The organism is Oceaniglobus trochenteri (assembly GCF_020529025.1).
Lineage (GTDB): Bacteria > Pseudomonadota > Alphaproteobacteria > Rhodobacterales > Rhodobacteraceae > Oceaniglobus > Oceaniglobus trochenteri.
Map to the genome: position 1 here is coordinate 1 of NZ_JACNMM010000017.1, position 54,458 is coordinate 54,458.

Below are 54,458 nucleotides of genomic sequence, written 5' to 3' on the forward strand. Positions count from 1 at the left end.
GCTGGTTGGCGTCACGGGGTCTTTTGGGCTTGTTTGTCATGTACCCAAGATAGTGCCTCGCGCGGGTCGGTGCAAATGGTGCCTCGCGCGAGGGTTTACTTTCTGATTTCAAACTGACCCACTACCGAATTTCCTTTATCGTTGTCCATTCGATGGTTTGATCTATAAATTCGTCGTCGCCGTCCTCGCTAACCCACTCCATACGGACCTGAAACTCTCCCGACATATGATATTTCAAAACGTCAAATATTGGGTTGGGAATATTACCTGACAACACACGCGCCGCCTCCTTCACCGGGTCAGGCGCGGGGGTGTCTCCTTTGCGAAGGGCGCGAATGGCCTCGACGCGATCGCTGATGGTGTGCAGGCCTCCTTTCGCCATGCGCCGCGCCGCCGCCTCAATCGCCTCGTTCCATGCGGCATCCCGCTCGGCCTCGGCCTTCTCGGCCCGGTCCAGTAGGGCGCGAAGGGTGGCAGCGGTTTCATCGCGATAACCTGCGTCTTGGCTGTGAACGCCTTTAGCCCGAATGTCTCGTGCCCATCCGGCGTAGTATTCGGCCATTATCTCAACAGCCTCCCGGCTTGTGTCTGCCTCACTCATTGCTCTGTTCCTTTCAGGGCGGCGCGCGCGCGTGACAGGGGGTCTTGGCCCTTCGGCCAGTCGGCATCGTCCGTAAGCTGGCTGCATTCGACCAGATCAGACAGCGCATCCCGCAGCCTCTCGTTCTCGTCCAGTGCTGCGGTGAGGGCGGCGGCGGCGGAATCCAGTTCGTAGGCTTCGATGGTCGCGGCCCTCATGCGGCGCATGGTGTCGGCAACGCGCTTGATCCGCTTCACCAGTTCGCGGGGGTCTGTGTCAGTCATGTCATTCATTGGGTTTCGTCCCGTTCTGCACCAACTGGATAAGCGCGTTTCTCCATTCATGATCCATCCGTACCGCGCCACTCATTTGCTCCATCCCAGCAATGACGGGGCGAACATCTAGAACACCCTTGATCTGCCGGATGGCGTCAATCGTCGGCTGGGCGTCGTCGTCTCTTATCGGCGCTTCCAGTGTCACAATGTAGGCTGTGTGTCTGTCGGTCATATCCCTCTCCTGTAATTGCCCCCTGCCCATTTGGCGCGGACAGGGGGCGTCTGGGGTTGGCGCACTACTCGCCGTCGCGGCTGGTCCCCGCCGCCGGGTTAGCCCCTGGGTGGGGATGGGTTAGGGCCAGCGTTCGCGGCTGCGGGTTTCCGTGGGGTATGCTCTTTGGTTCAACGAACCTGTGCGAACCGGCAAAACCTGCACAGACCAAGAACACGCCTGCGCTAGGGGCAGTTCTTTTGCGGGAAAGCCCTTATTCTGCGCGGGGTGATGCCCCCTCCTAAGGGGCAGGTTGCAGGTTCGAATCCTGCCGGGGTCACCAAGTGCCGGGAGGGGAAACGTTCTGTCCGCGCCGATCCAGCGATATTGCAAGTGATGTGGCAGGATTTACCGGAGGCGAGGGCCCGGCTTCACCAGCGGGTGAGGGCCTTTTCGTCGGCGTCGCGGGGGGCGACCCATTGGGCGCCGCTGGCGGTGACTTCCTTCTTCCAGAAGGGTGCGCGTGATTTCAGGTAGTCCATGAGGAATTCGGCCGCCGCGAAGGCATCGGCGCGGTGGCGCGATGCCGTGGCCACCATCATGATCGGTTCTGCGGGCGCAAGGCGGCCGTGGCGGTGGATCACCAGCGCATCGCCTAGGGCAAACCGGCCGCGGGCGGTTTCGATCATCGCCTCGATCGCGCTGCCGGTCATTGCCGGGTAATGTTCGATCTCCATGGCGACCAGATCGCCCCGGGCGCTGTTGCGCACGATGCCCGAGAAGCTGACCACGGCGCCCGCGTTGGATTGCGCGGCGGTGAAGGCGTTCAGCTCGGCCCCCGCGTCAAAGGCGGCTTCCTGCAACCGGACGGTCATTTCAGCCGCCCGTCATCGGCGGGAAGAAGGCCACTTCGCGCACGCCGGCCAGGGGGGCGTCGAAATCGGTCAGTTCCTGATCGACCGCGACGCGCAGGGCCGACAGGTCGGTGAAGGCCATGTCATAGCGGTCTTCGCGGGCGCGCAGCTCGGCCACCAGGTCGGCCACGGTGGCGGCCGAGGTTTCCACGCTTTCGCGCGGCAGGCCGATGCGTTCGCGCACCCAGGCGAAATAGACGACATCGATCATTTGCGCGCCTCGTCCGTCAGGAAGGGCAGGGCCTTGCGGAAGTAATCCCAGCCGGTCATCAGCGTCAGCGCGGCGGCCACCCAGAGCAGCGCAATTCCGATCCAGCCGGCCCAGATCCGCGAGGCATCAAGCCAGAGAAGACCCACCTCGTCGCTGAGCGTTCCCGAGAGGATCGAATCGACCATCTCGGGGTCCATGCCGACGGTGCGGTCGATGAAATGATGCAGCAGGATGCCCGGTACGAACAGAACGGCAATCGCCGTCATCTGCGCCGTGGTCTTCCACTTGGCCAGTTTCGTGACCTTCAGAAGCCCGGCCTTGGCCCCGAGGAATTCGCGCAGGCCCGAAACGAAGACCTCGCGGAACAGGATCATGGTGGCCGGCAGGAGAATCCAGGGGTTCATGCCCGAAAAGCCGGTGATGACCAGAAGGGCGATGACCACCATCGCCTTGTCGGCGATCGGGTCAAGCATGGCGCCAAAGCGGCTTTCCTGTTTCCAGGCGCGGGCCAGGTAGCCGTCGATCCAGTCGGTGATGGCGGCGGTCACGAACAACACCAGCGCGAACCAGTCGGCCCAGGGGCGGGTGAAATACAGGAACATGATGGCGACGCCCGGCGCGGCCAAAAGACGGAGCACCGTCAGGATATTCGGGATGGTCCAATTCATGGGCCAGAGATAGCCCTTCGGCGCAGCGGTTGGAAGGCAGAGTCGTCATCGGAACCGCGGCTGATACAATTTTGTTTGCACCTTGCGCCGATTGACTTTGGCCTGTCGCAGGCCAACAACGGGGCGACCGGGCGAGGGCAGCATGGCAAACGACAATTTCCGATTGCGCGGCCAGACGGTTCTGGCGGACGGCTTTACCCGGCTGTCGCGGTTCGAGTTCGAGCTGCGCCGCCGCGACGGCACCTGGCAGCGGATGGACCGCGAGGTGTTCGAACGCGGGCACGGTGTCTGTTGCCTGCTTTACGATCCCGAAACGGGAACGGTGGTTCTGACCCGCCAGTTTCGCGTCGCCGTGGAAATCGCGGGGGACGACGGTATGATGATCGAGGCCCCGGCCGGCCATCTTGACGGCGCCACGCCGCGCGAAAGGATGCAGGCCGAGCTGGAAGAGGAAACCGGATACCGGATCAGCGACCTTTACCCGGTGGGCAACTTCTACATGACGCCGGGTTCGGTATCGGCCTATCAGCGGCTGTACCTGGGCCGCTACAGCGCCGCCGACCGGGTGGCCCCGGGGGGCGGGCTGCGCGAAGAGGGCGAGGATATCGCCGTGCTGCACCTGCCCTTGACCGAGGCGCTGGACATGGTGGCCGACGGGCGCATCCAGGATGGCAAGACCGTGATCCTGTTGCAGGCGCTGGCACTGCGGCTGGCGCGTGGCGAAGGCGCTTTCGGCGCACCGGGGCGCCAAGCCTAGCGCGAGAAACGGGCCTTCACCCGCGTCAGGACACGGCTTGACCAGGGCAGCAGGACATAGCTGATCAGGGCCACGTTCACCGAGATCAGCAGCAGGCTGCGCAGGGGTGCGGGCAGGGCGGTGGGCAGCACGAGGTCGGCGAGATGGCCAAGCGCCATGCCCGACAGGAAGATCCAGAAGATGAGGATTGCGACGATCTCGATCTTGCGCAGACTGGCCTGCGGGCCCAGCAGGAAGGAAAGGCCATCGAAGGTCGTGTGTTTCACGCTTTCCTGCGGGTGACGCTCTAGCTGGGCAAGGAACGTCTTGCGTACATCCGAGCTTTCCCAGCGCAGCAGGTTGGCCCGTGAATCGAAGGCGAAGACGGTGACAAGTTCGCAGCCGTCATCAACCTGTGTCAGGCTGTTCTGCTCGCCCAGATAGCCGGGCTGCCTGGCGGCGGCCTTCTGAAGGTTTTCCAGCGCGGCGCGGATGTCCTTGGCCAGCTCCGGGCGAAACCTCCGGGTGATGACGGAGAGGACGGGTTGGGCATCCTTGGACATCTGCAATCCCTTCTGCGGGGTGGTGCGGCGCGCACGGGCAGGCGTGCACTAACCCTTCTCATGGAAATAGGCATAGATCTTTTCGGCCAGGTTGCCCGAGATGCCATCGACCGCCTTCAGATCCTTCAGGTCGGCCCGCGCAACCGCCTTGGCGCTGCCGAAATGGGTCAGCAGGGCGCGTTTGCGCGCCGCGCCGACGCCCGGCAGATCGTCAAGCGGGGTGGCGCCCACGGCCTTGGCACGTTTCGCGCGATGCGCGCCGATGGCGAAACGATGCACCTCGTCGCGCATCCGCTGGATGAAATACAGCACCGGGTCGTTGTGGCGCAGGGCCATGGGGGGCTTGCCGGTGCGGTGGAATTCCTCTTTCCCGGCGTCGCGATCTTCGCCCTTGGCCACGCCCACCATGGGGATGTCGCCCACGCCCATCGCGTCCATGATCTCGCGCACCGCCGAAACCTGCCCCTGCCCGCCGTCGATCAGCAACAGATCGGGCCATGTGCCCGAGGTGCGCTCGGGGTCTTCCTTCAGCAGGCGGGCGAAGCGGCGGGTCATCACCTCTTTCATCATGCCGAAATCGTCACCCGGGGTCAGGTCGGTGCCCTTGATGTTGAACTTGCGGTACTGGTTCTTGATGAACCCGTCGGGCCCGGCCACGATCATGCCGCCCACGGCATTGGTGCCCTGGATATGGCTGTTGTCGTAAACCTCGATCCGCTGGGGCGGGGCGGGCAGGTCGAAGGCCTCGGCCAGGCCTTTCAGAAGCCGGGTCTGGCTGGCGGTCTCGGCCATCTTGCGGGCCAGGCTTTCGCGGGCGTTGCGCAGAGCTCCGGCGACAAGCTCCTGCTTCTCGCCGCGTTGCGGTACGGCGATTTCAACCTTGGCGCCACGCTTTTCGGTCAGGGCCTCGGCCATCAGGTCGGCGTCTTCGATGGCGTCGGACAGCAGGACAAGGGGCGGCGGTTCGCGGTCGCCATAGAACTGGCCCACGAAGGCCTGCATCACCTCGGCCGGGCCGGCCCCGGCACCGGTGCGCGGATAATAGTCGTGGTTGCCCCAGTTCTGGTTGGCGCGGATGAAGAATACCTGCACGCAGGCCTGCCCCTGTTCCATGTGAAGCGCGATCACGTCGGCCTCGGCCACGCCCTGGGGGTTGATGCCCTGTCCGGCCTGCACCTGGGTCAGGGCGCGGATGCGGTCGCGCAGGGCGGCGGCGCGTTCGAATTCCATCGCCTCGCTGGCGGCCTCCATGTCGCGGGCAAGCTCGGACTGGACGTTGGTGGACTTGCCTTGCAGGAACCTCTCGGCATCCTTCACCAATGCGCCGTATTCCTCCTGGCTGACATAGCCGACGCAGGGGGCCGCACAGCGTTTGATCTGGTATTGCAGACAGGGACGGGTGCGCGATTCAAATACCGAATCCGTGCAGTTGCGCAGCAGGAACACGCGCTGAAGCTGGGTCAGGGTGCGGTTCACCGCGCCCGCGCTGGCAAAGGGGCCGTAGTAGCTGCCCTTTTCCTTCTTGGCGCCCCGGTGCTTCTTGATCATGGGGAAGGGGTGTTCCCCGGTCACAAGGATATTCGGGAAGGACTTGTCGTCGCGCAGCAGCACGTTGAACTTGGGCTTGAGCTGCTTGATGAGGTTCTGTTCCAGCAGCAGCGCCTCGGTCTCGGTGCGGGTGGTCAGGAACATCATGCTGGCGGTTTCGCGGATCATCCTGTCGATCCGGGGCGAATGGCCGTTGGGGTTGGCATAGTTGCTGACCCGCTTGCGCAGGTTGCGCGCCTTGCCGACGTAAAGAACCGCCCCCCGCGCATCCAGCATCCGGTAGACGCCGGGCGAATTGTCCAGCGTCCGAAGGTAGGATTGGATACAGGCGTGGCCGGTGGGGCGGGGGGGTGAATCGGTCATCTGAGCACCTTCGCGATTCCCGGGATTGTCTGCAACGGCGCGCCGGTCTCGGCAAGGGCGAACATACCCACCGTTTCTGTGGATAAGTCTGCGGGCAACTTCTGGAAGGTGGCCATTTCCCATTTGTTTCGGCAGGTTTCACCGCTTTGCCCAATTTTTAGGCGGTATCTTAACCTGTTGAAAACAATGTATAAGTTTTTCCACATATCACAACCGACTGAATTCATTACAGAAGATGTAACATTCGCATGACGGTTTCGGGGCCGGTGCACAACTGACGCTGGGGCAGTGCCCTGTCGGGCCGCGCCGGGGGAGGAAAAGCGCCAGACGGGCGGCGGCTCTGCCGCGATTGGCGGCGCAATAAAGTTGCGAAACGGCAGGGCGGCACCGACAGGAAACCTCGCGCCGTTACCAGACCGTAAGCAGGACATAGCCCCCGTAAAGCGCGGCGAAGATCGCGCCCCAGGCCCGGCCCATGGTCCAATGCCCGATGACGAAGGGCATCAGCAACAGCGACGCCCCCAGCATGACCCAGAGATCGAAGGTCAGGAACTGGTCGGTCACGGGGATCGGGCCGATGAGGGTCGAGATGCCGATGATCGCCAGCAGGTTGAACATGTTGGACCCGATGACGTTGCCCATGGCCACATCCGCCTGCTTGCGGAAGGCCGCCATCACCGTCGTGGCCAGTTCCGGCAGCGAGGTGCCGACCGCCACCAGCGTCAGGCCGATCACGGTTTCGCTGACCCCGTAATCGCGGGCGATGCCGGTGGCGCCCTGCACCAGCATGTCGGCCCCCAGCGGAAGACCCACCAGCCCGACCGCAAGGAACAGCGCGATCTTGTAGCCCCGCATCGACGGATCGGCGCCCTCGACTTCGACTTCCACCTCGGCTTCGGCCTTCTTGCCGGCCCGCCGGTGGGTGAGGGCATCGCGCAGCTGATCGGCCAGGATCAGCGCCAGCGCCGCCAGCATGATCAGCCCGTGCCACCAGGTCAGCGGGCCGAAGAAGCACAGGCCGATGAACAGCACCGTGGCGGCCAGCATCATAAGGTAGTTCTTGCGCGTTTCGGCCCCGGCCATGTGCATCGCCGCGATCATCGCCGGGATGCCCAGCACCAGAAGGATGTTGGCCGTGTTCGACCCCACCACGTTGCCCAGCGCAATGCCCGGCGCGTCGTCAAGGATCGCGCTGACCGAGATCAGAAGCTCGGGCGCCGAGGTGCCGAAGGCCACCACGGTCAGCGAAACGATCAGCGCCGGGATGCCCAGGCGCAGGGCCAGGTTCACCGCGCCACGAACCAGGGAATCGCCTGCCAGAAGCAGGATCACCAGACCGATGCCCACATAGGCGAAATCGTGCATTTCAGGAGGTTCCCTTGCCGCAATCGCACGGCCCCTTGCCGATGCGATACCGCCCGCAGCGGTGGCATTTCTTGGATTTCAGACGTTTCTGACCCGGAAACCGGAGCTTGCCGAACATGGCAAGAACGATCATCCCGATCAGGAAGAAGGTGACGACCTTGATCATCAGAGCCCGAACCGCGCAAAGGCGGCGCGGTCTTCCAGTGCGCCGATGGCCGCGTCGCCCAGGGACAGACCGATCCGCGACAGGAAGGGCCGCTTGCGCGACAGGACGTTGAAGCGCACCTTGTCGCCGAAAAGCTCTTTCATCTTCGGCACCAGGTGGGCGATGCCGTCGATCAGCCCGACCTCCTGCGCACCTCTGCCGGCCCAGATGTCACCGGTGAACAGATCGCGCCCCTCGGGCAGCTTGCCTGCGCGGCGGCTTTTGACCTGGGCGATGAAGGCGGCGTGTATCTGTTCCTGAAGGGCCTTCAGGCGCTGGATGTCCTCGGGCTTTTCCGCCTGGAACGGGTCGAGCATGGATTTGGAATTGCCCGCCGTATAAACCCGCCGCTTGATGCCATGACGCTCGATGAAATCCTCAAGCCCGAAGCCGGCCGAGATGACGCCGATCGACCCGACGATCGAGGTTTCGTCGGCCCAGATGTGATCGGCCGCACTGGCCAGCCAGTATCCCCCCGAGGCGGCCACATCCTCGACGAAGGCGTGAACGGGTATGTTCTTTTCCCCCGCCAGCCGCCGGATGCGCGCCGCGATCAGCGAGGATTGCACGGGGCTGCCCCCCGGTGAGTTGATGGCCAGCGCCACCGCCTTCGGTTTTCCGCGCGAAAACGCCTTTTCGATGAGGGCGGCAAGCCCGGCATCGTTCAGGCTGCCGCGCCCGCCGGTGGAAATCACGCCCTCAAGGCGGATCACGGCGACGGTGGGCGGTTTGGGAAGGAAGGGCACAAAGCGTTTCATCCCAAGCCATGTAGCGCCTGCACCGCCCCGCAACAAGGCCGCGGGCTTGCGATGTTGGGACCGACTTCATAAATCCAATGCAGGAGGCCGCGATGATTGGCTGGATGCAACGACTGATCGAACGACAGATCCTCAAGGCTCGGGCCACCGGTCAGCTTGAGAATCTTCGCGGCGAGGGTGCGCCCCTTGCGGACCGCCCCGAGGCGGCGTTCGTGGACGCAGGCGAGGCTGCCGGGTTTCGGATGATGGCCGAAGCGGGCGTGCTGCCTGCCGAAATCCTGCTGAAAAAGGCGGTCATCGCCCAGAAACAACGGATGGCCACCATCTCCGACCCGGAGGCTCGCAAGGTGGAAATGGCCAAACTTTCCGATTTGATGCTGCGTCAGTCGATTGCTGAGGAAAGCCGCCGCAAATTCATGCGGTGACGGTCATTTCCGCAGGCGATACCCGGTGCGGAAGATCCAGGCGATCACGGCCAGGCAAACCAGGGTAAACCCGGCAATGGCAAGCACGCTCCAGCCCACCGAAACGTCGGCGGCGCCAAAGAAAGCCCAGCGGAACCCCGACACCAGGTAGACCACCGGGTTGAACAGGGTGATCGTCTGCCAGACCGGCGGCAGCATGGTGATCGAGTAGAAGGAGCCGCCAAGAAACACCAGCGGCGTGACGATCAGCATCGGCACCAGTTGCAACTGTTCGAAATTGCGCGCCCAGATGCCGATGATGAACCCGAACAGCGCGAACGACAGGCAGGTCAGCATCAGGAAGCCGATCATCCAGAAGGGATGCAGGATGGTGATGTCGATGAAAAGGAACGACGTGCCCAGGATGATGAGCCCGATCACAAGCGACCGTGTGGCTGCCGCCAGGACATAACCCGCCGTCACCTCGATGAAGGACGCGGGGGCCGACAGCAACTCGTAGATCGCGCCGCTGTACTTGGGGGCGAAGATCCCGAAGCTGGCGGCGCTGACCGACTGCACCAGCACCGACAGCATGATCAGCCCCGGCACGATGAAAGCGCCATAGCTGACCCCTTCGACGGTTTCGATCCGGCTGCCGATGGCCGCGCCGAAGACCACGAAGTAAAGCGAGGTGGACAGGATGGGCGAGACGACGCTTTGCAGCAGGGTGCGCAGGGCGCGGTTCATCTCGAAGGTATAGATTGCGCGGATGGCGTGGAGGTTCATTGGGCATCTCCCTGCACCAGATCGACGAAAATGTCTTCAAGGCTGCTTTGGTGGGTCTGCACGTCGCGCAGGGTCAGCCCTGCGGCGGAAATATCGGACAGCAGCTTGGTGATCCCGGTCCGTTCGCCCCGGGTGTCATAGGAATAGACCAGCGTGCCGCCCTCGCCCAGTTCCAACCCGTAGGGCGCCAGCGTGTCGGGCACGGCATCGACGGGTTGCTGCAATTCGATGATCATCTGCTTGCGGCCCATCTGGCGCATCAGTTCGGCCTTTTCCTGGATCAGCTTGATCTCGCCCTTGTCGATCACGGCGATGCGGTCGGCGATGGCCTCGGCCTCTTCGATGTAGTGGGTCGTCAGGATGATGGTCACGCCATCCTTCTTCAACTCGTCCACGATGCGCCACATGTCCTTGCGCAACTCGACGTCGACGCCGGCGCTGGGTTCGTCCAGGAACAGGATGCGCGGTGAATGGGCCAGCGCCTTGGCGATCAGAACCCGGCGCTTCATGCCGCCTGACAGTTCGATGATGCGGCTGTCGCGCTTTTCCCAAAGCGCAAGGCGGCGCAGCACCTTTTCGATCAGGGCGTCATCCTGCGGAAAGCCGAACAGCCCGCGGGTGAAGCGCATGGCGTTGATGACCTTCTCGAAGGGATCAAGGTGAAGTTCCTGCGGCACCAGCCCGATCAGCCGGCGCGTGGCGCGGTAATCGGTCACCACGTCATGCCCGCCCACCGTGATCGTGCCGCCGGTCAGGCGGGCAATGCCGCAGATCAGCGAGATCAGCGTGGTCTTGCCCGCGCCGTTGGGGCCGAGAAGGGCCAGAACCTCGCCTTCGCGGATGTCCAGGGAAACGGTTTTCAGCGCCTGGAACCCGCTGTCATAGGTTTTCTGCACGTCGCGCACGCTGACGATGTCGGCCATGGGAAATCCTCGGGAAAGTTCACGCATCTGTGCCCCGAACCCGAGGCAGATGGCAAGGTGCCATGGCGCAGGGGGCATGTGCAAGGGCGCGCAGTTCCCCCTGTTCCCCCGCCGGACCATTGGCTAGGGTGGCGCCAGAACCAGGAGGCGCCGAATGAACAAGACCGCACGCAGGATATACGAGACGATCCGCCACGACCCGATCGTTTCGCCCCATGGTCATTGCGAACCGTCGTGGTTTGCCGATGACGCGGCCTTTCCCGACCCGACGACCCTGATCCTGACCCCCGATCACTATCTGTTCCGGATGCTGCTGTCGCAGGGGGTGTCGCTGGCCGATATCGGGATCGGCACACCGCCCGACCAGCGCGACAACCGCGCGATCTGGAACCTTTTCGCCGCACATTGGGACAGGTTCCTCGGCACGCCCTCGCACAGCTGGCTGACCTACATGTTCCGCGAGACTTTCGGCTGTGACCTGGCCTTCGGGCCGGATACCGCCGATGAAATCTACGATCACATCGACGCCGCCCTGAAAACGCCCGGGTTTCGCCCCCGCGCGCTGTTCCGGTCGTTCAACATCGAAACCCTGGCCACCACCGATGCCGCCACCGATCCGCTGGTCCACCACCAGACGATCCGCGACTCGGGGTGGGAGGGGCGGGTGATCCCCACTTTCCGCCCCGATGCCCTGTTCGATCCCGCCGATGCCCGCTTTGCCCCGGCCATGGCCGAGCTTGAGAAGATGCACGACATCGAGGGTTTCCCCGGTTTCCTGGATGCGCTGCGCCAGCGTCGCGCCCATTTCAAGGCACTGGGCGCCACCGCCACCGATCACGCCCAGGAGGTGCTGCGCACGGCCTGGATTCCCGAACGGATGGGCGATCTTTACGCCAAGGCGCGCAAGGGCACCTGCACCGCCGAGGAGGCCGCCGATTTCAACGCCCACATGCTGGTCGAATCCGCGCGGATGAGCTGTGACGACGGGCTGGTGATGCAGATCCACGCCGGATCGCGGCGCAACACCAACGCCGCCCTGCTGCGCAAGTACGGGCGCGACATGGGCGCCGACATTCCGGTGGCCACCGATTGGGTGCGCGGCCTTGGCCCCTTGCTGGATCAGGTGGGCCATGTCGAAGGATTCAACATGATCCTCTTCACCCTGGACGAATCCACCTATTCGCGCGAACTGGCCCCCATGGCCGGGCACTGGCCCTGCCTGCGCATCGGGCCGCCCTGGTGGTTTCATGACAGCGCACGGGGCATCGCGCGGTATTTCGACCGGGTGGTGGAAACCGCCGGGTATCACAACCTGGCCGGCTTCAACGACGATACCCGCGCCTTCTGTTCGATCCCGGCGCGCCACGATGTCTGGCGCCAGGGGGTTGCGACGCACCTGGGCAAACAGGTCAAGCGCGGGCTGTTCGGCATCGACGATGCCACCCGCATCGCCGGTCTGCTGTCGACCGGCCTGGCCCGCAGCGCCTATCGGCTGGAGATTTGAGAATGAACCGCATCCTGCATTTCGGCATCGGCAATTTTCATCGCGCCCACCAGGCCTGGTACACCCACAGGGCCGGCGGCTGGAAGATCACGGGCGTTTCGCTTCGCTCGGCCGGGGTGCGCGACAGGCTCGCCCCGCAGGATTTCGGCTATACCCTTGTCATCAAGGACGCAAAGGGCGTGTCCCATGCCTGGATCGACGTGATTGATGAGGTGCTTGTGGGCGCCGAGGACGCAGGGCGGATCATCGAAAGGATCGCTTCGCCCCGGACCCATGTGATCACCTTCACCATCACCGAGAAGGGCTATCACCTGGACCCGGCCAGCGGGGCGCTGAATGCCGACGATCCGGCGATCCGTGCCGATCTTGATGGCGCAACGGGCACCGTTTTCGGTTTTCTGGCCCGGGGACTGGCCGCGCGTCAGGCGGCGGGGGCAGGGCCCGTCACCCTGGTGTCCTGCGACAACCTTTCGGGCAATGGTGAAAAGCTGAAGAAGGCGCTGACAGGCTTCTGCGACATCGCCGCGCCCGATCTTGCGCCCTGGCTGGCCAGCCATGTCAGCTTTCCCGATACCATGGTCGACAGGATCACGCCTGCCACCACCGATGCCCTGATCGACGAGGTGAAACAGGCCACCGGGCGCAACGATGCCAGCCCGGTCGCCACCGAAGCCTTCAGCGATTGGGTGATCCAGGATGACTTCGCCGGCCCACGCCCGTCGTGGGAGGAGGTGGGCGCGCGCCTGGTCGATGACGTGGCCCCCTATGAGCTGCGCAAGCTGCGGCTGCTGAATGGTGCGCATTCCTGGCTGGCCTATGCCGGAACGCTGGCGGGCCACACCCATGTTCACGAGGCGATTGCCGACCCGGACCTGTTGAAGGGCGCGCGCAGCGTCATGGCGGAAGCAACCGAAACCCTGCCCGACGAAATCCGCGCGGAAACGCCCGCCTATGCCGATGCCCTGATTGCGCGGTTCACCAATCCCTCGCTGCATCACAAGCTGCGCCAGATCGCCATGGACGGCAGCCAGAAGCTGCCTCAACGGCTGGTGGCACCCTGGCAGGCGCGTCGGGATGCGGGGCAGGCGGCGGATGCTATCGAAACCGCGATTGCGGCCTGGGTATCGTTCGTATTGTCGGAAACGGCGGCGGGCCGGGCGCTGGATGATCCACTGGCCGAGGCTCTGGCCGATGCCTGCAACCAGGACGAACCGGTTGCCGCGATCCTGAAGGCGGCGGGCCTTCCCGACGCCCTGGCGCAACCGGTGATCGACAAGCGGGCAGAGGCCGGGAACGGCCGGTAGGATCAGTTGCCCTGGTTGACCCGCTCGATATAGCCGCGCAGTTCCTCGGCTTCGTGGCGGGCATCGCGCAGCCCGTCCATGGCGGCGCGCAGTTCGGCCTCGGTCTGGGCAAGCTGGTTCTTCAGTTCCGTTTCGCGTGACTTGGCATAGGCCACGGCCTCGTCCCGGGCCTCTTCGGCCTCCTGCATGGCCTGGGCCATGTTATCGAGTTCGCCGATATCGCTCTGGCTGACGCGGGTCAGGCGATGGACCAGCCAGCAGGCGAACCAGCCAAGGGAAAACGCCACGAACAGGATGATCGCAGTGACAACGATGAATTCAGTTCTGTTCATTTTCCGTTCCTGCGCCGCCTGTGATGATTTCGCCTTCTTCGGCCTCGGGCGGATCTTCGTCCAGGTTCCTGTCGGCCTCGGCGTCTTCTTCGGGCACAATCAACCTGAATTCAATCCTGCGATTGGCCTCGCGCCCTTCTTCCGTCTCGTTGGTGGCGATGGGGCGTTCCTCGCCATAACCGATGGCGACAAGGTTCGCGGTGGCGACACGGCGGGCGGCAAGGGCGGTCAGCACCGCCTCGGCCCGCGACTGGGACAGTTGCTGGTTCATGATCTCGCGGCCTTGGCTGTCGGTATAGCCGCCGATCTCCATCTGCACGTCGTCGCAGGTGCGCAGCAGTTCCGCGATGCGTTCGACGGTATCGCGGGCGTCGGCGTCGATCTCGGCCGAGCCGGGGGCGAAGGTGATCTTGCGCACCGCCAGAACCTGGTTGATCTGCTCGACGCATTCCTCGGGGGTGGGCAGGCCCAGCACCGGGTCCAGCTTCTTGTCATAGGTGATCTTGAGGGTGAAGTTCTCGGCGCTGCCCAACTGGTCGGACAGGATGCGCGACACCTCGGCGCGGGCGTCGGGGTTGCCGGTGCGCCCGGTCACGTCCACCACGTCGGGCTGAACCACCACGGTGCCCTCGTGCAGCAGGGCCAGCGAATCCAGCGCGGCCAGCACGCGGGGGAGCCAGCCCTCGGGCAGGCTGTCGTCGCTGCGGGTGGCGTCGGTCACCGCTTCCATCCCGAACCGGGCGCGGGCGAAACTGCCCATGGCCTTGCGCGCCCGCTCGGCCCCGATGCGCCCGCGCAACTGCACGGCACCCTCTTCGTTGCGGGTGGCGACGAATTCGGGTGCGCCGGCGCCATCGCCGGTGCCGTCGATCACCACCGGTTCGGGCAGCACCGCAAACAGCGAAAAGCCCAGCGGCAGCGCGCCTTCCAACTCGCCCACCCTGCGGTCGAAATCGGCCTGCTTGGTGTCGGCCTGCCCCACCAGCGTGATGTCGGCATCCGACAGCGTGACGGAACCGCCCCCCAGGTCGGCCAGTGCGTCGATCGCCGCCACCGCCGCCTGGGGCCACTCGGGGCTGGGCACGCCCAGGCCGATGGTGCAGCTTGCCTGCCCCTCAAGCCCGGCGGTGCGGGCGGCGGCCAGGATACGGTCGCGCCCCTTTTCCGTGGCGGCCGAACAGGCGTCGAAGCGCGCTCCGTCGCCGTCGATCAGAAAGCGCAGGGTGAAGGGGGTGATCACCGGGCGCGGTGCGGCAATGGTCATGGCCAGGCGCAGCCCCTCGGGCGCGGCGCGCGACAGATCGCTTTCCAGGCGCCGCTTGGCATCGCGGCTGTCGGAAATGGCATCCACCAGAACCTCGTCCGCCGCGATGGAAATTTTCGAGCGCGGCAGCTTGGCCAGGGCCATCAGCCCGAAATCCAGCGCCGTGTTCCAGCCTTCGGGCGGCGTGTAATCGGCGATCTCGAGAAGGTCGCTCACCTCGCCGGCGTCCTTGATCTTGCGGACCTTTTCCAAAAGCGCCGTGCGGTCGGTGGCGGCGGGGATCAGGCCGATCAGGGAAATGCCACCGGCGTTGCGCAGGATCTCGACCGAGAAGCGGGGCGCTTCGATCACGGCGGCGGCGGCCACTTCCATCTGGTCGATCACCCGGGCGGCATCGACGATGCCATTGGCCACGGTGATGGCGCGAAAGCGCGTCGCCTCGTCGGGGGCGGTGCCTGCCAGTTCCAGTTGCAGGCCGTCGGCCGAAACCGACACCCAGTCGTGCCCCTGGTCGCGCATTGCCGTCGTCACATCCGCAACCGATGTCTTTTCGATCTTGGAAACCGCGAAACTGGCCGAGAACACGGCGATGATCGCGGCCAGCCCGAAGGCAAAGAACGCGGGAATGAACGGGGCTGAGCGCATCCGGGCCTCTTGGATCAGATCGGTACCGATCCTTTGTCTAGTGCGCCGGGCGGTCGGGGGCAATCAAAGCAGCGCGGCGATGGCGAGAAACAGCGCAGCCAGAAGGCCGGCGTTGCGGTTGCTGCGGAACAGCGCCAGGCAGGTCGCGTTGTCGTCGATGTCAAGCCGCCCCAGTTGCCAGGCCATGTGCCAGCCCATGGCCCAGGGCGCGCCAAGGGCAATCACAAGCGACAGCACGTTCGCCTGCCCCACAAGCCCCGCGATCACCGCCAGCGCCATCAGTGTGACCGTGCCCACCAGGAACCGGCGCAGCCAGGCATGGGTGTTGTCGCCAAACAGGCGGGCGGTGGATTTCACGCCGATCAGGGCGTCGTCCTCCTTGTCCTGGTGGGCATAGATGGTGTCATAGAACAGCGTCCATCCCACGCCCGACAGGTACAGAAGGACAGCGGGGGTGGCGACATGGCCCGCATGGGCCGCATAGACCAGAAGCGCGCCCCAGTTGAAGGCCAGCCCCAGGAAGATCTGCGGCCACCAGGTGAACCGCTTGGCGAAGGGATAGATCGCCACCAGCGCCAGCGATCCGATGCCAAGGGCGATGGCGGTGGCATTGAAGGTCAGCAGGATCAGGAAGGCCAGCAGGGCCTGCGCCACCAGCCAGGCCAGCGCCTGCCCCGAGCTCACCTGCCCCGAGGGGATGGGCCGCGACCGGGTGCGCGCCACCGCGCCGTCGATGTGGCGGTCGGTGATGTCGTTCCAGGTGCAGCCCGCGCCACGCATCAGCCAGGCGCCGATGGCACAGCCCGCGAAGATCCACAGGTCGTACCAGCCCATGCGCCCGCTGACCGCCATCGCCAGGAACAGGCCCCACCAGCAGGGCAGCAGCAAAAGCCATGTGCCGATGGGCCGGTCCGCCCGCGACAGCCGCAGATAGGGCCGGGTGGCCGCCGGGGCCAGCCGGTCGACCCAGTTGCCGGCAGGGGCATCGGCCACCTGACCGTCTGGTATCTGGGAAGTGTCGGACATATGTTGGCCCCATGGCATCGAACGTTCGACTTTACCTAGACCATCCCCTGTCCCCGGGGCAATCCTGCGCGCTGACGCAGGCCCAGTCCCATTACCTGTTCGGGGTGATGCGGCTTTCCCTGGGCGACAGGCTGACCGTCTTCAACGGCCAGGATGGCGCCTGGCGGGCCGAGGTTCTGCGCGCCGACCGGCGCAAGGGGGTGATCGCCGCCGTGGAGCAGACCGCGCCCCTGGTGATGCCGCCCGATGTCTGGCTGCTGTTCGCCCCGATCAAGAAGGCGCGCACCGATTTCATCGTCGAAAAGGCGGTGGAACTGGGCGCCGCCCGGGTGATGCCGGTGCAGACCGAATACACCAACGCCGAACGCATCCGCCAGGACCGGCTTCAGGCCCATGCGACCGAGGCGGCCGAGCAGTGTGGCGGCACCTTCGTGCCCCCGGTCGATGACCTGGCCCGGCTCGACAGGGTTCTGTCCGACTGGCCTGCCGACCGGCACCTGATGTTCTGCGACGAATCGCGGCTGGGCGCGGCGACATCCCTGGCCGATGCGCCGCGCGGGCCCTGGGCCATCCTGATCGGCCCCGAAGGCGGCTTTTCCCCGGCCGAGCGCGCGCGGTTGACCGCGATGGAAATGGCACACCCCGTCTCGCTTGGCCCGCGCATCCTGCGGGCCGATACGGCGGCCATCGCGGCGCTGACCCTGTGGCAGGCCGCCCTGGGCGATTGGGGATGAGCGGCTTCATCCGCCCCGAACTGCGCGCGGCCCTTGCCCCCTGGCGCGAGGCGCTGCTGGGCGCGGCGCTGGTGCTTTTCGGGCTCTACTGGGCCTTGTGGGGCGGTGGGCTGATGCGCTGGGTCGGCGGGGCGATCCTGCTGGCCGGGGTCGCCATCGCGCTGCCGGCGGTGCGGCGCGCCAGGTTTCCCGGTGCGGGCAACGGTCCGGGCATGGTGGACGTGGACGAACGCCAGATCACCTGGTTCGGCCCCGACGGCGGCGGCGCAATCAGCATCGACGCCATCGTGCGCGTGGAATTCGACACCCGACAGGGCCGCACATGGGTGTTTCACACCGACGGCGCCGCCCCCCTGCGGGTGCCCGCCGATGCCGCCGGGGCCGACAAGCTGTTCGATGCCCTGGCCCCGCTGCCGGGGCTGGATTACGACGCGGCGATCCGCGCGGCGCGCCACGTCGCACCATCGGCGGGGGGCAGCAACGTCCATGCACTGGTACCGCGCGCCAATGCGCCCAAGGCCCGGAACGCGGATCCCCAAGACATGCGCGGAAACGCGAACCCCCAAGACGTGCGCGAAAACGCGCAACACCTGTTCGTCATCTGGCAGCGCGACCGCGCCCGCCTGCATTGACAAGCACCCCGTTTCCTTTCAACCCTCGGCCCCCAACGCCACGTTCATCATCGGAGATCCTGCCCCATGTCCATTCCCCAATCCGGCGGCGGCCCGATCGAGCGGCACGAACAGATGGCCGAATACATGGCCTCGGGCTGCAAACCGCGCGAAGACTGGCGCATCGGCACCGAACACGAGAAGTTCGGCTATTGCGCCGACACGCTCAAACCGCTCCCCTACGAAGGGGAACGCTCGATCCATGCCGTTCTGGCCGGGCTGCGCGACAGGTTCGGCTGGTCGCCCGTGCTGGAGGGAGGCAACCTTCTGGGGCTGGAAAAGGACGGTGCCAACGTCAGCCTTGAACCGGGCGGCGCGCTGGAACTGTCGGGCGCCCCGCTGGAAACCATCCATCAGACCTGTGACGAGGTGAACGTGCACCTGGCCGAGGTGAAATCCGTGGCCGATGAGATCGGCGTGCGCTTCATCGGCCTTGGCGCCGCGCCTGAATGGACCCACGACCAGATGCCGCTGATGCCCAAGGGGCGCTATCGGCTGATGAACGATTACATGGATCGCGTCGGCACCCACGGCAAGCAGATGATGCGCCGCACCTGCACGGTCCAGGTCAACCTCGATTTCGGCTCCGAGGCGGACATGGTGCAGAAGATGCGCGTGGCCATCGCCCTGCAACCCGTCGCCACGGCGCTGTTCGCCAACTCGCCCTTCTTCGAGGGCAAGGTGAACGGCCACAAATCCTGGCGCAGCCGGGTCTGGCGGGGCCTTGACGATGCGCGCACCGGCATGGTGCCCTTCGTGTTCCAAGAGGGTTTCGGCTTTGAACGCTGGGTCGAATACGCGCTGGATGTGCCGATGTACTTCGTCTACCGCGATGGCAAATACATCGACGCGCTGGGCATGTCGTTCCGCGATTTCCTGCGCGGCGAACTTCCCGCTTTGCCCGGCGAACGCCCCACGCTCAGCGATTGGGCCGACCACCTGACCACCCTCTTCCCCGAGGCGCGGGTAAAGAAATACATCGAGATGCGCGGCGCCGATGGTGGCCCCTGGCGCCGCCTTTGCGCGCTGCCGGCCTTCTGGGTCGGGCTGACCTATGATCAGGGCGCGCTGGATGCCGCATGGGACCTGGCCAAGGGATGGGATGCCGACACCCGCGAGGCGCTGCGCGTGGCCGCGTCTGAGGATGGATTGCAGGCGCAGGTGGGCGGCATTTCCATGCACGACCTGGCGCGCGAGGTGGTGGCGATTGCCGACGCCGGCCTGAAGGCGCGGGCGCGTCCCGGCGCGGGCGGGCTTATCCCCGATGAAACCCACTTCCTGAACGCGATCAAGGAAACCCTGGAAACGGGCCGCACCCCGGCCGACGATCTTCTGGCCGACTACCACGGCAAGTGGAACGGGGATCTGTCGCGCATCTACGAGGATTACAGCTACTGATCGCCCCGGCGCGGCAAGGCGCGGTTCAGGGCGTGATACAGCACCCCGACCGCCGCGCCCCAGCCCGCGCCGAACAGGCAACCGAAGCTCCAGCCAAGGTTGATCGCGATCCCCGGCGACAGGGCCTCGCCCAGGATCAGCGAAATCTGCGCCCAGATCACCAGCGGCGAGGCCACCCCCGCCACCAGCCCTGCAAGGGCAAAGACCAAGATGCGCGTGCCCCAGAAGCGGGCCGCGACATACATGGCGGGTATCCCCAACAGGATATGGCAGGGCAGCCCGAATAAACCGGCCAGCGCGGGCAGCATCAGGATGGTCGCCCCCGCGTAGAACAGTCCGTAGAATATGCCCAGGTGCAGCGCCGGAACCAGCAGGACGGCAAGCGCGAAGGGCTTGGTCGCCGGTCGCCTCACTGGCCGGGTTCGGGCAGGACCACTGTCGAGAACCCGCCCTCGAAGACCGAAATCGCCTGCACGCAGGGCTGTGCGCCGTAACCGCCGCAATTGCCACCGTGCCGCCCGATCAGCATCAGGGGCAGGCCGTTGAATTCGGTCAGGCGCCACAGCCCGCCTGTCCAGCTTTCGGAGCGCGCACCGTTGACGACAAGGTGCAGGATGCTGCCACCGGTGCCGTGCCAGAGCGAATAGTTCAGCGAACAGAGCACATAGTTGAAATCCACCACGGCGTCGTTCTTCTCGCCCTCACCGTCCAGGTCGACCCAGGTGATGGCGCCCGGCTCCACCAGAAGCTCGGGCGTCGGCGCCTCGGGGTCGCCTTCGGTCACGTCGATGCGGCATTCCTCGGCGGCGGCGTCCAGAATGGCGTCGATGCGCGGGTTGCCCGCCTCCTCCTGCGCGGGGGCCATGGTGGGCAGAAGACAGCAAAGCGCGATGGCATATCTCATGATTTCTTTCCGATCCGCGGCTCCGTTCCGGCGCGCAGCCGGGCGATATTGGCCGAGTGGCGCAGGAAGATCAGCGCCGCCATGGCCACCAGCATCAGCGCCAGTGCGCCCTTGCCCATGGCCAGCGCCACAAGGGGCGCCAGCGCCGCCGCCGCCAGTGCGGCCAGCGAACTGAACCGGAACAGCGCTGCGCAGACGGCCCAGGTGGCGCAGGCGGCCAGCCCGACAGGCCAGGCCAGCGCCAGCACCGTGCCAAGGAAGGTCGCCACGCCCTTGCCGCCCCGGAACCCCAGGTAGACCGGATAGCAATGGCCCAGAAAGGCGGCGAAACCGGCAAACAGCGCCGCCTCTTCCCCGGCCAGCCAGCGCGCCAGCAGAACCGCGATCGCGCCCTTGCCCGAATCCAGCACCAGCGTCAGGAAGGCCGCCGGCCTGTGCCCGGTGCGCAGCACGTTGGTGGCCCCGATGTTGCCCGATCCGATCTGGCGCAGATCGCCCAGCCCGAACAGCCGCGCCATGACCATGCCGAAGGGCACCGCCCCCAGCAGATAGCCCAGAACGGCCGCAAGAAACCAAACACCCACTGTCATGCCTGTCACCCGTTGCCTTTCGCCGTCATCTTTGGTCCTGAAATATCCCCGCCGGAGGCATTGAAGGCAAATGTCGCTCCGGAAGAGAATTCAGTGCCTCCGGCGGGGATATTTGCCGACCAAAGATGGGCCATGTCAGTCTCCATGAACCTGTGTGCCGCCCACCCAGGTGCCGATCACCCGGCCCTCCATCCGCTGGCCGTCGAAGGGGGTGTTCTTGGATTTGCTGAGCAGGGTGAACCGGTCAAGCACGAAGGGCGCGTCGGGGTCGAACAGCACCAGATCGCCCGGGGCGCCCGCGCTCAGCCGGCCCTGGGGCAGGCCAAGACGGCGCGCCGGGTTCAGCGACAGCGCCCGCCAGAGTGTCGGCAGGTCGATATGCCCGGCGTGGACCAGCCGCATGGCGGCGGGCAGCAGCGTTTGCAGCCCCACGGCGCCGCTGGCCGCTTCCTCGAAAGGCAGGCGTTTGGATTCCTCGTCCTGGGGCGTGTGCATGGAACAGAGGATGTCGATCCGCCCGTCGGCCAGGGCCTCGATCATGGCGATGCGGTCATCCTCGCTGCGCAGGGGGGGCTTTATCTTGAAGAAGGTGCGGTAGTCGCCCACGTCGAATTCGTTCAGCGTCAGGTGGTGGATGCCCACCCCCGCCGTCACGTCCAGCCCGTTGCGTTTCGCCCGTTCCAACGCGGGCAGGGCGCGGGCGCTGGTGATCTGGTCGGCGTGGTAGCGCGCGCCGGTCATCTCGATCAGCGCCATGTCGCGGTCCAGCGCCATGCGTTCGGCCATGGGTGATACCGCCGGCAACCCGCGCAGCGAGGCGAACTTGCCCGAGGTGACGGCGGCGCCCCTCGACAGGCCCGGATCCTGCGGATGGGCGATGACCAGTGCGCCCAGCGAACGGGCATAGGTCAGGCAGCGCGAGAATACCTTGGTGTCCTCCACCACCCGGTCGCAATCGGTGAAGGCGACGGCGCCGGCGTCGGTCAGAAACCCGATCTCGGTCATTTCGCGCCCCATGCGCCCCTTGGTCAGCGCGGCCATGGGCAGCACGCGCACGGCGCTGTCGGCATTGGCGCGGCGCATGACGAATTCCAGAACCTCGGGCGTGTCGATGGCCGGTTCGGTGTCGGGGCGGGTGACCATGGTGGTGATCCCGCCCGCCGCCGCCGCCCGCCCGGCCGAGCGGAAGCTCTCCTTGTGGCGTTCGCCCGGTTCGCTGATCTTCACGCCGATATCGACGATGCCGGGGGCCAGGCAGTGGCCCGCGCAATCGACGGTTTCGACCGGGCCTTCGCCGGGGCCGTCGACGATCACCCCGTCGCGGACGAACAGATCGCCGGGGGTGTCGGTGCCGGTTTCCGGGTCGATCAGGCGGGCGTTGGTGAAATGCAGTGTCATGCGGCGTCTTTCTGGATGTCGCGCAGAAGGCTCAGCACCCGGCGCCCGTCCTGGATGTATCGGAACCCGATCCTGTTGCGGGGCGTGGTCCGGTCGGTCCGGGCGGGGGCCGTGTCGAAATAGATGCTGTCGGGCGGACCCTGGATCAGCTCGATGGGCGTATCGCGCGAGATTTCGTAGGATTGCAGGCGGCGCTGGCCCGCGGTGGCGGTGGCGACATAGGCGCGCTTGTCGGTCAGCGTATAGAATGTGCCACGCCGCACATAGGCATCCCAGAGAAACCGCCCGAAAACGAGGTAGAGCCCGATCAGCAGGAAGGGCAGCCCGAAGAGCGGAAAGATCATGCCGATGATGCCGACGGAGTTGCCGATGGACGCCGCGCCGGCCATCCAGAAGGCAGCGAAGCCGGCGAAGAACAGCCCGAAGCCCGACAGGGCAAGGCCGCCGGTCAGGTGCAGCCCCCCATCGGGCGCGCCCTGCCAGAGGATCTGTTCGTCATCGTCCAGGATGTCGTCCCATCCCGGCGGCGGGCTGCTCATCCCTTGCCCCCCATGACCAGCAGGAGGACAACGGCCAGCGCGGTGACGGCGGCCAGCCCGATCAGCAGCGTGCGGCGCGAGGCGCGATGGGCGTCTTCGGGGGTGCGGCCGCCGGGCAGGGTGCCCTTGGCGCCGCCCTGGGGCAATTGTTCGAACCGGGGCGGCGGGGCGGTCTCTTCGCCATAGCTGGCGACAAGGGTGCATTCGTCGTTGGGATGCAGGGTGCCACCGGCCCTGTCGAAGGCCCGGCTGCGCAGCACCGCCACCGAGCCGGTCAGCGCCGACAGGCGGTCACGGTCGGCTGCCAGGGTGGCGGGGGCAATGCCGTGGCCCTGTTCCAGCAGCCCGGCCAGGCCCAGGCTGTCGAGATCGCGCAGGGCGGTCAGCTGGACGTGATCGGGGTTCAGGGCGGGGGTGCCAAGCGCCTCGGCCAGGGGGGCCAGGGTTTCGGCGTGGTCGATCATCGCCACCAGACGCGGCGAAAGCTGAAACACGCGCACCACGCCATGTTCGTCGGGGGCGATGGTCAGCGGGGCGTTCATGCCATGACCTCGCGGGCGGGGGGGGCCGCGCGGTTGCGGGCCAGCAGGTCCATCGCGGCCATGCGCACGGCGACGCCCATTTCCACCTGTTCCTGGATGACCGAACGGTTGATGTCGTCGGCCAGGGTGCCGTCAATCTCGACCCCGCGGTTCATCGGGCCGGGGTGCATGACGATGGCGTCGGGCCTGGCGCAGGACAGTTTCTCGGCGTCCAGCCCGTAGCGGTGGTAATATTCGCGTTCCGACGGGATGAAGCCGCCGTCCATCCGCTCTTTCTGGAGGCGCAGCATCATTACCACGTCGACACCTTCCAGCCCGGCGCGCATGTCGTCGAACACCTCGACCCCCCAATCGGCCACGCCGGCGGGCATCAGGGTGGGTGGGCCGACCAGGCGTATGCGGTTCTCCATCTTGCCCAGCAGCAGGATATTGCTGCGGGCGACGCGCGAATGGGCGATGTCGCCGCAGATGGCGATGGACAGCCGGTGCAGCCGCCCCTTGGCGCGCCGGATCGTCAGAGCATCCAGAAGCGCCTGCGTGGGGTGTTCGTGGCGCCCGTCACCGGCGTTCAGCACGGCGCAGTTCACTTTCTCGGCCAGCAGGTTCACCGCGCCCGAATGGGGGTGGCGCACCACCAGAAGATCGGGGTGCATGGCGTTCAGGGTCATCGCCGTGTCGATCAGCGTTTCGCCCTTCTTGATGCTGCTTGCCTGCATCGACATGTTCATCACGTCCGCGCCCAACCGCTTGCCCGCCAGTTCGAAGCTGGCCTGGGTGCGGGTGGAGTTTTCGAAGAACATGTTCACCTGGGTCAGCCCGGCCAGCGCATCGCCATGCTTGCGCGCGCCCCGGTTCAGGTCGACATAGCGGTCGGCCAAATCCAGAATTGTGGTGATTTCAACCGGATGCAGGGGTTCGATGCCCAGCAGGTGTCGGTGTCGAAAGGTCATGCTTTGCTGCCCCCTGTTCCGGGATGCAGTTACCTGAAACCCCGCCTGCGGGTCAAGCGCGAGGGGGGAGTATCGGGCGCTCCGGGGGCTGGACAGGGCAGGGCGGCCCTTGCGATACTTGGGCGGGAATTGCCAAGATGGGGGCAAACGATGCCGATGCCCTGGACATATCGACATGCCACGCGCGAATGGCGGGCGTTTCTGGGCGATGTGAAAGAGTTCATGTCGCTCGAGTCGGACAATTCCGCCTATACGGCGGTGGATGGCGTGTTCCAGGTGTTCCGCCGACGGCTGAGCGCGGCGCAGGGGCTGGCCTTTGCCGGGGTTCTGCCGTCGGTGCCGCGGGCGATCTTCGTGAAGGGGTGGGATGTCACCCGCCCGCCTGTTCCCTTCGCCGACCGGGCCAGCCTGATCGCCGAGGTGAAGGCGGTGCGCCGCCACCACAACCTGACGCCCGACAACGCGATCGAGGCGACGGCCCGCGCCCTGCGCCGGGCCACCAACCCGATGGATTTCGAAAGGGTGCTGGCGGGGCTGCCCGCCCCGGCGCGGGAATTCTGGGCGGTCGAAACCGACGATCCCCGCGATCTGGCGCAGCGGATCGTCTGATCGGATTTCGCGCCATGGGCCATGGGAAAGTGTCGCGCGGGGGCGTATGATCGGCGGCATGGGGATTCTGACCGTGGACGATATGGACTTCGACGCGCTGCACGCCGCCCTGGCGTGGCAGGTCGAACTTGGCGTGACCGAAGCCATCGGCGATGTGCCGGTCGACCGTTACGAAACCCCCGCCGAGGCGCCCAAGGTCGCCGCCGTGGCCCCGCCGGCCCCCCTGGCCGCGCCGCCTACGGCAGGCCATGCCGCGCCGGTGCAGGGCCCCGACCCGGTAGCGATTGCCCGCGACGCGGCGGGCCGGGCGCCAGACCTTGCCGCCCTGCGGGCCGCCCTTGCCGATTTCGACGGATGCGAGTTGAAGCGGGGCGCGCGCAACACGGTCTTTGCCGACGGCGCGCCCGGTGCTCGTGTCATGGTGATCGGCGAGGCGCCGGGCCGGGATGAGGACATTGCCGGCAAGCCTTTCGTCGGGCGGGCCGGTCAGCTTCTGGACCGGATGTTCGATGCCATCGGGATGCAGCGCACCGCCGAGGGGCGCGACGGCCTTTACATCACCAACATACTGCCCTGGCGCCCGCCCCAGAACCGCGACCCCGAGCCTGCCGAGATCGCCATGATGCTGCCCTTCGTCGAAAGGCACGTCGAACTGGCGAACCCGGAGATCCTGGTGCTGATGGGCAATATCAGCTGTCACGCCCTGCTGGGCCGCAAGGGGATCACCCGGCTGCGCGGCGCCTGGGCCGAGGCGCTGAACCGTCCGGCGCTGCCGATGTTCCATCCCGCCTACCTGTTGCGAAACCCGCTGGCCAAGCGCGAGGCCTGGCACGACCTTCTGATGCTTCAGGCGCGGCTGCGTTAGGGCGCTGGTCAGGGGGTTGCGGGCGGTGCTATTGATCCGGTCATGCCCATGGACATGCTGACCCTTCTGGCCTTCATTCCCGCCGCTCTGGTGCTGAACCTGACGCCGGGGGCCGACATGCTGTTCTGTCTCGGGCAGGGGCTGCGCGGGGGCGCGCGCCCGGCCCTGGCGGCCAGTGCGGGCATTTCGACGGGGGCCATGGTGCATGTGCTGCTGGCCGGGCTTGGCCTGGGGGCGGTGATGGCCGCCGCGCCCTGGCTGTTCGAGGTGATCCGCTGGGCCGGCGTGGGCTATCTGCTGTGGCTGGCCATCGTCACGCTGCGGGCAAGGCCGCGCACCGCCATTCCGCCGGTGCGCCCCTCGCGGGCCTATCGCGACGGGCTGCTGGTGAACCTGACCAACCCCAAGGTGATCCTGTTCGTGCTGGCCTTCCTGCCGCAGTTCGTGCGCCTTGACGCGCCGGTGCTGCCGCAGTTCCTGGTGCTGGGCGCGGTGCTGGCCCTGGGCGGCTTCGTGGTGAACGGTGCCGTGGGCATCGGCGCGGGTCGGGTTGCGGCGCGGTTGTCCCATGGCCCGGTGCGCGCCCTGGGCTGGATCAGCGCCGGGATATTTGCCGCACTGGCCCTGCGGCTGGCATTTCTGGAAAGGGGATAGGCATGACGGGTATCGACGAGGACAAGCAATTTCTGCCGGTGCGCATCGCCGTGCTGACGGTGTCGGACACGCGCAGCTTTGACGACGACCGCTCGGGCGACACGCTGGTGGCGCGGATCGCGGCGGCGGGTCATGTCCTGGCGGCCCGCGCCATCGTGCAGGACGACCGCGCGATGATCGCCGACCGGCTGCGCGGCTGGTGCGCCGACGATCAGGTCGATGTCATCATCTCGACCGGGGGCACCGGCCTTACGGGGCGCGACGTGACCGTCGAGGCGCACCGCGATGTCTATGAGAAGGAGATCGAGGCTTTCGGCACCGTCTTCACCATCGTCAGCATGAAGAAGATCGGCACCAGCGCCGTGCAAAGCCGCGCCTGTGGCGGGGTGGCGCAGGGCACCTATCTTTTTGCCCTGCCCGGCAGCCCCGGCGCCTGCAAGGACGGATGGGACGAAATCCTCGCGCCGCAACTGGACTATCGCCACCGGCCCTGCAACTTCGTCGAGATCTTCCCGCGTCTGGACGAACACCTGCGAAGGAAATGACACCCACGCAGGTTTGAAAGGGAAAATGGCATTAACGCTTGGCGCTTGGGCCCGGTCCGCTACATCATGCAGCAATTGAAACCGGGATTTTGTTAGATGCGCTTTCTCCGCCGCTCCTTGGTCGGGCTGTTCCTTCTGGCGACAACGCTGGGCCTGCTGGCGCTTGCCGGGCAGGGGCTTTTTGCCGCCTTCGAGGCGCGCAATGCCGACAAGGGCGGCGCGCGTCCGGCCCGCGAACGGGTGCTGGCGGTGAATGTCGTTCCCTTCACGCCCGAAACCGTGGTGCCTGTCCTGTCGACCTTCGGGGAGATCCGCAGCCGTCGCACGCTTGAGGTGCGGGCCAGCGCGCCGGGCGCGGTGGTGGAACTGGGCGAAGGGGTGCGCGATGGCGGGCGGGTGGCGGCGGGCCAGCTTCTGTTCCGGATCGACCCGACCGATGCCATGACGGCGCTGAAGGTGGCCCGGACCGATCTGGCGGATGCCGAGGCCGAGTTGCGCGACGCTCGCCGTTCGCTGGAACTGGCGGGGGAGGACGTGGCCTCGGCCCGCGCCCAGGCCGATCTGCGCGAACGCGCCCTGCAACGCCAGCGTGACCTGGCCGACCGGGGTGTTGGCACCGCCGCGGCGATCGAGGCGGCGGAACTGACCGCGGCTTCGGCGCAGCAGGCGGTTCTGTCGCGCCGTCAGGCCCAGGCGCAGGCCCAGGCGCGGCTGGATCAGGCCACGACCCAGCTGAGCCGTGAACGCATCGCCCTGGAAGAGGCGCAGCGCCGGGTGGACGACACCGCGATTCACGCCGAATTCGACGGTATCCTTGGCGATGTGACGGTGGTGAAGGGGCGGCTTGTCACCAGCAACGAAAAACTGGCGCAACTGGTGGACCCGGACGCGCTTGAGGTGTCGTTCCGGGTGTCCACGCCGCAATATGCCCGCCTGTTGGACAGCGCGGGGCGGCTGATCGACGCCCAACTTGCCGTTTCGCTTGAGGTGAACGGGTTCACCCTGGCCACCGACGGGCGGATCACCCGCGAAAGTGCCGCCGTGGGAACCGGCCAGACCGGGCGGCTTCTGTTTGCCGACCTGCAAAGCGCCACCGGCTTTCGCCCCGGCGATTTTGCCACCGTCGATATCGACGAACCGCCCCTTGAAAGGGTGGCGCGCCTGCCTGCGGCGGCCGTGGATTCGGCCGATACCGTTCTTCTGGTGGGCGAAGAGGACCGCCTTGAGGTGGCCGGGGTGGACGTTCTGCGCCGTCAGGGCGACGATGTGCTGGTGCGCGCGCGCGGCCTTGCCGGCCGCGACGTTGTGGCCGAGCGGTCGCCGCTTCTGGGCGCCGGGATCAAGGTGCGCGCCCTGCGCCCCGGCGCGGCGGATGCCCCGGCCGAACCCCCTGCGCCCGCCATGGTGGAACTGACCGAGGAACGCCGCGCCCGCCTGATTGCCTTTGTCGAGGGCAACGAGAGGATGCCGAGCGAGGCGAAGGAACGGGTGCTGGCGCAGTTGCGCGAAGCCAGCGTTCCGGCCCAGACGATCGAGCGTATCGAATCCCGGATGGGGGGCTAGGCCATGGCGCTGCGTCGGCTTCAGGGGGCGGGCGGCATCCTGTCCTATTTCGCCCGGCACCGCACGGCGGCCAACCTTCTGCTGGTGGTGATGCTGGCCCTCGGGGTGGCCTCGGCGCCCCGGATGCGGGCGCAGTTCTTTCCCGATGTGATCATCGACAGCGTGTCGGTCAGCATCGCCTGGGATGGCGCGGGCGCCGAGGATATCGACGGTGCCATCGTGCAGGTTCTGGAACCGGCGCTTCTGGCGGTCGAGGGGGTCGAGGGTTCATCGGCCTCGTCCTCGGAGGGGCGGGCGCGCATCCGGCTGGATTTCGAACCCGGCTGGGACATGGCCCGCGCCGCCGATGATGTGCAGGGCGCGGTGGATTCCGTCACCAACCTGCCCGAGGATGCCGAAGACCCCGAGGTGCGCCGCGGTGCCTGGCGCGACCGGGTGACCGATGTCGTCATCCATGGCCCGGTGGGGGTGGACCAGCTGGGCCGCTTCGCCGACGAATTCACCGCCCGCCTGTTCCAGGCCGGTGTCACCCGTGTCACCCTGCGCGGCGTGGCGGCGCCCGAAACACTGGTCGAGGTCGCGTCGATCTCGCTGATCCGCAACAACGTGACCATGCGCGAAATCGCGGCGGCCATCGCCGAGGGGGCCGAAACCAAGCCGGCCGGCGACGTGTCCGGCAGCGCCCGTGTCCGCACCGGCGTTGAGAAGCGCAGCGCCGACCAGATCGGCGATATCGTCCTGCGGTCGAACCCCGATGGCAGCAAGCTGCGGATTTCGGACGTGGCGCAGGTGCGCGCCGAGGGGATCGACCGGGACCGAGCCTATTTCGTCGGGCCCAACAGCGCCATCTCAATCCGGGTCGACCGCACCGACCGGGGCGATGCCATCGCCATCCAGCGCCAGGTCGAAGAGGTGGCCGAGGAAATGCAGCTGGGCCTGCCGCGCGGCGTGAAGATCGACCTGATCCGCACCCGGGCCGAGGCGATCACCGGGCGGCTGAACATCCTGCTGGACAACGGGATCATGGGGCTTGGCCTTGTGGTGCTGCTGTTGTTCCTGTTCCTGAACGCGCGCACGGCCTTCTGGGTGGCGGCGGGCATTCCGGTGGCCATGACGGCGGCGGTGGCGCTGATGTATGCCGCCGGGCTGACCCTGAACATGATTTCGCTGTTCGCGCTGATCATCACCCTGGGGATCGTCGTGGACGATGCCATCGTGGTGGGGGAACACGCCGATTTCCGGGTGCGCCGTCTGGGCGAAACCCCGGTCGATGCGGCGGTCAACGCGGCCCAGCGGATGTTTCCGCCGGTCTTTTCGGCCACGCTGACCACGGTGATCGCCTTCATGGCGCTGGTGGCCGTTGGGGGGCGTTTCGGCGATCTGATCTCGGACATTCCCTTCACGGTGATCGTGGTTCTGATCGCCTCGCTTGTGGAATGTTTCCTGATCCTGCCCAACCACATGGCCCATGCCATGGCGCATTCGGCCAGGGCCCATTGGTACGACTGGCCGTCGCGCACGGTGAACCGGGGGTTTTCGTGGGTGCGCGACGTGATCTTCCGGCGGCTGATGGCGGGGGTGATCTGGGCGCGCTATCCGGTGATGGCGGGTGTGATCCTGATTCTGGTCAGCCAGGGCGCCCTGTTCATCCGGGGCGACGTGACCTGGCGGTTCTTCGCCAGCCCGGAACAGGAATCCATCAGCGGCAACTTCGCCATGGCCCCGGGTGCCACCCGAAGCGACACCATCGAGATGATGCGCGGGATACAGAAGGCGGTCGAGGATCTGGGCGCGAAATACGAGGTCGAGTTCGGCCGCAACCCGGTTGATTTCGCCATGGCCGAGGTGGGCGGCACCACCGGGCGCGGGCTGTCGGGCGAAGATACGAAGGACGCCGATCTTCTGGGGTCCATTGCCATCGAACTGATCGAGGCCGACCTGCGCCCCTATTCCAGCTTCAAGTTCCTGGGAGAGTTGCAGGATGCCGTGCCATCGCATCCCCTGCTGGAAACCCTGTCGTTCCGGCGCTGGGGGTCGGGGCCGGGGGGCGATTCACTGGATGTGCAGATCTTTGGCGCCAGTGCCGCGCGCCTGAAAGAGGCGGCGGAATCTCTCAAGACCACCATGGCGCAATTCGGCGAGGTTTCCGCGCTTGAGGATACGCTGGCCTATGACAAGGAGGAACTGGTGCTGGACCTGACGGCGCAGGGTCAGGCGCTGGGCATCTCGATCGATGCCCTGGGGCGCACCCTGCGCGACCGGCTGAACGGGATCGAGGCGGCCAGCTATCCCGACGGGCCACGCTCGGCCCGGATCATGGTGCAACTGCCCGAGGACGAGCTGACGGCCGATTTCCTTGACCGCACGCTGATCCGCACGGCGGGCGGCGATTACGTCAGCCTGGCCGATATCGTGACGGTCGAAAGGCGCGGCGGCTTTTCCACCGTCCGGCGTGAGAACGGCCTGCGGCTGGTGTCGGTGACCGGCGACATCTCCGAAGACGACCCTGCCCGCGCCGCCGAGATCGTCGAGCGGTTGCAGACCGAGTTTTTGCCCGCCCTTGAAGAGAATTTCGGCGTCACCACCCGGCAATCGGGCCTGGCCGAACAGGAGAGCGATTTCCTGAGCGATGCCGCCGTCGGCTTCGGGCTGTGCCTGCTTGGCATCTACCTCACCCTTGCCTGGATATTCGCCAGCTGGACACGCCCCATGGTGGTGATGGCGATCATTCCCTTCGGCCTCGTGGGTACGATCTATGGCCACCACCTGTGGGATATCCCGCTTTCGCTGTTCTCGGTGGTGGGGTTGATCGGGATGACCGGCATCATCATTAACGATTCCATCGTCCTGGTGTCGACGGTCGATGAATACGCGGCCGAGCGCGGGCTGATCCCGGCGATCATCGACGGCACTGCCGACCGCCTGCGCCCGGTCTTCCTGACCACGGCGACGACGGTTCTGGGCCTTGCGCCGCTGCTTTACGAAACCTCGTCCCAGGCGCAGTTCCTGAAACCCACGGTCGTCACGCTGGTCTACGGGCTGGGCTTCGGGTTTGTCCTTGTCCTGCTGGTGGTGCCGGCGCTTCTGGCGATGCAGCAGGACCTGGGCAAGCAGTTCGCGGCCCTGCGCCGCACCTTGGGGTTCCGGCGCGGTGCGCGGGGCGTGGGGCTTGCGGTGGCCATGGTTGCGCTGGCCGGGCTTGGCTGGTTCGCGCTGACCTTGGGGGCGGTGATCGTGACCGGAGATTTTGCCGCGCCGCTGGTGGGTGTCCTGCCCGCCGCCCCGGCGCCCGCCATGGCGCTGGCCGTCTTCCTGGCCGGGGTCGCGGCGCTGGCGCTGCTGACCTATCTGGTGGGGGCCATGGTTTTTGGTCTGCGCCGGGGGCGGTCGGCCTAGCCGCAGCCGTGGATATCGACCGCGCCGCGCTGCCCCAGAAGGGTGAAGCGCAGGCGCGAACGGTCCAGCGCCAGGGGCGCGCCGCCATCGGGCAGGATGTCGACCGACGCCTCAAGGGTGGCCCCCGCCCGCCGCGTGGTTGCCTGCGAGATCCAGACCGGGGCGCCGGGCAGTTCCACCACCACGAATTCGTCGCCGCCAAGGGGCGGCAGATCGACCTGCGCGGTCAGGCGCAATCCATCGCTTTGCGCGGCCACGTCGCAGCGCACGGGCGAGGCGCCGGCCTCGCGCGCGGTCATCGGGCGATCGTTGATCGCGGCGACGATGCGCGCGTCCTTGCGGGTTTCGCCCCGGGGCAGATCGGCGGCGATGCGGGCGGTGACCGGCACGCAGACATGTTCGCACACGCCCATGCTGACGGTGCCGCGCAGGGCAATGGCGCGGTCGGCCTGAAGGGGGGTGAATTCGATCGGGATCACCACCTGCTCAAGATAGCCCACCGAGGTATAGCCGTTCTGCCCGAAGACCTGGGGCACCGGCCAGTGGATGGCCACCGCGCCCAGGTTGTCGGACCCGCCCCAATCGAACTGGGCGGGGATGCCGGCATCTCCGGGGGCGCGCCAATAGGTTTTCCAGCCGGGCACCAGGGTGATGCGCAGGGCTGCCATGTGGGTGCCCTGGGCCGTGCGCCAGCCCGGCAGCACCTGAAGCTGGGCAAGATCGTCAAGCGTCTGCGCGCCGACGGGTCCGGCAAGCGACAGGCAGAGGGCAAGAAGGCGCAGGGTGGATTTCATGGCGCGACCCTAGCCATCGCGCCGGGGATTGGAAATCACAAACCGGCGATGGCACCGTGTGGGCGCGGGGTGTTGGCTTGCACATCGGCGCGGGCTTTGTCACTGCTTGCACATGACACAGGCCGAAACATCCCAGGATCTGATGGGCAAGCTGCTGATCGCCATGCCGGGCATGGACGATTCGCGGTTCGAGCGCAGCGTGATCTACATCTGCGAACATGATGGCGAGGCCACCATGGGGCTGATCGTGAACAAGCCGCTGCCCGAACTCGCCTTTCCGGCGCTTCTGGAACAGCTGGACATCGAAACCGACGGCCGCACCCCCGACATGGCGGTGCATTACGGCGGGCCGGTGGAAACCGGGCGCGGTTTCGTGCTGCATTCGGCCGAATACAGCGCCGCCGACGGCACCCTGCCCCTGGGGCAGGACTTTGCCATGACCGCCACCCGCGACGTGCTGGACGACATGGCCACGGGCGCGGGGCCGGCACGGGCGATCCTTGCGCTGGGATATGCCGGATGGGGCCCCGGGCAGCTGATGTCCGAGATCCTGGAAAATGGCTGGCTGACCTGCCCGGCCGATCCCGCCGTCGTCTTCGCGGCCGAGGACGATGCCAAGTGGAGCGCGGCCCTGGCCCTGATGGGGATCGACCCGCTGACCCTGTCGGCCACGGCGGGCCGGGCCTGAGCGGGGACTTGCCCGCCCGGGGCCTGCATGCAACTCTGAAATTGCAACGATAGGCGGGTGATGGAAGCGGAATTCGAGAATCTCATCGGGCAGATCGCGATTCTGCGGCAGATGCTGACGGCGCAGGCGCTGAACCTGATCCTGCCGTCGCGGCTGTATCAGCTTGCCATCATCCTGGGGTGCATCATCCTGGCCTGGCTTCTGAACCGGTTCACGGTCGAGCGGATGCGCGACTGGATGCGCACGCGGGAAAACTGGGTCAAATGGCGGCTGCGCGCGTTGCTGGTGATCAACCGGCGGCTGACGCTGATCTATTTCGTTGCGCTGATCTGGGTCGCGACCTGGATCATGCGCTGGATTCACGTCTTTCCGTCACGCTCGTTCCTTCTGGGGCTGGCCGCCAGCATTGCCACGGCCTGGCTGCTGGTGGTGCTGATCACGCGGCTGGTGCGCAACCCGGCGCTGCGGTCGGTCGTGCGCTGGGGGCTGTTGGTCTATGTGACGCTTTATTTCCTGGGGCTGGTCGACGAAACGGCGGCCTTCCTTGACGACATGGCCTTCGAGGTCGGGAAATTCCGCCTGTCGCTTCTGGTTCTGATCAACGCGCTGGTGGTGATCGGTGTGCTGTTCACCGGCGCGCGGCTGATCACCCAGACCAGTTCGGCGCGCATCCGCCAGAACGAGAACATCAGCCCCTCGATGCAGGTGCTGGCCGTGAAGGCGATGCAGCTTCTGCTTTACGGCGCGGCCTTCTTCCTGGGGCTCAAGGCGGTGGGGGTGGACCTGACGGGCCTTGCCGTCCTGTCGGGGGCCATCGGTGTGGGCCTTGGTTTCGGCCTTCAGAAGGTGGTCAGCAACCTTGTTTCGGGCATCATCATCCTGCTGGACAAGTCGATCAAGCCGGGCGACGTGATCTCCATCGGGGAAACCTTCGGCTGGATCAACGCGCTGGGGGCGCGCTATGTCTCGATCACCACGCGGGACGGCAAGGAATACCTGATCCCCAACGAAGACCTGATCACCGGGCAGGTGGTCAACTGGTCGCATTCCAACCACTTCGTGCGGCTCGACATCCATTTCGGCACCGCTTACGGCGACGACCCCCACAAGGTGCGCGCCATCGCGATCGAGGCGGCGGCGTCGGTCCCACGGGTTCTGGGCGACAAGGCCCCGGTCTGTCACATCGTCGGCTTCGGAGACAGCTCGGTGGACTACATCCTGCGGTTCTGGATCACCGATCCCAGCGCCGGCCTGACCAACATTCGCGGCAACGTCTACCTCGCCCTCTGGGATGCCTTTCACGAGCACGGAATTTCGATCCCCTTTCCCCAGCGCGAGGTGCGGATGCTGGGCGGCGAAACTTCGCCGATGGAGCAAAAAACCCTGCCGGAGGACTGAAAGCGGGGCCTTGGCCTGCGTTTCTGTGTTCACCGGGTCACGATCGGTTGATCATGGGGCCATTCGGGGCCTTCAGCCCAAGGAAACATGGCTTTTTCGGGGCAAGTTGCTGTACAAAGGTCGCCGGGCCTGTAGACTTTAAAAAAAAACGAATGGCGGTGTTACGAGTATGATCTCTCTTCGAGGGTTGCGCGCGTGTGCGGGAATGGCCGTGCTCGGGCTTTGGATGACGCCGGTTTCGGCGCTGGAAAATCTTGAATTCCGTACGCCCGGCGCCGATGAGGCTCTGGCCGATGAGTTGCGCCAGTCCTCGTTGCTGATCGCGGCGCAGAACGAAGGAAACAACGACCCGCAAGAGCTTTTGGCGGCGGCGAATGCCGATTACGGTCGTCTTGTCGGCACGCTTTACTCTGAAGGGCGGTTCGGCGGTGTCATCAACATCATGGTCGACGGGCGCGAGGCTGCGGGCATTCCGCCGCTGTCGGCCCCCGATGCGATCCGCACCATCGTGGTGACGGTAAAGCCGGGCCCGCAATACAACTTCTCGCGCACCGAGATCGTACCGCAGGCCCCGGGCACCGTGCTGCCCGATGGGTTCGCCCCCGGTCAGCCCGCCCGCACCCCCGTGATCCGCGACAGCGTGGCGGCGGTGGTCGACGGCTGGCGCGACGTGGGCCGCGCCAAGGCCTCGGTCGCGGGGCAGAAGGTGACGGCAAACCACAACGTCAAACAGCTTGCCGTGGATGTGGGAATCGCGCCGGGGCCCGAGGTGCGGTTCGGCGACCTGCTGTTGAAGGGCGGCGACAGGGTGCGCCCGGCCCGCCTGCGCAAGATCGCGGGACTGCCCACGGGTGAAATCTATTCCCCCGAGGCGCTGGAGCTGTCGGCCAAGCGCCTGCGCCGCACCGGAACCTTCAAGTCGGTCTCTCTGACCGAGGCGGAAACCCTGCGCCCCGGCGACGTGATGGACATCACCGCCACCCTGACCGAGGAGAAGCCCCGCCGCATCGGTTTCGGCGCCGAAATCTCGACGGTCGAGGGGCTGGCGCTGTCGGCCTTCTGGCTGCACCGCAACCTTCTGGGCGGGGCCGAACGGCTGCGCCTTGAAGGCAACGTGACGGGCATCGGCGGCGACACGGGCGGCACCGATTACAAGTTCTCGGCCCGCTACGGACGCCCCGCAACACCGGACGCCGACACCGACCTTTATATCCTGGCCGAGGTCGAACAGGTGAACGAACCCACCTATTCCGCCAAGACCGGGCGGCTGGGCTTCGGGTTTGACCGCTACATCAACGATCAGCTGAGCGTTTCGCTGGGGCTGGCCTATGTCTATTCCCAGGACACCGACGCCCTTGGCACGCTGTCCTATCACCACCTGACCCTGCCCCTGAACGCGACCTATGACAGCCGCGACATGCCGCTGGACGCCACCAAGGGGTATTTTGCCGATGTCGACGTGATGCCCTTCCTGGGCGTCAGCGGCAGCGAAAGCGGCGCGCGCGTCGCCTTCGATACCCGCGCCTACAAGGCCTTCGGTGACGAGGGCAAGTTCGTGCTGGCCGGTCGGGTGCAGGGCGGTTCGATCATCGGCGCATCCCTGACCGGGGTGCCAAACGATTACCGGTTCTATTCCGGCGGCGGCGGCACCGTGCGCGGGCAGGCCTATCAATCGCTGGGCGTGATGGTGAACGGCGAGTTGACGGGGGGCCGGTCGTTCCTGGGCTTGTCGGGCGAACTGCGCGCCAAGGTGCGCGAAAGCATCGGCGTGGTGGCCTTTGCCGATTTCGGGCTTGTGGGGGCCGACAGCTTCGGTGGCGATGCCGATACCCACGCAGGCGCCGGGCTCGGCCTGCGCTATCTTACACCCATCGGGCCGATCCGCCTTGACGTGGCGGCGCCCATCGGCGGCACATCCAGTGGCGCCCAGGTCTATGTTGGAATCGGGCAGGCATTCTGATGCGTATACTTTCCTATCTTCTGCTGGCGCTGACACTTCTGTCGGGGCCGGTCCTGGCACAGGATGACGACGGTGGCGGTTTCCTGGAACGCCTGATCGAGGACAACCTGTCGGGCGCGGGCCGCGAGGTGAACATTCGCGGCTTTGCCGGTGCGCTGAGTTCGAAGGCAAGCCTGGACGAACTGACCATCGCCGACGACGAGGGCATCTGGCTGACCCTGCGCGACGTGGAACTGGACTGGAACCGCTCGGCGCTTCTGCGCGGGCGGCTTGAGGTGAACGCCCTGACCGCCGGCGAGATCATCGTGCCCCGCGTTCCCGGGTCGGACCCCGAGGCGCCCGCCCCCGAGGCGACGCCCTTTTCCCTGCCCGAACTGCCGGTTTCCGTCCGGATCGAGGAAATCCGCGCCGAGCGGGTGGACCTGGGCAAGGCGCTGTTTGGGGCGGCGGCCGTTGTTTCGCTTGACGGATCGGTCAGCCTTGAGGGCGGCGAGGGCCAGGCCAAGATCGCCATCGAACGGATCGACGGATCGGAAGGCGCGCTGACGCTGGATGCCTCCTACATGAACGAAACCGAGGTTCTGGCGCTGAAGCTGAACGTGACCGAGGCCGCTGACGGGATTGCCGCCAACCTGATGAACCTGCCGGGGCTTCCCGCCCTGCGCCTTGATGTCGACGGCACCGGCCCGCTGAACGATTTTGCCGCCGATATCGAGCTGGACACCGACGGCGAACGTCGCCTGACCGGCACGGTCGAACTGACCGCGACGGGCGAGGGCGATGCCGTCACGCGCGGATTCTCCGCCGAGATCGGCGGCGATATCGCGCCGGTCTTCGCGCCCCGCTATCGCCCCTTCTTTGGCCCCGACATCCGCCTGATCGCCCAGGGCGAAACCCGCCCCGGCGGCGGCGTGGTGCTGAACCAAATGGACCTGAGCGCCGATGCGCTGAACCTGAACGGCAAGGTCTCCATCGGGGCCGACGGTCTGCCCGACCTGATCGATGTGACGGGCGAAATCGTGGCAAAGGATGGCACCCCCGTTCTGCTGCCCATCGCGGGCGATGCCACCACGGTCGAACGTGTCGGCCTGTCGGTGCAGTTCGACGCCTCCCGCGGCGAGGATTGGACCGGGGAAGTCACGCTGGACCGGTTCGTGCGGCCCGAAATCATGATTGAACGTGTCGTTCTCGACGGGTCTGGGCGGATTGCCGATGGCACCGAAGGCGCGAAATCGGTCACGGCGGCCTTCGATATTGCCGCCAACGGCCTTTCGGCCCCTGACGAAGCCGTGCAGCAAGCCATGGGCGACGCGGCCGAAGGAGCCGTTGCGATCCGCTGGACCAGTGGCGGCCCGATCATGCTCGACACCCTGAAGCTGAGCGGCAAGAGCTTTGCGCTGGACGGATCGGGGCAGGTCGAACAGGGCGAGAACGGCACGCTTGCTTCTTTGGCGGCGGTGCTGAAGGCGCAGAACCTGAACGCCTTTTCCGGACTGGCCGGGCGCAACCTGGGCGGCGCCATCGAAGCGCGCGTTTCGCTTGAATCGCGGCCTCTGGACGGTGCCTTCGACCTGGCCCTGAACGGCACCACCATCGATCTGCGCATTGACCAGGAACAGGCCGATGCCGTTCTGGCCGGTGAGACCCGGATCGACATCGAGGCGACGCGCGATGAAACAGGCACGAAGATCAGCAAGCTGAGCCTTGAGAACCCAGCACTGTCGGTTGAAGGTTCGGGCGATCTGACCTCGGTTGCCAGCAACCTGCGCGCCAACATCCGCCTGGCCGATGCCACGGTGTTGGACCCCAAGCTGGATGGCCCGGTGGACGTGGCGGCGGTGGCGCAGATGGCCGATGGCACCTGGAACTACCAGTTACGCGGCAGCGGTGTCGGGGCGCTGATCGACAGCACCGGAACCATTGCCGGGCTGGACGATCCTTCGCCGCGCATCGACACGAAGACCGAGGCGCAGGTGGATGATCTGGCCCGCTTCTCGGGGCTGGCGGGGCGTGACCTGGCCGGTTCCCTGACGCTGAAGCTGAACGGATATACCCTGGCCAACCTGAACCAGGCCGACATGACGGTGGACCTGGTCAGCCGGGGCGTGAAGCTGGGCGATGCGCGCTTCGACGACCTGCTGGTGGGGCGCACCGATCTGTCGGCGCGCGTCGAACGGGACGGGCGCGTGGTGACGGTGCAGCGGTTCCTGCTGAACGGCAGCGGCGCGGGCCTGCGGGCCGAAGGGGCGGGCCAGCTGGAAGGCCTGGGCGAGGTCGCGCCGCTGGTCAGCGGCATGGTCGATGCCTCGGTCAACAGCCTTGCGCGGTTCTCGGCCCTGGCCGGGCGGCGGCTGAGCGGGGCCGTCGATGCGACGGTGACAGGCTCGGGCCGTCTGGACGGCAGCGAGGTCGACGCCGACCTGTCGCTTGAGGCGCGGTCGGTTTCCACCGGCATGGCGGATATCGACCCCCTGCTGGATGGTTTGGTCAGCCTTGAGGGCAAGGTTTCGCGTCGCGACGACACGGCCACCATCGACGGCCTGCGTCTGAGCGCGGCGGCCCTGGGCCTGAACCTGACCGGCAGCGCGAGGGGGGAGGACATAACCTCCTCGGCGCCGCTGATCGTGCTGGATGCCGATCTTTCCGCCGACACCCTGGCGCCCCTGTCGGGGCTGGCGGGCCGGTCGCTGGGCGGAGCGGTGGACGTGACGGTGAAGGGCCAGGCGCGCCCCGATCTCAGCGTTCTCGACGTGGTGCTTGACGGTGAAACGCGCGCGCTGCGGCTGGGCCAGGAAAACGCCGACCGCCTGCTGCGCGGCACGACCGACCTTTCCCTGACCGTCAAGCGCGACGGCGAAACCATCGAACTGCCACAGCTGAGCGTGGTGAACGACCAGATCACCGCCAAGGCCGACGGGCGCTATGCCGCCGGGCAAAGTGCGCTGAAGGCCGATGTGACCATCGCCGATCTGCGCGATCTGGATGCCCGCATGACGGGGCAGGCCAAGGTCACGCTTTTCGCCGAAGAAGTGGGCGATCAATGGCAGGTCACGCTGGATGGCAATGCCGCCGATGCGGTGGTGAAGGCCAGTGCGGCGATCACCGATGCCCTGGGGGCCAATCCCCTGATCGACGGCAGTGCCACCCTGCGCGCCGACGATCTTTCGCGCTTTGCGCCGCTGGCCAACCGGCCCCTTGCCGGTTCGCTGAGTGCCGAGGTGAAGGGCAGCAGCCGGGTCGACCTGTCAAACTTCGATGTGAACGCCGATGTCACCGGGCGCAACCTGCGCGTGGGCCAGGCCGAAGCCGACCGTATACTGGGCTCCAGCACAGATATTACCGTGGTGGCCGACCGGGAAAATGGCGGGCGGATCAACGTGCGCACCTTCAACCTTGCCACGCCCAGCCTGACGGCCCGCGCCGACGGGCAGCTTCTGGGCACCGATGCCAACCTGAACCTGTCGGCCCGCCTGGCCGATGTGGGCCCCTTCGTGCCGGGGCTGAACGGCCCTGTCACCGTCGATGGCCGGGTGCGCAGCACGGGCAGCCAGCTTGACCTCGCGCTGTCGGGCACCGGTCCGGGCGGGGCGACCGTGCGGGTGGATGGCACCGTTGCGCAGGATTTCTCGCGCGCGAATGTCGATCTGACCGGCAATGCGCCCCTTGCACTGGCCAATACCTTCATCGAACCCCGCGCCCTTGAAGGGACGCTGGGTTTCAATGTCGGGGTGAACGGGCCGTTGCAGCTTTCCTCGGTGTCAGGGCGGCTCAGCACCCAGGGGGCACGGTTCATCGCGCCCAATCTCAACCTGGTGCTGGAGCAGATTGCCCTGACCGGCGATCTGTCGGGCGGTCGCCTGAACCTTGATCTGCGGGCGGCCAAGGAAGGCGGCGGGCAACTGACCGTGACCGGCCCGATCACCCTAAGCGGCGGTTTCAATGCCGACCTCGATGTGCGGGCCGTGGGGGTGGTGGTCGAAGACCCGCGCCTATACCGCACGCTGGTGAACGGTGCGATCACGGTGAACGGCCCGCTGACCGGCGGGGCCCGCGTGGCGGGAACGCTGGACCTGGTCGAAACCGACGTGCGCATCCCCTCGACCGGGTTGGGCGCCACGGGGCCGATCCCCGATGGCCTGGTGCATGTGGGCGAACCGGCGGATGTGCGGGCCACCCGCGCCCGTGCCGGGATGATCGAACAGGGCGGATCGGGCGGTGGCGGCGGTGCGGCCGTGGCCTATCCGCTGGACCTCACGGTGCGGGCCGAGAACCGTATCTTCATCCGTGGCCGGGGGCTGGATGCCGAACTGGGCGGAACACTGACGCTGACGGGAACGACGGCCAATATCATTCCGGCCGGGCAGTTCGACCTGATCCGCGGGCGGCTTGACCTGCTGGGCAAGCGGCTGACCATGGAAGAGGGCAGCATCCAGCTTCAGGGCGATTTCACCCCGGCGATCCGCCTGGTGGCATCCACCGACGCGGGCGATGTGGTGGTCTTCATCGTGGTGGAAGGCCCGGCGCTGGAGCCCGAGATCAACTTCCTCTCGGAACCCGAACTGCCCCAGGAAGAGGTTCTGGCCCGCCTGCTGTTCGGCAAGTCGATCACCTCGATTTCTCCGTTGCAGGCGGCCCAGCTTGCCTCGGCGGTGGCGACTCTGGCGGGCAAGGGGGGCGATGGCATCATCGGCAACCTGCGCAAGAGCACCGGTCTGGACGATCTGGACATCACCACCGACGACGAAGGCAACGCCGGCCTGCGCGCGGGCAAGTACCTGTCGGAAAACCTCTATACCGATGTGGAGGTGAATTCGTCGGGCGAGGCCGAGATCAACCTGAACCTCGACCTGTCGCCGTCGCTGACCATCAAGGGCGGTGCCAGCAACAGTGGCAACACCTCGCTGGGCATCTACTTCGAGAAGGATTACTGAACTTCGTTCTCGCCGGATTCCAGCGTGAAATCCGCCAGGTTGAACGTGACCCTGACCTGATAGGCGTCGGGGTCGCTTTCATCCACCTCGGCCACGCCGCCCAACTGCATCACGAAGGCCGCGATCAGTTGCGAACCCAGGCCCGAAACCTCGTCCTGGGTGGGGTCGATGACGGGTGTGCCGGTCGAATTGCGCACGCAAAGCTCGATCTCGCCCGACTCGACCGGGCGCAGTGACAGGAAGACCCAGGGCGCGCCTTCCTTCGGGCGCCCGAGGTACTTGAAGGCATTGGTCATCGCCTCGGTCACCAGCAGTGACAGCGGCACCGCCTGGTCGGGGTAAAGAAGGACCGGCTCGGTCTCCATCGAGAAATCGACGTGCTGACCGGGCAGGGCCGCCGAGCGGGCCAGTTGCCGCGACAGGTCGGCCACCAGAAGATCGGCCCGGACCTCGGACAGGATGCTGGCCTGGTAAAGGCTGCGATGGACGGTCGCCAGGCTCATCACACGGTCCTGCAGGCGGCGCAGCATGAACTTGGTTTCGTTGTGGCGCGACCGGCGGATCTGCATGTTCGTGATCGAGGCGATCAGTTGCAGGTTGTTCTTCACCCGGTGGTGCACCTCTTTCAGCAGCACGTCCTTTTCATGCAGCAGGTTTTCCTGGTCGGCCTCGTCGCGCAGGATCTGTTCGGTCATCAGGGCAAAGGCGTCGGTGACTTCACGGATTTCGGCGGGCAGGTCGGCATCGGGCATCTTGCGGATGCGGCGCGTGGCGCTGAAGGCGCGGATGTTGCGCCGCAGGCTGCGGATGTGGCGGATGACCAGGCGGTTCACGGCGACAAAGGCCACCGCCAGGCTGGCCAGCCACATCAGCACCGGCAGAAGAAGCGCCGGAACGATCTGCGGCAACCCGATGATGGCGGTGTTGTGCGGCCAGATTGCAAGGGTATAGACCTGTCCGTGCACCAGGGGCACGACGGTGAAGATCTGTGCCTTGCCGCTGCGGTCGACATCCTGGAACACCAGCCCCCGGTCGCTGGTCAGGGCGGCCAGCGCGCGGTTGGCGGGCAGGCGGCGCTCCACCTCGTCCAGCCCCATGCCCGAGGTCAGGGGCACGCCGTTCTGGTCGAAGGTAAGGACATCGCTTGGCGTCATGGTCTGCTGCGATGTGGGCTCGATCGTCAGGGCGGTATGGGGGATCGACAGGCTGACAAAGCCCATGGGCTCACCGTCCAGGAACACGGGTTCGGTCAGAATAAGCGCCGGAATGCCGGTTACCTTCCCGGCCGAGGTTGAACTGATGGTGGGCTTGGGGTTTTCCAGATAGGCGGTCACCTCGCCTTCGCCGTTCATATCCGCACCCACGCCGTCAGAGGCGCAGGCAAGAATGCCATCGGCATTCACGAAACCGGCGAAGGCGATATTCTCGCGCCCGCTTACCAGTTCGCGCATGTGGGCCGAACAGGCCTCGGGGTCGCGGATCAGCGTGGGGATCAGAAGCGCCAGCGATTGCGCAACGCCCGCGCTGCGGGTGACGATGCGCCTTTCGCTTTGGGCCGCGCTGAGGGTTTCGCCCAGAAGCGAGGTTTCCACCCTTTCGTTGGCATCGCGGATCACCCGATAGGATTGCAGCATCGCCATGATGCCGACAGGCAACAGCGCCAGCCCCAGCAAAAGCACCAGTCGCACGCCCAACCGATTGAGCGGCTTGAATCCCATTCCAGCCGGCAGCATGTCAGCCAGACTGCGGTGAGGAGGCCAGAACGGCAGCGGTGTTGGCGTCCGAAATCGTCGGATCTTCGCCCTCGGCCAGTTCCAGAAGTTCGGCCAGACGCTTGCGCCCACGGTTGGCGCGGCTCTTGATCGTGCCGACGGCAACGCCACACATCTGCGCCGCCTCTTCATAGGCAAAGCCGGAACCGCCCACCAGGATCAGCGCTTCGCGCTGTTCGTCGGGCAGTTTTTCAAAGGCGCGGCGGAAATCGTTCAGGGCCAGCCGTCCGTCATGGGCCGGTTTTTCCGCCAGGTTGCCGGCCATGACGCCGTCGATATCCTCGACCTCGCGCTTGACCTTGCGGCGGCTGGAATAGAAGGCGTTGCGCTGGATGGTGAAAAGCCAGGCGCGCAGGTTGGTGCCCGGCGTGAACGACTTGATGTTCTTCCACGCCTTTTCGATCGTGTCCTGGACAAGATCGTCGGCCATGGCGGAATTGCGGGTCAGTGACATTGCAAACGCACGCAGCGCGGGCAGGTGATCGACCAGTTCATCCCGAGGATCGGGTTTATTGTTCATTCGGTTTTTCCTGATCGCGCAACTTGTCCAGCAGCTGTCGGAACCGGTCGGGCACTGCCTCCGGTTCGGTCTCTCGATAGACCCGACGCAAATTTTCGTCGATTTGCTTCATCACGTTTGAAGTATCCTTGCCTGGGGTCATATCTGCTGTTGTCTCTTGTATAAAAAGTTGCGCGCACGGGGAACCAACACCACCTTTCCACGTTTGGTTCCCGACGCGTCAAAAAAAACCAAGGACAGTGACCAGAATGAGCTCATCTTCCCAAACCACCGATATTTCGGATCAGATCGGTGGCGACCTTCCCTTCCTGCGCCGCTATTCGCGTGCGCTTACCGGCAGTCAGGAGACGGGTGACAGGTATGCCGCCGCCACGCTTGAGGCGATCCTGGTCGATCGTTCCATCTTTCAATCCTCGCTGCGCCCACGGGTTGCCCTGTTCCGGGCCTTTCACCTGATCTGGTCGACGGCGGGTGCCCCCACGGCCGATACCGAAGACCCGGTGACGCGGCTGGAATCCGCCGCGCTTGACCACATGTCGGGGCTGACCAACAATTCACGCGAGGCGCTTCTGCTGTCGACCATCGAATCCTTCACCTACGAGGAAGTCGGCCAGATCATGGATATCTCGGCCGAAGAGGCGCATGGCCTGGTCGATGTCGCGATCTCGGAAATGCAGCAGTCGATGGCGGGCAACGTCATGATCATCGAGGACGAGGCGATTATCGCGATGGACATCCATTCCATCGTTTCCGAAATGGGCCACTCGGTCACCGGCATCGCCCGCACCCGCAAGGCAGCGGTCGAACTGGGCACCAAGAAGCGCCCCGACCTGATCCTGGCGGATATCCAGCTGGCCGACAATTCGTCGGGCATCGACGCGGTGAACGACCTTCTGGCACAGTTCGACGATATCCCGGTGATCTTCATCACAGCCTTCCCCGAACGCCTGCTGACGGGCGACAAGCCCGAACCGGCGTTCCTGATCTCCAAGCCCTACTCGGAAGAGCAGGTGCAATCGGCGGTCAGCCAGGCGATGTTCTTCTCCAGCACCGAAACGCTGAAGGCGCCGGTCTAGGGATGAAGCGCCCCGAACAATAAAAAAAGCCCCGTCACATCGTGTGACGGGGCTTTTTTGATCCGCTGGCCAGGGGTGGCCCTATTTGATCGACCGCCCCGAAAGCCGCGCCACAAGCGTGACGACGAACAGGACAAGGAAGACGAAGAAAAGGATCTGGGCGGTCCCAGCCGAAACGCTGAGCACACCGCCAAAGCCGAGAACGGCCGCTATCACCGCGACCAGAAAGAAAAATATTGCCCATCCAAGCATGGCAACTCTCCTGGTTTGTTTCATGTGTTCGTATGCCCCAACGGGCGTTGACTCATGAACACCAACTTGCGCGGATCGGTTCCGCCGGCAACGTTGACGATGTTATGATCGTCGCGATGGAACCGCTTTGTTCCTGCGGCGTTGGTGGGGTGACTGACAGAATTTGTTTTGAAAGGACTGCAAGATGGCGACATCCAAAATCGTGACCACCGAAGATCTCTCGGCGCAGGTTGATACCCTGAAGTCGGACATCGCGGGTCTGACCAAGATCATTGGCGACCTGACCAAGACCAAGGGCGAACAGGTGGCCGACGGGGTGCGCGCGCAGGCCAATTCCGCCCGCGAAGCAGGCGAGGCACAGCTGGCCGAGTTGCAGAAGCACGCCCGCAGCGGTGCCGAAAGCGCCGAGGAATATGTGCGCAACAATCCCGCCACCGCCTTGGGGATCGCCGCGGGCATCGGTGTGCTTGTCGGTCTCATCACCGCGCGTCGCTGATCCATGTTGGATCGTCTTCTGGCGCCGGTCCGTGCCGCTGCGGCACGGGCCGCGCGCAAGGCCGCCTTCGGGGCGGTGGGGGTGATTTTCCTGCTGGCCGGATTGGCGTTTCTCACCGCTGCGGCCTGGATCGCCCTGGCGATTGCCTATGGTGCGCTGATCGCGGCGCTGGTGATCGGCCTGGCCTTTACCGGCTGCGGCCTGATTTTCCTGGCCGTCGCCACTAGCAGCAGCAAATCAGGCAAATCGCACCCACCCCAACATCTTCACCAGGAAAAGCGCCCGCCGGCGGCCGTATCGCAGGCCCAGCTGATCGACGCCTTCATCGGCGGGCTGAATGCCGGCAAGACTATGCGGCGGAGATGAAGCGGCTGATGACGGCGGCAAGGGCCTGGTCGGAAATGGGCCAGCCCAGAAAGACCAGACCGTCGTCGGCATCTTCGTCCTGCCAGGTCAATGCCTCTCCCAGAACCACGACATGACGCGCGACGCGCCGGACCCAGGCCAAGGCAGGCGAATCCGGCGCGCTGACCAGATCGGCGGCGATGATGGCAATGTGAAATCCCGTCTCGTCCTCGTCTCCCGTTTCATGAGGGGGCAGGGCGTGCAGGATCACCGGCCGCAGATCGGGCCGTATCTGGATGAAACCCTCGGCAATATCGCTTGCGACAAGGGCCTGGGGTTCGAGAATCAGGATTTTCGTTTCGCGGCTGTCAAAGCCAGTCTGGCATGCCATATTCACGGTATTCCCCTTCTATTAGGGGGCAAGTATGGCCGGGCAATGCGACACGCGCATTAAACTGCGACATATCACGGAGAACAAGATGACCGTTCGCTGTTCCGAATGCCCGCTGCGGGATCGCAGGATATTCGCGCCTATGACGGCCGAGGAGGTGGCCTTCATGACCCGGTTCAAGGCGGGTGAGCTTTCGGTCGAGGCGGGCACCCAGCTATTAATGGAGGGGGCGAATTCTCCTCAGCTTTTCACGGTCTTGTCGGGTATGGGCGTGCGCTACAAGACCTTGGAGGATGGCCGCCGTCAGGTGCTGAACTTTGTCTTCCCCGGCGATTTCCTGGGGATGCAGGCGGGCATCATGGGCGAGATGAGCCATTCCGTCGACGCCACCACCGATATGTCGTTGTGCGTCTTCAGCCGCAGCGAGGTATGGTCATTGTTCAAGACGCGCCCGGAACGGGCCTTCGATCTGACATGGGTCGCGGCGGTCGAACAGAACTTCCTGGGCGAGGCGCTTTCTGCCGTGGGGCAGATGGACGCCACCCAGCGGATCGCCTGGGCCTTCGTGCGCCTTTTCGGGCGCGGGCAGGCGGTGGGCATGACCGAGGGGCACACCATGCCCCTGCCATTCCGCCAGCAGGACCTGGCCGATTCCCTGGGCCTTTCCCTAGTTCACACGAACAAGACGCTGGCGCGTTTCCGGGAACGGCAGTTGGCAAGCTGGGCCGACGGGCTGTTGTCGATCACCGACATGCGCGCCCTGGCCGAACTGGCCGGGATCGACCACGAGGCGCCGGAGATACGCCCCCTGATCTGACCCCGGGTTCAGGCGTCGCCCTCTACCGGTTCTTCCTGCCGGGCGAAGGGGTCGGGCAGGGGCGCGGGGTTCACGGGCGCGCCCTCTCCGAACATCAGGTATCTGGCGCGGTCCAGCTCGGCGTTCAGGAAACCGCCCAGCAGCACCACGTAGGCGCTGATGTAGAACCACATCAAAAGCGCGATCACGGCACCAAGCGTTCCGTAGATTTCGTTATATTTACCAAAGTTGGCCAGGTAGAACGAAAACCCATAGGACGCCGCCGCCCAGATCAGCATGGCCACCGCGGCACCGGCGGTAAACCAGCGCGGCCGTTGATTGCGGCGGTTCGGACCGAAACGGTAGATCACGCTCAGCCCGAACAGGACGACGGCCAGCGCGATCACCCAGCGCGCCGCCGACAGCGCAAGTTCGGTCAGCGGGCCAAGGGGCAGCAACAGCAGGATGATGGGCGCAATGACGACCGATGCCAGCGCCACCAGCGCGACCCCGATCAGCGACAGCGTCATGCCAAGTGCAACTAGAACCTGCCGGAAACTGGTGCGGTTGCCGACCCGGTAGATTGCATTCAGCCCGCGGATGAGCGAGGCCACCCCCGCCCGCGTCGACCAGAGCGCCGCGAGCATCGAGATGATCGTCGCCCAGCCAAGCGCGCTGCTGCGGGTCGAGATCAGGCGTTGAACCTGAGAATTGAGGATGTCGAAGGCCTGTGCAGGCATGAAATCCTGCAACAGGTCCAACTGGTTCTGCACGATGATCGGGTCCGAAACCACGCCCCACAGCGCAATGATGGCCGCAACCGCGGGGAAAATGGCCAACATGCCATAAAATGCAACCCCGGCCGCGATGAGGCCGAGGTTCAATTCATCCATTCCCCTGAAGACGGATTTACCGGCCCGCCACCAGAGCCTGAAAGTCGGGTGCATTGCTCTCCCTTCGATCTGCGTCAGGCCGTTTGACCACGCGGTCCGGCAAAGAACCAGATAATAAAGCCGATGACGGGCAGGATCAGCACAAGTAGTGCCCAAAGAACCTTGGCCCCGGTCGACGCCCGAGAGTTGATGATCGCAACAAGGGCCCAGATGTCCAGGATGAGGACGACGAGGCCGCCAATTCCTTCAAGCATGATGAATTCCTTTTGATGTTCTGTTGAGGGGGCAACGTCCGTTCGGTTCGGAAAGTTCCCTTGGCCCGCATGACCACAGGGCGAGTCGCCCGGTGATCCATGGCCGGGACGGCGAAATGGCTGGCGCGGAGCGTCGCTTCGGCGGGATGGAAAAATCAGGATAAACAATTAATTTCAATAGGGTGGCATGGGACGCCGCGACTGGAAATGTCGGTGGCTGAGCTTTGAAAAGCAAAACTTGACGAAATTGCAACCGGTTGCAATACTGCCCGCAGAACAGCCGCCAGAGTGGCGGGTGGGGCAGGGGGGGACGCGGTTGGAATTTGCGCTCAATCATATGGCCGCGCCCGCGATGAGCGCCCGTGACCTTCTGTCCATGGCGGCGCGGTTGGGCTGTGTCGGTGTCGAATTCCGCAACGATCTGGCCAGGCCCCTGTTCGACGGTGAGGCCCCCGCCACCATCGGCGCGGCGGCACAATCGGCCGGACAAAAGATCCTGGCCCTGGCCGAGGTGAAGGCCTTCAACGATTTTACCGAACAGACCCGCACCGCCGCCGAGGCGCTGATGCAGGCCGCGGTGGCCTGCGGTGCGGCGACGATCGCGCTGATCCCGCGCAATGACGGTCGGCGTCTTGGAGAAAGCGAAAGGCGTGCCGATCTTGCCTTTGCCCTGAACGAACTTGCGCCGATGCTGGAACGTCACGGGCTGATCGGGCTGATCGAACCGCTGGGGTTTGAAACCTGCAACCTGCGCCACAAGGGCGAAGTGGTTGAGGTGATCGAAAGCCTTGGCCAGGCCGACAGGTTCAGGCTGGTGCATGATACCTTTCACCATCACCTGGCCGGGGGCGGGCCGGTCTTCGCGGCGCAGACGGGTATCGTGCATATCTCGGGGCTTGCCGATCCGGCGCCATCGGTGACGCAGATGCGCGATGGGCACCGGGGCCTTGTGGATGCCCATGACCGGCTGGACAATCTGGGCCAGATCGCCGCGCTGCGGGCCGCGGGATACCACGGCCCCCTGTCGTTCGAGCCTTTCGCCCCCGAATTCCACGCCCTGCCCGACCCCGAAGCGGCGCTTGCACGTTCGATCGCGTTCATCCGGGCCGGGCTGGGTGATGCGGCGGCATGACGGAACAAGGATACACCCCAAAAGGGGGAACCCGGCAGATTGAACGACGTGCGCCGGGCGCGTCACTTGGGAGGAAGACAATGAAAAAGACACTTATGGCCATCGGTCTGAGCGCGATGATGTCGACCACGGCAATCGCGCAGGACATCGGCGTCACCATGGCACGGTTCGACGACAACTTCCTGACCGTGCTGCGCAACGGGATCATGGAATATGCCGGCGAGGTCGGCGCGCAGATCCAGGTGGAAGACGCCACCGACGACGTGGGCAAGCAGTTGAACCAGATCCAGAACTTCATCGCCTCGGGTGTCGATGCGATCATCGTCAATGCCGTCGATACCTCGGCCACCGTTGCCATGTCGAACGCCGCCGCCGAGGCGGGCATCCCCCTGGTTTATGTCAACCGCGAGCCGATCAACGTCGACGACCTGCCCGACAACCAGGCCTTCGTTGCATCAAACGAGATCGAATCCGGCACCCTGGAAGCCTTCGAGATCTGCAAGCTGCTGCGCGCCCAGGGCAAGGCGGGCGGTGCCAATGTCATCGTGCTGATGGGCCAGTTGTCGAACCAGGCGGCGGTGCAGCGCACCAAGGATGTCGAAGACGTGGTGGGCATGGACATGTGCAGCTTCATGACCATCGTTGAAAAGCAGACGGCCGAATGGGACCGGGTGAAGGCCCAGGACCTGATGACCAACTTCATTTCGGGCGGCGTGGAATTCGACGCGGTGATCGCCAATAACGATGAAATGGCCATCGGCGCGATCCAGGGCATGAAAAGCGCCGGCATGGACATGGGCGAAATGCTGGTGGGCGGGGTGGATGCCACCGCCGATGCCCTGGCCGCGATGAAGGCGGGCGATCTTGACGTGACGGTGTTCCAGGATGCCGCCGGGCAGGGCGCGGGCTCTGTCGATACCGCCATCGCCCTGGTGAACGGCGAGGACGTGGATCAGAAGGTCTACATCCCCTTCAAGCTGGTCACGCCCGACAACCTGGATCAGTTCATGGGCGCCAACTGATCGCCACCTGACGAAATCCGCCGCGCCGGGCAATCGGCGCGGCGGCCCAAAACGACATCCAGTACAGGGGAAAACCATGGCCGAGGCAGCCGCAAGCGCCGACATTTTCGGTGGGCGCAAGAAGAAACGACACTGGCCGCCCGAGCTGAACGCGCTGGTGGGCCTGATCGGCATCTGCATCATCTTCGAGGTTCTGGGCTGGTTCCTGCGCGATCAATCCTTCCTGGGCAACACCGTGCGGCTGAAGATCATGATCCTTCAGGTGTCGATCATCGGGATCATCGCCATCGGCGTGACACAGGTAATCGTGCTGGGCGGGATCGACCTGTCGTCAGGATCGGTCGTTGGCGCCACGGCCATGATCGCCATGAGTTTCGCCCAGGTGGGCACCTATGACCGGGCCGTCTTTGCAGAACTCGGCTGGGTCGATCTGCCGGTGATCGTGCCGATCCTCGTCGGTCTCTTGTGCGGAATAGTCGCCGGTCTGATCAACGGCGTGCTGATCGCCTATACCAAGATTCCGCCCTTCATCGCCACCCTGGGCATGATGGTCTCGGCGCGCGGTGTCGCGTCGTGGTGGACGAAGGGCCAGCCGGTCAGCTTCCCGACCGACAGTTTCGCCGCCCTGGGCCAGGGGATGATGCCGGTTTTCCTGTTCCTGGCCATCGCCCTGCTGTTCCACCTGGTGCTGAAATACACGATCTATGGCAAGCACACCTATGCCATCGGGTCCAACGAAGAGGCCGCCCGCATGTCGGGCATCAACGTGGAACGGCACAAGGTGCTGGTCTATGCCATCGCCGGGATGCTGGCCGGCTTCGCCGCGCTGGTGCTGGCGGCGCGGGGGCTGACGGCGCAATCGGGCATGGGGATCATGTACGAACTCGATGCCATTGCCATGGCCGTGATCGGCGGCGTGTCGCTGTCGGGCGGGCGCGGGTCGATCGTCGGCACCACCATCGGGATGCTGATCTTCGGGGTCATCATCTCGGGCTTCACCTTTCTCAGGCTCGACGCCTATTACCAGGACATGATCAAGGGCGCGATCATCGTCGCCGCCGTCGTGGCCGACCAATACCGCCAGCGCCGCCGCGCCATGGAGTCGTGATCATGAGTGACATCATCCTGAAAACCGAAGGTCTGACCAAGCATTACGGCGGCGTGCATGCCCTTGAGGATGCGAATTTCGAGATCCGCAAGGGCGAACACGTCGCTATCATGGGCGACAACGGGGCGGGGAAATCCACCTTCGTGCGCCAGATCACGGCGGTGGAACAACGCACCCGCGGCAAGGTGATCTTTGACGGGGAGGAGGTTGATTTCTCGGGCCCGCTCGACGCCCGCGAGGCGGGGATCGAGACGGTGTTCCAGAACCTCGCCCTGGCAGACGATCTTGACGTCCCGTCCAACCTGTTTCTGGGGCGCGAGTTGCGGCTGTTCAACCTGGGGCCGTTTTCCATCCTGAACAACCGTGCCATGCGCAAGGCCACCGAAGAGGGGCTGAAACGCACGGGCGTGAAAATCCCCAACCTGTCGAATTCCATCCGCAACATGTCGGGCGGGCAGCGCCAATGCGTCGCCATCGCCCGCACCGCCACCTTCGCCAGCAAGCTGACCATCATGGACGAACCCACGGCGGCGCTGGGGGTGCAGGAAACCGCGCAGGTGGAAAACATCATCCGCACCCTGAAGGAATCGGGCGAAAGCCTGATCATCGTCAGCCACAACATGCGGCAGGTCTTCGATCTCGTGGACCGGATCGTGGTGTTCCGACGGGGGCGGATCGTGGCCAACCTGAAACGCGAAGAAACCGATGGACAGGACGTGGTCGCCTATATTACCGGAGCCAAGACCGGCGCCGAATATGAAGGCGCTGCATAGAAAGGCCGGAACGATGACAGTCAGATTTGCGATACTGGGTGCCGGGCGCATCGGTCAGGTGCATGCGGGTGCCATCGCCTCGGTTCCCGGTGCCACACTGGTGGCGGTGGCCGACCCGATGGAGGCTGCGGCAAACCACATCCGCGACACATTCGGCGCCGAGGTGCGCAGCATCGACGCGATCGAAGGCGCAAACGACATCGACGCCGTGGTGATCTGCACCCCCACCGACACCCACGCCGACCTGATCGAACGCTTCGTGACGGCGGGCAAGGCGGTGTTCTGTGAAAAGCCGGTCGATCTGTCACTGGCCCGGGTCAAGGCCTGCCTGAAACACGTCGAGGCGGCAAAGGGCACCCTGATGGTGGGCTTCCAGCGCCGGTTCGATCCGGATTTCAACGCCCTGAAGGCCGAAATCGACCGCGGTCGCATCGGGCCGGTGGAGATGGTGACCCTCACCAGCCGCGATCCCGGCCCGCCGCCGGTGGATTATATCAAGCGGTCGGGCGGCATTTTCCGCGACATGACGATTCACGATTTCGACGTGGCGCGCTGGCTTCTGGGTGAAGAGGTAAGCCATGTCATGGCCGCTGCGTCAAACCTGGTGGACCCCGAGATCGGGCAGGCCGGCGATTTCGACAGCGCCAACGTGATCCTGACCACCGCGAGCGGGAAGCAATGCACCATCACCAACACCCGCCGCGCCAGTTATGGCTATGACCAGCGGATCGAAGTGCATGGCGCCTCGGGCAGCGTTTCGGCCGAGAACACCCATACCGCGCGGATCGAGATTGCCGACGCGAACGGCTATCACCGCCCGCCGCTTCTGAACTTCTTCATGTCGCGCTATACCGCCGCCTATGCCGCCGAAATCGCCGCCTTCGTCGATTGCGTCAGCAACGCCACGACGCCCCCCACAACGGGCCACGACGGAATGATGGCCCTGGCCCTGGCCGATGCCGCGCTTCTGTCGGTGGCCGAAGGGCGGCGCGTGGCCCTGTCGGAGCTGATCTGATGTTCAACTTCGACCATCCCTTCTATCGCCCGCTCTGGCGGCGCATCGTCATTGTCGGGGTCTGTTTCGGCTGGGCCCTGTTTGAACTGTGGCAGGGCGCGCCCTTCTGGGCCGTGATCTTTGCCGGTCTTGGGGCGCTCTGTGCCTATCACTTCTTCCTGGTTCCCCGGAACGACTAGGCCATGGCGATCACGCTGAAAGATGTGGCCGAACGGGCGGGGGTGTCGCGCTCGGCGGTGTCGCGCACCTTTACCGAGGGCGCCTCGGTCAGCGAGAAGACACGCCAGAAGGTGAAACAGGCGGCCGAGGAATTGGGATACAGCCCCAATGCCCTTGCCTCGTCGCTGACCACCGGGCGGACCAAGCTGATCGGACTGGTCAGCAACAACTTCCACAACCCGATCTTCCTTGAGGTGTTCGATCTGTTCACCCGCGGGCTTCAGGACCGGGGGTTGCGCCCGTTGCTGGTGAACCTCTCGGATGAACGCGACCCCGACGATTCTCTGGTGCTTCTGCGCCAGTATTCCGTTGACGGGGTGATCGTGGCCTCATCCACCCTGCCGCCCAGCTTTGCCCGGGCCTTTCGCGATGCCGGGGTGCCGGTGGTGCATTCCTTCGGGCGCCACGCCAGCACGCCCGAGGTGCACGTGGTGGGCATCGACAACATCGAATGCGGGCGCATGGCCGCGCGCACGCTGGTGGCGCGGGGCCATCGGCGCGTGGCCTTCATGGGCGGACCGGAAACCGCCACCTCGACCCAGGATCGCCTGCGCGGTTTCGTCGATGAACTGGCCGGTCACCCCGACGTGGCGACGACCATCAGCTTCGCCGCCGACTATTCCTTCGATGCCGGGCGGGCGGAAATGACGCGCCTTTTGCGCAATGCCCCGGCCGAGGCC

General features: G+C 65.6%; 60 protein-coding genes and 1 tRNA gene (1 of these 61 running past the window's edge). 29 read left to right on the forward strand and 32 right to left on the reverse strand.

Annotated features, from left to right (window positions below; translation table 11 throughout):
* Positions 1-121 precede the first annotated feature (121 nt).
* The 3 genes from H7828_RS20500 to H7828_RS20510 are packed head-to-tail and all read right to left on the reverse strand — an operon-like array spanning position 122 to position 1,087.
* A complete protein-coding gene (locus H7828_RS20500) occupies positions 122-601 on the reverse strand; it encodes a hypothetical protein (protein WP_226782939.1) in 480 nt (159 codons plus the stop codon).
* A complete protein-coding gene (locus tag H7828_RS20505; RefSeq protein WP_226782940.1) occupies positions 598-864 on the reverse strand; it encodes a hypothetical protein in 267 nt (88 codons plus the stop codon). Before H7828_RS20505 ends, H7828_RS20500 begins: the two co-directional genes overlap by 4 nt.
* Position 865: 1 nt before the next feature.
* Complete coding sequence (locus tag H7828_RS20510) at positions 866-1,087, reverse strand: hypothetical protein (RefSeq protein ID WP_226782941.1); 222 nt, start codon at positions 1,085-1,087, stop codon at positions 866-868.
* A gap of 229 nt (positions 1,088-1,316) precedes the next feature.
* On the opposite strand from H7828_RS20510, the gene H7828_RS20515 reads away from it, so the two are divergent.
* Positions 1,317-1,409, forward strand: a tRNA-Ser gene (locus H7828_RS20515).
* Between the two features lie 88 nt (positions 1,410-1,497).
* Here the strand turns inward: H7828_RS20515 and H7828_RS20520 are convergent.
* The 3 genes from H7828_RS20520 to pgsA are packed head-to-tail and all read right to left on the reverse strand — an operon-like array spanning position 1,498 to position 2,859.
* Positions 1,498-1,941: a molybdenum cofactor biosynthesis protein MoaE gene (locus H7828_RS20520; RefSeq protein ID WP_226782942.1), complete on the reverse strand. Its 444-nt coding sequence runs from the start codon at positions 1,939-1,941 to the stop codon at positions 1,498-1,500.
* Position 1,942: 1 nt separating this feature from the next.
* Entirely contained in the window at positions 1,943-2,191 is a 249-nt protein-coding gene (gene moaD / locus H7828_RS20525) for a molybdopterin converting factor subunit 1 (protein ID WP_226782943.1), read from the reverse strand.
* Positions 2,188-2,859, reverse strand: coding sequence for a CDP-diacylglycerol--glycerol-3-phosphate 3-phosphatidyltransferase (gene pgsA / locus H7828_RS20530; protein WP_226782944.1), 672 nt, complete (start codon positions 2,857-2,859; stop codon positions 2,188-2,190). Before pgsA ends, moaD begins: the two co-directional genes overlap by 4 nt.
* 142 nt (positions 2,860-3,001) lie before the next feature.
* Between pgsA and H7828_RS20535 the strand changes: the two genes are divergently transcribed.
* Complete coding sequence (locus tag H7828_RS20535) at positions 3,002-3,616, forward strand: NUDIX domain-containing protein (RefSeq protein WP_226782945.1); 615 nt, start codon at positions 3,002-3,004, stop codon at positions 3,614-3,616.
* Here the strand turns inward: H7828_RS20535 and H7828_RS20540 are convergent.
* The 5 genes from H7828_RS20540 to H7828_RS20560 all read right to left on the reverse strand — a co-directional run bounded on the left by H7828_RS20540 (position 3,613) and on the right by H7828_RS20560 (position 8,397).
* Complete coding sequence (locus H7828_RS20540; protein ID WP_226782946.1) at positions 3,613-4,158, reverse strand: antibiotic biosynthesis monooxygenase; 546 nt, start codon at positions 4,156-4,158, stop codon at positions 3,613-3,615. The genes H7828_RS20535 and H7828_RS20540 overlap by 4 nt on opposite strands.
* Before the next feature lie 48 nt (positions 4,159-4,206).
* Positions 4,207-6,069 carry an excinuclease ABC subunit UvrC gene (uvrC, locus tag H7828_RS20545; RefSeq protein ID WP_226782947.1) on the reverse strand — a complete coding sequence of 621 codons (1,863 nt, stop codon included), beginning with the start codon at positions 6,067-6,069 and terminating at the stop codon, positions 4,207-4,209.
* Between the two features lie 408 nt (positions 6,070-6,477).
* Entirely contained in the window at positions 6,478-7,434 is a 957-nt protein-coding gene (locus H7828_RS20550; RefSeq protein ID WP_226782948.1) for a calcium/sodium antiporter, read from the reverse strand.
* A 1-nt stretch (position 7,435) separates the two neighbouring features.
* A complete protein-coding gene (locus H7828_RS20555; protein WP_226782949.1) occupies positions 7,436-7,600 on the reverse strand; it encodes a hypothetical protein in 165 nt (54 codons plus the stop codon).
* Positions 7,600-8,397 carry a S49 family peptidase gene (locus H7828_RS20560; RefSeq protein WP_226782950.1) on the reverse strand — a complete coding sequence of 266 codons (798 nt, stop codon included), beginning with the start codon at positions 8,395-8,397 and terminating at the stop codon, positions 7,600-7,602. Before H7828_RS20560 ends, H7828_RS20555 begins: the two co-directional genes overlap by 1 nt.
* Before the next feature lie 92 nt (positions 8,398-8,489).
* Here H7828_RS20560 and H7828_RS20565 point away from each other — a divergent pair, with 92 nt between their 5' ends.
* Positions 8,490-8,822: a DnaJ family domain-containing protein gene (locus H7828_RS20565; RefSeq protein WP_226782951.1), complete on the forward strand. Its 333-nt coding sequence runs from the start codon at positions 8,490-8,492 to the stop codon at positions 8,820-8,822.
* 3 nt (positions 8,823-8,825) lie between these two features.
* Here the strand turns inward: H7828_RS20565 and H7828_RS20570 are convergent, their stop codons facing one another.
* On the reverse strand, positions 8,826-9,587 hold the full coding sequence (locus H7828_RS20570) for an ABC transporter permease (protein ID WP_226782952.1): 762 nt from the start codon (positions 9,585-9,587) through the stop codon (positions 8,826-8,828).
* On the reverse strand, positions 9,584-10,510 hold the full coding sequence (locus H7828_RS20575) for an ABC transporter ATP-binding protein (protein ID WP_226782953.1): 927 nt from the start codon (positions 10,508-10,510) through the stop codon (positions 9,584-9,586). The genes H7828_RS20570 and H7828_RS20575 overlap by 4 nt, the downstream gene beginning before the upstream one ends.
* A gap of 154 nt (positions 10,511-10,664) precedes the next feature.
* Here H7828_RS20575 and uxaC point away from each other — a divergent pair, with 154 nt between their 5' ends.
* Both uxaC and H7828_RS20585 read left to right on the forward strand, forming a co-directional pair.
* Entirely contained in the window at positions 10,665-12,014 is a 1,350-nt protein-coding gene (gene uxaC / locus H7828_RS20580; RefSeq protein ID WP_226782954.1) for a glucuronate isomerase, read from the forward strand.
* A gap of 2 nt (positions 12,015-12,016) precedes the next feature.
* Positions 12,017-13,318: a mannitol dehydrogenase family protein gene (locus H7828_RS20585; RefSeq protein ID WP_226782955.1), complete on the forward strand. Its 1,302-nt coding sequence runs from the start codon at positions 12,017-12,019 to the stop codon at positions 13,316-13,318.
* A 2-nt stretch (positions 13,319-13,320) separates the two neighbouring features.
* Here H7828_RS20585 and H7828_RS20590 read toward each other — a convergent pair whose 3' ends face one another.
* From H7828_RS20590 to ubiA, 3 genes are all read right to left on the reverse strand, one after another.
* Positions 13,321-13,650, reverse strand: coding sequence for a hypothetical protein (locus tag H7828_RS20590; RefSeq protein WP_245398805.1), 330 nt, complete (start codon positions 13,648-13,650; stop codon positions 13,321-13,323).
* Positions 13,637-15,559: an OmpA family protein gene (locus H7828_RS20595; protein ID WP_226782956.1), complete on the reverse strand. Its 1,923-nt coding sequence runs from the start codon at positions 15,557-15,559 to the stop codon at positions 13,637-13,639. The genes H7828_RS20590 and H7828_RS20595 overlap by 14 nt, the downstream gene beginning before the upstream one ends.
* 63 nt (positions 15,560-15,622) lie before the next feature.
* Positions 15,623-16,585 carry a 4-hydroxybenzoate octaprenyltransferase gene (gene ubiA, locus H7828_RS20600; protein WP_226782957.1) on the reverse strand — a complete coding sequence of 321 codons (963 nt, stop codon included), beginning with the start codon at positions 16,583-16,585 and terminating at the stop codon, positions 15,623-15,625.
* Positions 16,586-16,596: 11 nt separating this feature from the next.
* Here ubiA and H7828_RS20605 point away from each other — a divergent pair, with 11 nt between their 5' ends.
* The 3 genes from H7828_RS20605 to H7828_RS20615 all read left to right on the forward strand — a co-directional run bounded on the left by H7828_RS20605 (position 16,597) and on the right by H7828_RS20615 (position 19,388).
* Positions 16,597-17,319 (forward strand): 16S rRNA (uracil(1498)-N(3))-methyltransferase, encoded by a 723-nt coding sequence (locus H7828_RS20605; protein ID WP_226782958.1) that lies wholly within the window; start codon positions 16,597-16,599, stop codon positions 17,317-17,319.
* Entirely contained in the window at positions 17,316-17,951 is a 636-nt protein-coding gene (locus tag H7828_RS20610; protein ID WP_226782959.1) for a hypothetical protein, read from the forward strand. The genes H7828_RS20605 and H7828_RS20610 overlap by 4 nt, the downstream gene beginning before the upstream one ends.
* Before the next feature lie 66 nt (positions 17,952-18,017).
* Positions 18,018-19,388, forward strand: coding sequence for a glutamate--cysteine ligase (locus H7828_RS20615; RefSeq protein ID WP_226782960.1), 1,371 nt, complete (start codon positions 18,018-18,020; stop codon positions 19,386-19,388).
* Here H7828_RS20615 and H7828_RS20620 read toward each other — a convergent pair.
* The 8 genes from H7828_RS20620 to H7828_RS20650 are packed head-to-tail and all read right to left on the reverse strand — an operon-like array spanning position 19,382 to position 24,311.
* Entirely contained in the window at positions 19,382-19,801 is a 420-nt protein-coding gene (locus H7828_RS20620; RefSeq protein WP_226782961.1) for a hypothetical protein, read from the reverse strand. The genes H7828_RS20615 and H7828_RS20620 overlap by 7 nt on opposite strands.
* Positions 19,798-20,292 carry a hypothetical protein gene (locus H7828_RS20625; RefSeq protein ID WP_226782962.1) on the reverse strand — a complete coding sequence of 165 codons (495 nt, stop codon included), beginning with the start codon at positions 20,290-20,292 and terminating at the stop codon, positions 19,798-19,800. The genes H7828_RS20620 and H7828_RS20625 overlap by 4 nt, the downstream gene beginning before the upstream one ends.
* Positions 20,289-20,891, reverse strand: a complete 603-nt coding sequence (gene plsY, locus H7828_RS20630) for a glycerol-3-phosphate 1-O-acyltransferase PlsY (protein ID WP_425354964.1) — start codon at positions 20,889-20,891, stop codon at positions 20,289-20,291. The genes H7828_RS20625 and plsY overlap by 4 nt, the downstream gene beginning before the upstream one ends.
* Positions 20,888-21,016, reverse strand: coding sequence for a hypothetical protein (locus tag H7828_RS22890; protein ID WP_281070792.1), 129 nt, complete (start codon positions 21,014-21,016; stop codon positions 20,888-20,890). The genes plsY and H7828_RS22890 overlap by 4 nt, the downstream gene beginning before the upstream one ends.
* 1 nt (position 21,017) lies before the next feature.
* On the reverse strand, positions 21,018-22,280 hold the full coding sequence (gene pyrC / locus H7828_RS20635; RefSeq protein ID WP_226782964.1) for a dihydroorotase: 1,263 nt from the start codon (positions 22,278-22,280) through the stop codon (positions 21,018-21,020).
* On the reverse strand, positions 22,277-22,819 hold the full coding sequence (locus tag H7828_RS20640) for an aspartate carbamoyltransferase catalytic subunit (RefSeq protein WP_226782965.1): 543 nt from the start codon (positions 22,817-22,819) through the stop codon (positions 22,277-22,279). The genes pyrC and H7828_RS20640 overlap by 4 nt, the downstream gene beginning before the upstream one ends.
* Positions 22,816-23,361 (reverse strand): hypothetical protein, encoded by a 546-nt coding sequence (locus H7828_RS20645; protein ID WP_226782966.1) that lies wholly within the window; start codon positions 23,359-23,361, stop codon positions 22,816-22,818. Before H7828_RS20645 ends, H7828_RS20640 begins: the two co-directional genes overlap by 4 nt.
* A complete protein-coding gene (locus H7828_RS20650) occupies positions 23,358-24,311 on the reverse strand; it encodes an aspartate carbamoyltransferase catalytic subunit (RefSeq protein WP_226782967.1) in 954 nt (317 codons plus the stop codon). The genes H7828_RS20645 and H7828_RS20650 overlap by 4 nt, the downstream gene beginning before the upstream one ends.
* A gap of 156 nt (positions 24,312-24,467) precedes the next feature.
* Here H7828_RS20650 and H7828_RS20655 point away from each other — a divergent pair, with 156 nt between their 5' ends.
* From H7828_RS20655 to H7828_RS20680, 6 genes are all read left to right on the forward strand, one after another.
* Positions 24,468-24,920, forward strand: coding sequence for a DUF2267 domain-containing protein (locus H7828_RS20655; protein WP_342592309.1), 453 nt, complete (start codon positions 24,468-24,470; stop codon positions 24,918-24,920).
* Between the two features lie 58 nt (positions 24,921-24,978).
* Complete coding sequence (locus H7828_RS20660; RefSeq protein WP_226782969.1) at positions 24,979-25,785, forward strand: uracil-DNA glycosylase; 807 nt, start codon at positions 24,979-24,981, stop codon at positions 25,783-25,785.
* 42 nt (positions 25,786-25,827) lie between these two features.
* On the forward strand, positions 25,828-26,439 hold the full coding sequence (locus H7828_RS20665; RefSeq protein ID WP_226782970.1) for a LysE family translocator: 612 nt from the start codon (positions 25,828-25,830) through the stop codon (positions 26,437-26,439).
* Between the two features lie 2 nt (positions 26,440-26,441).
* Complete coding sequence (gene moaB / locus H7828_RS20670) at positions 26,442-26,984, forward strand: molybdenum cofactor biosynthesis protein B (RefSeq protein ID WP_226782971.1); 543 nt, start codon at positions 26,442-26,444, stop codon at positions 26,982-26,984.
* A 96-nt stretch (positions 26,985-27,080) separates the two neighbouring features.
* Positions 27,081-28,547 (forward strand): efflux RND transporter periplasmic adaptor subunit, encoded by a 1,467-nt coding sequence (locus H7828_RS20675; protein WP_226782972.1) that lies wholly within the window; start codon positions 27,081-27,083, stop codon positions 28,545-28,547.
* Positions 28,548-28,550: 3 nt separating this feature from the next.
* Positions 28,551-31,943 (forward strand): efflux RND transporter permease subunit, encoded by a 3,393-nt coding sequence (locus tag H7828_RS20680; RefSeq protein WP_226782973.1) that lies wholly within the window; start codon positions 28,551-28,553, stop codon positions 31,941-31,943.
* Here H7828_RS20680 and H7828_RS20685 read toward each other — a convergent pair.
* Positions 31,940-32,737 (reverse strand): protein-disulfide reductase DsbD domain-containing protein, encoded by a 798-nt coding sequence (locus H7828_RS20685; protein ID WP_226782974.1) that lies wholly within the window; start codon positions 32,735-32,737, stop codon positions 31,940-31,942. The two genes, H7828_RS20680 and H7828_RS20685, sit on opposite strands and share 4 nt — an antisense overlap.
* Positions 32,738-32,849: 112 nt before the next feature.
* On the opposite strand from H7828_RS20685, the gene H7828_RS20690 reads away from it, so the two are divergent.
* From H7828_RS20690 to H7828_RS20705, 4 genes are all read left to right on the forward strand, one after another.
* Complete coding sequence (locus H7828_RS20690) at positions 32,850-33,425, forward strand: YqgE/AlgH family protein (protein ID WP_226782975.1); 576 nt, start codon at positions 32,850-32,852, stop codon at positions 33,423-33,425.
* Positions 33,426-33,485: 60 nt separating this feature from the next.
* The gene (locus tag H7828_RS20695; protein WP_425354965.1) at positions 33,486-34,823 is read left to right on the forward strand and encodes a mechanosensitive ion channel family protein; all 1,338 of its coding nucleotides are present in this window, start codon (positions 33,486-33,488) and stop codon (positions 34,821-34,823) included.
* 205 nt (positions 34,824-35,028) lie between these two features.
* Complete coding sequence (locus H7828_RS20700) at positions 35,029-36,783, forward strand: autotransporter assembly complex protein TamA (protein ID WP_226782976.1); 1,755 nt, start codon at positions 35,029-35,031, stop codon at positions 36,781-36,783.
* Complete coding sequence (locus H7828_RS20705) at positions 36,783-41,714, forward strand: translocation/assembly module TamB domain-containing protein (protein WP_226782977.1); 4,932 nt, start codon at positions 36,783-36,785, stop codon at positions 41,712-41,714. The genes H7828_RS20700 and H7828_RS20705 overlap by 1 nt, the downstream gene beginning before the upstream one ends.
* Here the strand turns inward: H7828_RS20705 and H7828_RS20710 are convergent.
* Genes H7828_RS20710 through H7828_RS20720 form a run of 3 tightly spaced genes read right to left on the reverse strand, consistent with a single transcriptional unit; the run spans position 41,708 to position 44,118 of the window.
* Entirely contained in the window at positions 41,708-43,432 is a 1,725-nt protein-coding gene (locus H7828_RS20710) for a sensor histidine kinase (RefSeq protein WP_226782978.1), read from the reverse strand. The genes H7828_RS20705 and H7828_RS20710 overlap by 7 nt on opposite strands.
* Before the next feature lie 16 nt (positions 43,433-43,448).
* Positions 43,449-44,006: an RNA polymerase sigma factor gene (locus H7828_RS20715; protein ID WP_226782979.1), complete on the reverse strand. Its 558-nt coding sequence runs from the start codon at positions 44,004-44,006 to the stop codon at positions 43,449-43,451.
* Positions 43,996-44,118: a NepR family anti-sigma factor gene (locus tag H7828_RS20720; protein WP_226782980.1), complete on the reverse strand. Its 123-nt coding sequence runs from the start codon at positions 44,116-44,118 to the stop codon at positions 43,996-43,998. Before H7828_RS20720 ends, H7828_RS20715 begins: the two co-directional genes overlap by 11 nt.
* A 136-nt stretch (positions 44,119-44,254) precedes the next feature.
* Between H7828_RS20720 and H7828_RS20725 the strand changes: the two genes are divergently transcribed.
* Positions 44,255-45,082: a response regulator gene (locus tag H7828_RS20725; RefSeq protein WP_226782981.1), complete on the forward strand. Its 828-nt coding sequence runs from the start codon at positions 44,255-44,257 to the stop codon at positions 45,080-45,082.
* An 81-nt stretch (positions 45,083-45,163) separates the two neighbouring features.
* Here H7828_RS20725 and H7828_RS20730 read toward each other — a convergent pair whose 3' ends face one another.
* The gene (locus tag H7828_RS20730) at positions 45,164-45,334 is read right to left on the reverse strand and encodes a DUF1328 domain-containing protein (protein ID WP_226782982.1); all 171 of its coding nucleotides are present in this window, start codon (positions 45,332-45,334) and stop codon (positions 45,164-45,166) included.
* 184 nt (positions 45,335-45,518) lie between these two features.
* Here H7828_RS20730 and H7828_RS20735 point away from each other — a divergent pair, with 184 nt between their 5' ends.
* Together H7828_RS20735 and H7828_RS20740 are read left to right on the forward strand one after the other, a co-directional pair.
* Positions 45,519-45,830, forward strand: a complete 312-nt coding sequence (locus H7828_RS20735; protein WP_226782983.1) for an ElaB/YgaM/YqjD family protein — start codon at positions 45,519-45,521, stop codon at positions 45,828-45,830.
* A gap of 3 nt (positions 45,831-45,833) precedes the next feature.
* A complete protein-coding gene (locus H7828_RS20740; protein WP_226782984.1) occupies positions 45,834-46,196 on the forward strand; it encodes a phage holin family protein in 363 nt (120 codons plus the stop codon).
* Here H7828_RS20740 and H7828_RS20745 read toward each other — a convergent pair.
* On the reverse strand, positions 46,180-46,566 hold the full coding sequence (locus H7828_RS20745; RefSeq protein WP_226782985.1) for a hypothetical protein: 387 nt from the start codon (positions 46,564-46,566) through the stop codon (positions 46,180-46,182). The two genes, H7828_RS20740 and H7828_RS20745, sit on opposite strands and share 17 nt — an antisense overlap.
* 88 nt (positions 46,567-46,654) lie before the next feature.
* Between H7828_RS20745 and H7828_RS20750 the strand changes: the two genes are divergently transcribed.
* Positions 46,655-47,383 (forward strand): Crp/Fnr family transcriptional regulator, encoded by a 729-nt coding sequence (locus H7828_RS20750; protein ID WP_226782986.1) that lies wholly within the window; start codon positions 46,655-46,657, stop codon positions 47,381-47,383.
* Between the two features lie 8 nt (positions 47,384-47,391).
* On the opposite strand, the gene H7828_RS20755 is transcribed toward H7828_RS20750, so the two are convergent.
* Both H7828_RS20755 and H7828_RS20760 read right to left on the reverse strand, forming a co-directional pair.
* Entirely contained in the window at positions 47,392-48,309 is a 918-nt protein-coding gene (locus H7828_RS20755; RefSeq protein WP_226782987.1) for a YihY/virulence factor BrkB family protein, read from the reverse strand.
* 20 nt (positions 48,310-48,329) lie between these two features.
* Positions 48,330-48,509, reverse strand: a complete 180-nt coding sequence (locus H7828_RS20760; protein WP_226782988.1) for a PLDc N-terminal domain-containing protein — start codon at positions 48,507-48,509, stop codon at positions 48,330-48,332.
* Positions 48,510-48,861: 352 nt separating this feature from the next.
* Here H7828_RS20760 and H7828_RS20765 point away from each other — a divergent pair, with 352 nt between their 5' ends.
* The 7 genes from H7828_RS20765 to H7828_RS20795 form a co-directional block, all read left to right on the forward strand.
* The gene (locus H7828_RS20765) at positions 48,862-49,641 is read left to right on the forward strand and encodes a TIM barrel protein (protein WP_226782989.1); all 780 of its coding nucleotides are present in this window, start codon (positions 48,862-48,864) and stop codon (positions 49,639-49,641) included.
* Positions 49,642-49,721: 80 nt separating this feature from the next.
* Complete coding sequence (locus H7828_RS20770) at positions 49,722-50,663, forward strand: sugar ABC transporter substrate-binding protein (protein ID WP_226782990.1); 942 nt, start codon at positions 49,722-49,724, stop codon at positions 50,661-50,663.
* Between the two features lie 76 nt (positions 50,664-50,739).
* Positions 50,740-51,771, forward strand: coding sequence for an ABC transporter permease (locus H7828_RS20775; RefSeq protein WP_226782991.1), 1,032 nt, complete (start codon positions 50,740-50,742; stop codon positions 51,769-51,771).
* Positions 51,772-51,773: 2 nt separating this feature from the next.
* Positions 51,774-52,544, forward strand: coding sequence for an ATP-binding cassette domain-containing protein (locus H7828_RS20780; protein ID WP_226782992.1), 771 nt, complete (start codon positions 51,774-51,776; stop codon positions 52,542-52,544).
* Positions 52,545-52,557: 13 nt separating this feature from the next.
* On the forward strand, positions 52,558-53,559 hold the full coding sequence (gene iolG / locus H7828_RS20785) for an inositol 2-dehydrogenase (protein WP_226782993.1): 1,002 nt from the start codon (positions 52,558-52,560) through the stop codon (positions 53,557-53,559).
* Complete coding sequence (locus H7828_RS20790; RefSeq protein ID WP_226782994.1) at positions 53,559-53,738, forward strand: DUF4175 domain-containing protein; 180 nt, start codon at positions 53,559-53,561, stop codon at positions 53,736-53,738. Before iolG ends, H7828_RS20790 begins: the two co-directional genes overlap by 1 nt.
* A gap of 3 nt (positions 53,739-53,741) precedes the next feature.
* A protein-coding gene (locus tag H7828_RS20795; RefSeq protein WP_226782995.1) for a LacI family DNA-binding transcriptional regulator crosses the window boundary here: on the forward strand, positions 53,742-54,458 show its 5' portion. The gene runs 291 nt beyond the window's last position; only the first 717 of its 1,008 coding nucleotides appear in the window; its start codon is at positions 53,742-53,744; its stop codon lies beyond the right edge, outside the window.

Bases quoted from the DNA above. Each gene is read 5' to 3' on its own strand.
- H7828_RS20500 (WP_226782939.1), bottom strand. From the start codon at position 601: ATGAGTGAGGCAGACACAAGCCGGGAGGCTGTTGAGATAATGGCCGAA.
- H7828_RS20770 (WP_226782990.1), top strand. From the start codon at position 49,722: ATGAAAAAGACACTTATGGCCATCGGTCTGAGCGCGATGATGTCGACC.
- H7828_RS20675 (WP_226782972.1), top strand. From the start codon at position 27,081: ATGCGCTTTCTCCGCCGCTCCTTGGTCGGGCTGTTCCTTCTGGCGACA.
- H7828_RS20540 (WP_226782946.1), bottom strand. From the start codon at position 4,158: ATGTCCAAGGATGCCCAACCCGTCCTCTCCGTCATCACCCGGAGGTTT.
- H7828_RS20655 (WP_342592309.1), top strand. From the start codon at position 24,468: ATGCCCTGGACATATCGACATGCCACGCGCGAATGGCGGGCGTTTCTG.
- H7828_RS20575 (WP_226782953.1), bottom strand. From the start codon at position 10,510: ATGGCCGACATCGTCAGCGTGCGCGACGTGCAGAAAACCTATGACAGC.
- H7828_RS20610 (WP_226782959.1), top strand. From the start codon at position 17,316: ATGAGCGGCTTCATCCGCCCCGAACTGCGCGCGGCCCTTGCCCCCTGG.
- H7828_RS20550 (WP_226782948.1), bottom strand. From the start codon at position 7,434: ATGCACGATTTCGCCTATGTGGGCATCGGTCTGGTGATCCTGCTTCTG.
- H7828_RS20745 (WP_226782985.1), bottom strand. From the start codon at position 46,566: ATGGCATGCCAGACTGGCTTTGACAGCCGCGAAACGAAAATCCTGATT.
- moaB (WP_226782971.1), top strand. From the start codon at position 26,442: ATGACGGGTATCGACGAGGACAAGCAATTTCTGCCGGTGCGCATCGCC.
- H7828_RS20565 (WP_226782951.1), top strand. From the start codon at position 8,490: ATGATTGGCTGGATGCAACGACTGATCGAACGACAGATCCTCAAGGCT.
- H7828_RS20750 (WP_226782986.1), top strand. From the start codon at position 46,655: ATGACCGTTCGCTGTTCCGAATGCCCGCTGCGGGATCGCAGGATATTC.
- H7828_RS22890 (WP_281070792.1), bottom strand. From the start codon at position 21,016: ATGGCCCATCTTTGGTCGGCAAATATCCCCGCCGGAGGCACTGAATTC.
- H7828_RS20535 (WP_226782945.1), top strand. From the start codon at position 3,002: ATGGCAAACGACAATTTCCGATTGCGCGGCCAGACGGTTCTGGCGGAC.
- H7828_RS20570 (WP_226782952.1), bottom strand. From the start codon at position 9,587: ATGAACCTCCACGCCATCCGCGCAATCTATACCTTCGAGATGAACCGC.
- H7828_RS20660 (WP_226782969.1), top strand. From the start codon at position 24,979: ATGGGGATTCTGACCGTGGACGATATGGACTTCGACGCGCTGCACGCC.
- H7828_RS20645 (WP_226782966.1), bottom strand. From the start codon at position 23,361: ATGAACGCCCCGCTGACCATCGCCCCCGACGAACATGGCGTGGTGCGC.
- H7828_RS20700 (WP_226782976.1), top strand. From the start codon at position 35,029: ATGGCCGTGCTCGGGCTTTGGATGACGCCGGTTTCGGCGCTGGAAAAT.
- H7828_RS20755 (WP_226782987.1), bottom strand. From the start codon at position 48,309: ATGCACCCGACTTTCAGGCTCTGGTGGCGGGCCGGTAAATCCGTCTTC.
- H7828_RS20555 (WP_226782949.1), bottom strand. From the start codon at position 7,600: ATGATCAAGGTCGTCACCTTCTTCCTGATCGGGATGATCGTTCTTGCC.
- H7828_RS20695 (WP_425354965.1), top strand. From the start codon at position 33,486: ATGGAAGCGGAATTCGAGAATCTCATCGGGCAGATCGCGATTCTGCGG.
- H7828_RS20615 (WP_226782960.1), top strand. From the start codon at position 18,018: ATGTCCATTCCCCAATCCGGCGGCGGCCCGATCGAGCGGCACGAACAG.
- uxaC (WP_226782954.1), top strand. From the start codon at position 10,665: ATGAACAAGACCGCACGCAGGATATACGAGACGATCCGCCACGACCCG.
- H7828_RS20780 (WP_226782992.1), top strand. From the start codon at position 51,774: ATGAGTGACATCATCCTGAAAACCGAAGGTCTGACCAAGCATTACGGC.
- H7828_RS20590 (WP_245398805.1), bottom strand. From the start codon at position 13,650: ATGAACAGAACTGAATTCATCGTTGTCACTGCGATCATCCTGTTCGTG.
- H7828_RS20690 (WP_226782975.1), top strand. From the start codon at position 32,850: ATGACACAGGCCGAAACATCCCAGGATCTGATGGGCAAGCTGCTGATC.
- H7828_RS20730 (WP_226782982.1), bottom strand. From the start codon at position 45,334: ATGCTTGGATGGGCAATATTTTTCTTTCTGGTCGCGGTGATAGCGGCC.
- H7828_RS20625 (WP_226782962.1), bottom strand. From the start codon at position 20,292: ATGAGATATGCCATCGCGCTTTGCTGTCTTCTGCCCACCATGGCCCCC.
- H7828_RS20765 (WP_226782989.1), top strand. From the start codon at position 48,862: ATGAGCGCCCGTGACCTTCTGTCCATGGCGGCGCGGTTGGGCTGTGTC.
- H7828_RS20505 (WP_226782940.1), bottom strand. From the start codon at position 864: ATGACTGACACAGACCCCCGCGAACTGGTGAAGCGGATCAAGCGCGTT.
- H7828_RS20520 (WP_226782942.1), bottom strand. From the start codon at position 1,941: ATGACCGTCCGGTTGCAGGAAGCCGCCTTTGACGCGGGGGCCGAGCTG.
- ubiA (WP_226782957.1), bottom strand. From the start codon at position 16,585: ATGTCCGACACTTCCCAGATACCAGACGGTCAGGTGGCCGATGCCCCT.
- H7828_RS20595 (WP_226782956.1), bottom strand. From the start codon at position 15,559: ATGCGCTCAGCCCCGTTCATTCCCGCGTTCTTTGCCTTCGGGCTGGCC.
- H7828_RS20775 (WP_226782991.1), top strand. From the start codon at position 50,740: ATGGCCGAGGCAGCCGCAAGCGCCGACATTTTCGGTGGGCGCAAGAAG.
- H7828_RS20560 (WP_226782950.1), bottom strand. From the start codon at position 8,397: ATGAAACGCTTTGTGCCCTTCCTTCCCAAACCGCCCACCGTCGCCGTG.
- H7828_RS20605 (WP_226782958.1), top strand. From the start codon at position 16,597: ATGGCATCGAACGTTCGACTTTACCTAGACCATCCCCTGTCCCCGGGG.
- H7828_RS20680 (WP_226782973.1), top strand. From the start codon at position 28,551: ATGGCGCTGCGTCGGCTTCAGGGGGCGGGCGGCATCCTGTCCTATTTC.
- H7828_RS20510 (WP_226782941.1), bottom strand. From the start codon at position 1,087: ATGACCGACAGACACACAGCCTACATTGTGACACTGGAAGCGCCGATA.
- H7828_RS20735 (WP_226782983.1), top strand. From the start codon at position 45,519: ATGGCGACATCCAAAATCGTGACCACCGAAGATCTCTCGGCGCAGGTT.
- iolG (WP_226782993.1), top strand. From the start codon at position 52,558: ATGACAGTCAGATTTGCGATACTGGGTGCCGGGCGCATCGGTCAGGTG.
- H7828_RS20760 (WP_226782988.1), bottom strand. From the start codon at position 48,509: ATGCTTGAAGGAATTGGCGGCCTCGTCGTCCTCATCCTGGACATCTGG.
- H7828_RS20740 (WP_226782984.1), top strand. From the start codon at position 45,834: ATGTTGGATCGTCTTCTGGCGCCGGTCCGTGCCGCTGCGGCACGGGCC.
- H7828_RS20790 (WP_226782994.1), top strand. From the start codon at position 53,559: ATGTTCAACTTCGACCATCCCTTCTATCGCCCGCTCTGGCGGCGCATC.
- H7828_RS20650 (WP_226782967.1), bottom strand. From the start codon at position 24,311: ATGACCTTTCGACACCGACACCTGCTGGGCATCGAACCCCTGCATCCG.
- moaD (WP_226782943.1), bottom strand. From the start codon at position 2,191: ATGATCGATGTCGTCTATTTCGCCTGGGTGCGCGAACGCATCGGCCTG.
- H7828_RS20640 (WP_226782965.1), bottom strand. From the start codon at position 22,819: ATGAGCAGCCCGCCGCCGGGATGGGACGACATCCTGGACGATGACGAA.
- H7828_RS20715 (WP_226782979.1), bottom strand. From the start codon at position 44,006: ATGAACAATAAACCCGATCCTCGGGATGAACTGGTCGATCACCTGCCC.
- H7828_RS20665 (WP_226782970.1), top strand. From the start codon at position 25,828: ATGCCCATGGACATGCTGACCCTTCTGGCCTTCATTCCCGCCGCTCTG.
- H7828_RS20685 (WP_226782974.1), bottom strand. From the start codon at position 32,737: ATGAAATCCACCCTGCGCCTTCTTGCCCTCTGCCTGTCGCTTGCCGGA.
- pyrC (WP_226782964.1), bottom strand. From the start codon at position 22,280: ATGACACTGCATTTCACCAACGCCCGCCTGATCGACCCGGAAACCGGC.
- H7828_RS20705 (WP_226782977.1), top strand. From the start codon at position 36,783: ATGCGTATACTTTCCTATCTTCTGCTGGCGCTGACACTTCTGTCGGGG.
- H7828_RS20585 (WP_226782955.1), top strand. From the start codon at position 12,017: ATGAACCGCATCCTGCATTTCGGCATCGGCAATTTTCATCGCGCCCAC.
- pgsA (WP_226782944.1), bottom strand. From the start codon at position 2,859: ATGAATTGGACCATCCCGAATATCCTGACGGTGCTCCGTCTTTTGGCC.
- H7828_RS20720 (WP_226782980.1), bottom strand. From the start codon at position 44,118: ATGAAGCAAATCGACGAAAATTTGCGTCGGGTCTATCGAGAGACCGAA.
- H7828_RS20710 (WP_226782978.1), bottom strand. From the start codon at position 43,432: ATGGGATTCAAGCCGCTCAATCGGTTGGGCGTGCGACTGGTGCTTTTG.
- uvrC (WP_226782947.1), bottom strand. From the start codon at position 6,069: ATGACCGATTCACCCCCCCGCCCCACCGGCCACGCCTGTATCCAATCC.
- H7828_RS20725 (WP_226782981.1), top strand. From the start codon at position 44,255: ATGAGCTCATCTTCCCAAACCACCGATATTTCGGATCAGATCGGTGGC.